This window comes from Acidibrevibacterium sp. (assembly GCF_049965395.1).
Taxonomy (GTDB): Bacteria; Pseudomonadota; Alphaproteobacteria; order Acetobacterales; family Acetobacteraceae; genus Acidibrevibacterium; species Acidibrevibacterium fodinaquatile.
Map to the genome: position 1 here is coordinate 1 of NZ_JBMFWJ010000017.1, position 55,108 is coordinate 55,108.

Below are 55,108 nucleotides of genomic sequence, written 5' to 3' on the forward strand. Positions count from 1 at the left end.
ATGATTCGGGCGGCCGACTTGTCGGCCGACCATTCCGCCGTCCAGCCACGTTTGCTCAAAAAAGACGCAATATGATCGCGTAACTTGGCTTTATTCTTGGGCCAAACGCGACCGCGTTCGTCGCTGATCGGCCTGAGCTTTGCGCAAATCGTGTCGAGTGTATTACCGAGAACGAGTTCGCGTGTCGCCAGTTCCGATAATGTTGGTTCATGTGTTTTTCTAGCCATAATGCAGCCTCTGTCCCCCAACCACTCAGGACAAAAGTCTTTTTGCTTCTTTTTCTTCAGAAAAAGAAGAGTTTTTGCCTTACTCTAAGAGCCTGACCTAAAATTGGTTGACCGGCCTCGCGGCCTTTGATTCCCTTGGTTTGCGACAACTTTGGGAGATTCGCGATGCCTTGGAAGGAGGCCGATCGGGCGAAGTATGAAGTCATTCGGGCGCGCTATTCAAGCGATATGTCGGAGGCCGAGTTGGCGCTGATCGCGCCGCTGCTGCCCAGCGCGCAGCCTTCGAGGCGACTATCGAATCCGCTCTCGCGTGCAATTGGCCTTGGCTTTCCTTCTCATGCGAAGGCTGGCAAGGGCGAAAGCCGGTCAGATTTAAAATTCGAGTCAGGTTCTAACGCCCAATCGCTTTCTGGACTGAAGCGGCAAGCGCCTGGAATGCCGCCGCGGCGGGGTTTTCGGGGGCGCTGATGACGATCGGGGTGCCGGAATCGCTGCTTTCGCGCACGCCGGCGAGCAGCGGGATTTCGCCCAGGAAGGGCACGCCGAGCCGCGCGGCCTCGGCGCGGGCGCCACCGTGGCCGAATATTTCGGTGCGGTGGCCGCATTCGGGGCAGCAGAAAAAGCTCATGTTTTCGACGAGGCCGAGGATCTTCACCCCCACCGTCTCGAACATTTTGACCCCGCGCCGCGCGTCGGCCAGCGCCACGTCCTGGGGCGTCGAGACGATCACCGCGCCGGCGAGGGAAACGCGCTGGGCGAGGGTCAGTTGCGCATCGCCGGTGCCGGGCGGCAGGTCGATCACCATGACGTCGAGCTTGCCCCAAGCGACCTGTTCCATCAATTGTTGCAAGGCGCCCATCACCATCGGGCCGCGCCAGATCATCGCGGTATCGGGGTCGGTGATGAAGCCGATCGACATCGCTGCCAGGCCCCAGACCTTGATTGGCAGCATCTTATCGTCGCGCACCTCCGGCCGGCGGGTGACGCCGAGCATGTGCGGCAGACTTGGGCCATAGATATCGGCATCCAGCAGCCCGACCGCGAGGCCGCGCCCGGCGAGCGCCACCGCGAGGTTGGTGGCGACGGTCGATTTTCCGACCCCCCCCTTGCCCGAGGCGACAGCGATCACCGCACCGACCGCGGTGAGCAGTTTCGGCTGCTGGCGCGGGTCGCCGTGCGCATGCCCGTGCGCATGCCCGCGCGCGTGCCCTTGGGGCGGTGTCTGGGCCGGCGTGTCGCGATGGGCGGTGAGGATAACGGTTGCGTTCCGGACCCCGTCTTGGCCGGCGAGCAGGGCCTCGGCTTGGCGGCGCACCGGCTCCATCGCCGCGGCCTCCTCCCGCCGCACGCGGAGCGCGACCTGCACCAGCCCGTCTTTGACCTGGAGACTGTCGATCCGCCCGGCGCTGACGAGATCGCGCCCCGAGGCGGGGTCGGCGAGGGTCGCGAGGGCGGCGCGGAGCTGTTCTGGCGTGGGTTGGGGCATCGGCTTGCAAACCTTTTTCGTCCGGTCATTATGCGCCGCGGCCTCGCGGCCGCCGGGCCAGCTCGTGTAGCTTATCCTCGACTGTGGTCTGAACGCCAATGACCCACGCGCATGAAATTTCCTGGCCGTAATTTCTCTGGCCGCGGCATTTGAAGGAGCATCTCTGGCATGTCCTGGCATAATGGTGGACAAGGCGGCGGCCCGGGGGGGCAGGGGCCGTGGGGATCGCCGCGGCCCGGCAGGCGGCCAGAGCCGCCCTGGGGCAACGGCTTGCCGCCCGACCTCGCGGCGCTGATCGCGCGCGCGCGGCGCCTGTTCGGGGGCATCACGGGAGGGCGTGGTAACGGCGGGCAGGGCGGCGGATCGGGGGGTGGCGGCGAGGCCTGGCGGGCATCAAGGCTGTGGCTCGCGGCGGCGCTGGTGCTGGTGTTGCTCTGGTTCGCGAGCGGCCTGTTCCGTGTCCAGCCCGACGAGGAAGGGGTGGTGCTGCGCTTCGGTGCCTTCGCCCGCTTGGTCCCGCCGGGCCTTAGCTATCATCTCCCATGGCCGATCGAGAGTGTGCTGCGTCCCGCGGTGACACGCATCAACCGGATCGAGATCGGCTATCGCGCCAATCTCGCCGCCGAGAATGAGGGTCGCGACGTCACCGAGGAGAGCCTGATGCTCACCGGCGACGAAAACATCATCGATATCGATTTCACCGTCTTCTGGCGCATCCGCAGCGCGCCGGATTATCTCTTCAACATCCGCCATCCCGCCGGCACGGTGAAATCCGTCGCCGAAAGCGTCATGCGCGAAGTGATCGGGCGGACGCCGATCCAGCCGGCCTTGACCGGCGCGCGCGGCGCCATCGAGGAGGCGGTGCAAAAGGGCGCGCAGGCGATTTTGGACGAGTACGGCTCCGGCATCGAGATTACCCAGGTGCAGTTGCAAAAAGTCGATCCACCGCCGGCGGTGATCGACAGTTTCCGCGACGTCCAGCGTGCCAATACTGATGCCGAGCGGATGCGCAACGAAGCCGAGGCCTACCACAACGACATCGTCCCGCGCGCCCGCGGCGAGGCGGCGCGGATCGTCGCCGAGGCCGATGGCGCCCGCCAGGCGGCGATCGCCGAGGCGGGTGGCGCGGCACAGCGTTTCGCGAGCGTGCTCGCGGCCTATCGCGCTGCGAAAGACATCACGCTTGCCCGCCTCTATATCGAAACCATGCAGGCGGTGATGGAAAAAGGCCATGTCACGGTGATCGACCCCGCGATCAAGGGCGTCCTGCCGTTGCTTTCGCTCGATCGGCACGATGCCGCCAAGGGTGACGCGGCGGCGGGGGAAAAGCCATGAGACCTGGGTTTCTCGCCCTCATCGCTGTGCTGATCGTGCTTGCGATCGGCGCCGATGCGACCTTCTTTACCGTGCCGCAGACGGCGCAGGCGCTGCTTGTCCAGCTCGGCGAGCCGCGCGCGCTGATCACCATCCCAGGGCTGCACGCCCGCCTGCCGCTGGTGCAGACGGTGATCTTGTTCGACCGCCGTTTGCTCGACGACGAAATGGCCGGCGAAGAGGTCATTCTCGGCGATCAGCGCCGCCTCATCGTCGATAGCTTCACGCGCTATCGGATCACCGATCCGCTGCATTACTACCAGGCCGTGGGGCCGAGCGAGGAGGCGATCCGCGCCCGGCTCGATGCCGTGGTTTCCGGCAGTCTCCGCCGAGTACTGGGCGGCGAGACGCTGCTCGGCGTGCTTTCGGCCGATCGCGATCGGATCATGCGCGAAATCCGCCGCCAAGCGAACGGCGAGATGGCCGGCTTTGGCATCGTGATCGAGGATGTGCGCATCCGCCGCGCCGATCTGCCGGCGGAGAACACGCAGGCGATTCTCTCGCGCATGCAGTCCGAGCGCGAGCGGGTGGCCAAGCAGGCGCGCGCCGAGGGGGCGGAGGCGGCCGCGAAGATCCGCGCCAATGCCGAGCGCGAGCGGACGGTTCTGCTCGCCGATGCCCGCGGCGAGGCCGAGCGCTTGCGCGGCGAGGGCGAGCAGAAAACCATCGCCCTCTATGCCGGCGCCTATCAGCAGGATCCGCAATTTTTTGCGATCTGGCGGACGCTGGCGGCTTACCGCGACGGGCTCGCGGGTGGGCAAAGCCGGTTGATCCTGAGCCCGGAGGCGGATTTCTTCCGTTATCTGCGCCAAGTGCCGCAAGCGCCCTGACGGGGGCGCTTGCGCGAATGCCGGTTCGAGACCAATTTTGCCGAGAGCCTCGAGAGGACAGGATTTTCATGACCAACGCCCCCATCCGCCGCCTGCGCGCCGTTGCGTTTGCCAGCGTGCTCGCCGCTTTCGCCACTTTGCCCGCCCTCACCCCGGCCGCGGCGCGTGAGGCGCCGGCGAGCTTCGCCGATCTCGCCGCCGATCTCCTGCCCGGCGTCGTCAATGTTTCGAGCAGCCAGAGCGTGCAGGCGCGGGCCGGCAATCTGCCGGAGATGCCGGTATTCCCGCCAGGCTCGCCGTTCGAGCAGTTTTTCCATGATTTCATGGAAAAGAACCGTCCTGGCGGACAAGGTGGCGGGCCCGACGAAGGGCCGGGGCCGATGCGCAAGATGCAGAGCCTGGGCTCGGGCTTCGTGGTCGACAGCTCCGGCATCATCGTCACCAATAACCACGTGATCGACGGGGCGGACGAAATCACCGTCACCTTGCAGGACGGCACCTCGATGAAGGCCAAGCTGGTCGGGCGCGACGACCGCACCGACATCGCCGTCCTTCAGGTCAAGCCGGAAAAGCCTTTGCACGCGCTCGCTTTCGGCGATTCCTCGGCGATGCGGGTGGGTGACTGGGTGCTTGCGATCGGCAATCCGTTCGGGCTCGGCGGGACGGTGACGGCGGGGATCGTCTCGGCGCGCGGGCGTGATATCCGCCAGGGGCCGTATGACGATTTCATCCAGACCGACGCGCCGATCAATCGCGGCAATTCCGGCGGCCCGCTCTTTAATATGAACGGCGAGGTGATCGGCATCAACACTGCGATCTATTCGCCCTCCGGGGGCTCGATCGGCATTGGCTTTGCCATCCCCTCCAACATGGCGAAAACCGTGGTCGCGCAATTGCTGAAATACGGCAAGCCGCGGCGTGGTTGGCTTGGCGTGCGTATCCAGCAGGTCACCCCTGATATCGCCGAGAGCCTCGGCTTGAAGGAGCCGCGCGGCGTCATGGTCGCCGGCGTCACCGATGGCGGCCCGGCCGACAAGGCGCAGATCAAGAACGGCGATATCATCCTGAAATTCAACAATCAGGACGTGAAGGAATTGCACAATCTGCCGCGCATGGTGGCGGAGACGGCGATCGGGACGGAGGTGCCGCTCGTGCTTTGGCGTGATGGCAAGGAGGTCACGGTCTCGGCGCGGATCGCAGAAATGCCGGAAGATGACAGCAAACCGGCGGCGCTCACCACTCCGGCGACGCCGCCGGCCGCGGCGCCGGTCGCGATCTCGGGGCTCGGCCTCAAGGTGGCGCCGATCACGCCCGAGATGCGGGAGAAATTCCAGCTCAACGCCGATCAGAAGGGCGTCGTCATCACCGATGTCGGCGCCGACAGCGCGGCTGCCGAACGCGGCCTCCGGCCCGGTGATGTCATCATGCAAGTGCAGCAGGAGGACGTGAACGGCCCCGCCGATATCGAGGCCCGGGTCGAGCGGGCACGCAAGCAGAACCGCAAGATGGTGCTGCTGCTGATCCAGGGGCAGGATGGCTTGCGCTGGGTGCCGCTGCCGCTTGCGGCGCCGGCGAAGAGCGGCAAGCAACCCGGGTGAAGCAATCGGCCGCGGGCGCCGGCGTGATCGGCCGGCGCCCGGGCGTATTCAGGCATTTTCTTCGCGCGGCTCGCGAATATCCCGCCATTCCTCGGTGAACGGCTTTTTGAGGAAGGTCGCCCAGAAAAAATTGAGCGAATAGCGTAGCCCGATGGTCACCACCCCCTCGCCCTTGAGGCGCCGGCCGGAGGAATAGGCGGGCAGCGCGAAGGTGAATTTCACCCGCCCGAAGCGGCTCAAACGGCGCGCGAGATCGGTATCTTCGCCATAAAAGCGAAAACGGTCATTGGCGGCGCCGAGCCGCGCCATCGCCTCACGCCGGACGACGAAATTGCCGCCCTGCAGCATCGCGCCGACCCTGAGCACGTAGTGATTGACGAGATAGGCGGCATAGGCGATGCGGTAATAGAACCCGACCACGCGCTGCACCCCGGGCGAGAGGTCGCGATAAAGATAAGGGCCGCTGAGGGCGACGAGCCGCGCATCTTTGGCGAATTCGGCGCGCACTCGCGCAAGCCAACCGGCGGGAAGGTGGGTATCGGCATCGATATTGGCGACCAGCGCGCCGGAACTCCGGACAAACCCGGCAAATCGCGCCTGCACCAGGCCCTTGCGCGGCTCCTCCACCACCACGACGCCAGGGGTCATGCGGGCGATGGCGCCGGTTTGATCGGTGCTGGCATTGTCGACGACGATGATTTCCGCCTCTTCCCCGAGGATCAGCCCCTCGCGCGCGATTTCGCCTTGGATCACGGCGAGGGTGTCGGCGAGCAGAGCTTCTTCGTTATAGGCGGGCACGACGAAGCTGATCAGCATGGGACGCTCTCCTTGATACGCGGGGTGGGGACAGAGAGGGGAGGTTGGGTTGCAGCGAGGATCGGTGCTGAGGCGTGCGCAAGCGGCGGCTGGAGCGGCACCAGATTGGCGAGGAATTGCCGCGCCGCGGCGGCCCAGGAAAACGCTTCCGCAAAGCGCCGGCAAGCGCTGCGATCAAGCGAAAGGGCGGCGTGTGCCGCGGCAGCGAGATCACGATCGAGCACGCCGACCGGCGGCGCGGTTCCGCCCTGCACGGCTTGGCCGAGCACGGCGCGCGGGGCGGCGGCGGGAAACGCCGCGACTGGCAGCCCCGAAGCCAGCGCTTCGAGGAGCACGAGGCCGAACGTGTCGGTCTCGCTTGGGAAAACGAAGACATCGCTGCTCGCGTAGGCCTGGGCGAGTGCTTCGCCCTGCAACGCCCCGAGAAAATGCGCCGCGGGATAGGCGCGCTGCAACGCGGCCCGCGCCGGGCCGTCGCCGATCACGAGTTTGCTTCCCGGCAGATCGAGGCCGAGGAAGGCGGGAAGGTTTTTCTCGACCGCGAGCCGTCCGACCGAGAGGAAAATCGGCCGCGGATGGGGCAAAGGCGCGGCGTTGCCGGGGTGAAACAGCGCGAGATCGACGCCGCGCGACCACAAAACCGTGTTGTCAAAGCCGCGCGCTGCGAGTTCCGCCGCGAGCCCGCTCGTTGCGACCATCACGCTGACGCTGCGCCCGTGAAAGCGCCGCAGCCAGCGATAGGTGAGGGCGCGCGGCAGCCGCAGGCGCGCGGCGAGATAATCGGGGAAATGCGTGTGATAGGCGGTGGTGAAGGCCCAGCCGGCGCGGCGGGCGAGGGCGGACGCGGCAAGGCCGAGCGGCCCTTCGGTCGCGATATGGAGCGAATCGGGGGCGAATGCGGCAAGCAGCCCGGCAAGACGCCGGCGCGGCCAGAGGGCGAGCCGGATTTCCGGATAGAACGGACAAGGCATGGTACGAAACCGGTCGGGTCCGATCACCAACACCTGATGGCCGGCAGCGCGCAGCTCGGCCGCGACCATGGCGAGAGTGCGGACGACGCCGTTGATTTGCGGATGCCAGGCATCGCTGACGATGGCGATCCGTCGCGGCGCCGGAGCGATCTCAGGCGGTGGCGGCATTCAGCGCCGCATCTCGCCGGGCGAGGAAGGAAAGCCCGTTGATCGCCGCCCAATCGAGCAGTTCCAAGCGCCCGTCGCGATGCTCGACGAGGGCGGTGCAGCTTTCCACCCAGTCCCCGGCGTTGAGATAGAGCTTGCCGCCGACCTCGCGCATTTCGGCGTGGTGGATATGGCCGCAGACCACGCCATCGAAGCCGCGCCGCGCGGCATCGGCGGCAAGCGCCACCTCGAAACGGTCGATCGCTTTCACCGCCTCTTTGACCCGGCGCTTGAGATAGGCCGAGAGCGACCAATAGGGATAGCCGAACCGGGCGCGGGCGAGGTTGAAATAGCGGTTGAGCCAGAGCGCGAGGCTGTACGCGCCATCGCCGAGTAACGCGAGAAAGCGGGCATAGCACACCACCGAATCGAAGTGATCGCCATGCAAAACCAGCAGACGGCGGCCATCGGCGGTGGTATGCGCGGCCTCGTCGGCGAGCGCGATCCCGACGACCTCAAGCCCGAGCGGCAGGAAGCGCCGCAGCGCCTCGTCGTGATTGCCGGCGATATAGGTGACTTTGGCGCCCGAACGGGCGTGGCGAAGGATCTCCGTCAAGACCGCGTCATGATGCCGGTCCCAGTGCCAGCCGCGCCGCAGCCGCCAGCCATCGATGATGTCTCCCACCAGATAGAAATGCTCGGCGGAGACGCGGCGGAGAAAATCAGCAAGGAAATCGGCGCGGCACTCCTTGGTACCGAGATGGGTGTCAGAGAGGAAGACGCTGCGATAAGCGGGAAGCGCCATGATGTTTGTCATGGCGGTCTCGTTACGCCATGCCGGAGAGTCTCTGCCAGTGAAACTATGATGACGTCAAAGAAACTATGATGACAGAGATCGGAATTTTACCACGCCGTGACACATGTATGACATGGCGGATCAGAGACCGAGGCGATCGAAGCGAATGATCTCGACGGCGGCGCCGGCCGCCAGCGCCGGGGCGAAAGGCGGGCGGAGGATGAGCGCGTCGGCCCGCGCGAGCACCGCCTGCATCGCCGAATCCTGAACCGCGAACGCCTCGGCGACCAGATTTCCGCCCTCGTCCTCGATAAGGCGGGCGCGGAGAAAGTCGAAACGGCGGTCATTGGCGGCAAGCGGGGTTGCGGTCGTCGCCGTCAGGGTTGCAAGCGGCGCGCCCGCAAGGCCGGCCAGCCGCAGCACCGCCGGGCGGACGAACAGCAGGCCGCAGACGAACGCCGCGACCGGGTTGCCGGGCAGGCCGAGCACCGGCATCTCACCGAGGCGCCCGAACATCAGCGGCTTGCCCGGCCGCATCGCGATCTTCCAGAAATCGACCGCGAGACCCCGCCGCGCGAGACCCGCCTGCACCAGATCATGCGCGCCGACACTGGCGCCGCCGGTCGTGAGCAACAGATCGAAGCCACGGGCGGCATCCGCTGCGTGGGCAATGGCGTCGGGATCGTCTGCCGCGATCGGCAAAACGCTCGCGACAGCGCCGAGCGAGGTGAGCATTGCCGCCAGCGCATGGGCGTTCGAGCTGACGATCCCGCCTTGGGGAATCGGCTCGCCGGGCAGTGCGATTTCATCCCCGGTCGCGAGCACCGCGACACGCGGGCGGCGATGAACCTGGAGCCAGGGATGATTGGCGGCTGCGGCAAGGCCGATATCGCGCGGCGAAAGCCGCCGCCCGGCGGCGATGATCGGCTCATCGCGCGCGAAATCCTCGCCCATGCGGCGAATATGCCGGCCCGGCAGGACGCTCTCGCGCACCCGCACGGTCTCGCCCTCGGCCTCCGCATCTTCTTGCAGCAGCACGGCATCGGCGCCTTCGGGGAGGATGCTGCCGGTAAAAATCCGCACCGTTTCGCCGGCGCCGATGCGCCCGGCGAAGGGATGACCGGCCGGGGCACTGCCGATCACGCGAAGGGTAGCGCCATCGCGCGCGTCCTCGGCGCGGACGGCATAGCCGTCCATCGCCGAGACATCGGCCGGCGGTTGGGTCCGGCGCGCGATCACCGCGGCCGCGGTGATCCGCCCGCACGCCTCGGCAAGAGCCACCGTCTCGGCGCCGACCGGGGCGAAGGCGGCAAGGATGCGGGTGCGGGCGTCTTCGATGCTGATCATCGCTGCCTCAGGCTTGCGCGAAATCACCAGACTTGCCGCCGGATTTGGCGACCAGGCGCAACGCCTCGATACGCATGCCGCGATCGACCGATTTGCACATGTCATAGACCGTGAGCGCAGCCACACTGGCCGCCGTCAGCGCCTCCATCTCAACCCCGGTGCGCCCGGTGGTGCGCACGGTTGCGGTAATCTCGACCGCATCCGGCGGCGCGGCGATCAGATCGACCGTCACCGAATCGAGCGGCAGCGGGTGGCAGAGTGGAATAAGATCGGCGGTACGCTTGGCGGCCATGATGCCGGCGAGCCGCGCAACTCCGAGCACGTCGCCCTTTTTGGCGCCGCCGGCTTCGATCAGGGCGAGGGTTGCGGCGGCCATCACCACCCGGGCGCGGGCGGTCGCACGGCGCGCGGTGATCGGCTTGGCCGAGACATCGACCATCACCGCCTGGCCGCTTTCATCGAAATGGCTGAATTCGGCGGTCATGCCGGCGTGCCGAGCAGCGTCCGGGTGGCGGAGGCAACGTCGAGCTGGCGCATCAAGTGTTCGCCGACGAGAAAGCAGTGAACGCCTGCGTCGTGAGAGAGGCCAAGAAGGTCGGCATGGCTCTTGATGCCGCTTTCGGCGATCGGGAAGCGATCCGGCGGAATGCGCGGGGCGAGCGCGCGCGCGGTGTCGAGGGTGGTTGCGAGCGTCTTGAGATTGCGGTTGTTGATGCCGATCAGATTGGTCGCAAGCCCAAGGGCGCGATCGAGTTCGGCCTCATCATGAACCTCGGCGAGGACGTCCATGTCGAGCGAGCGGGCGAGGGCTTCGAGGTCGCGCGCCTCCTGATCGGTGAGCGCCGCCATGATGAGGAGGATGCAATCCGCCCCCATCGCCCGGCTTTCATACACCTGCCAGGGCTCGAGGATGAAATCCTTGCGCAGAACCGGGAGATCGACCGCCGCGCGGGCGGCGATGAGATCGTCTGGCGATCCCTGGAAATGGGGGGCGTCGGTGAGCACCGAAAGGCAGGTCGCGCCGCCCGCGGCATAGGCGCGGGCGAGATCGGGGGGCGAGAAATCGGCGCGGATCAGCCCGCCCGAGGGCGAGGCTTTCTTGATCTCGGCGACCAGACCGAAGCCGCCGGTGGCGATTTTCGCCTTGAGCGCGCGGCCGAAGCCGCGCGGCGGCCTGGCCGCGGCAATGCGCGCTTTCAGCGCCTCGATCGGGGTTTCCTCGCGCCGGCGGGCGGTTTCGGCGCGGGTTTGGGCGCAGATCAGCGCCAGAATGTCGGTGCCATCAAGGGCGGGAACAGCGGTCATGATATCTCCTCGCTGGGCATCCGTCGCAAACCGTCATGCACCGGTCAAGCGCTCTCGTGGCTCGCGCGTCGCAGCCGCTGGAGTGCGGTGGCGGCCCGCCCGTCATCGATCGCCGCGGCGGCGGCGGCGACCCCGGCGGAAAGCGTGGTTTCCCGCCCGGCGACGATCAGCGCTGCGGCGGCGTTGAACAGCACAGTGTCGCGATAGGCGCCGGCCGCCCCCGCCAGCAACGCCTCCAGGGCGGCGGCGTTGGCGGCGGCATCGCCCCCTCGGATGGCCGCAACCGGGGCCGGGGTGAGACCGGCATCGGCGGCGGTGAGGGTGAAGTCGCGTAATCCGCCGTTTTCGAACGCGGTGACGCGGTTTTCCCCGGCCAGCGTCAATTCGTCGAGCCCGGCGCCATGCGCTACCCAAACCCGTTCGGCGCCGAGCCCGCCGAGGGCTTCCGCCATCGGCCGCGTCCAGATCGGGTCATAGACACCGATCAATTGCCGCCGCACCGAGGCGGGATTGGCCATCGGGCCGAGCAGGTTGAAAATGGTGCGGATGCCGAGTTCGACGCGCGGCCCGGCGGCGTGGCGGAGTGCCGCGTGATGGTTCGGCGCGAACAGGAACATGCAGCCGGCCTCGCGCAGAATCGCCGGCAAGCGGGTCGACGCGACATCGACATTGACCCCGACCGCCGCGAGCACGTCGGCGCCGCCGCTTTTGGAACTGAGCGCGCGGTTGCCGTGTTTGGCGACTGGAACCCCGATTCCTGCCAGCACCAACGCCACCGCCGTTGAGACATTGAGCGTGCCGGCGCCATCGCCGCCGGTGCCGCAGACATCGATCGCATCCTCCGGGGCGGGGACGCGCAGCATCCGCGCCCGCATCGCGCGCGCCGCACCGCGCAGTTCCGCCACCGTCTCGCCGCGCACCCGCATCGCCATGACGAGACCGGCGATCTGCGCCGGGGTCGCCTCGCCGGCCATGATGATGCCAAACGCCGCCTCCGCCTCCGCCTCCGACAGGGTCTCGCCGCGCGCAAGCCGGGCGAGCACCGGCTTCAGATCGCCGCTCATTCAGGCCTCGGACATTCAGGCGGGGGACATTCAGGCGGGGGACATTCAGGCGGCGCGGGCCGGCGCGCCACGGCTGCGGGCGATCGCGAGGAAATTGCCGAGGATCTCGTGTCCGCCTTGGCTTGCGATGCTCTCGGGATGGAACTGCACCCCAAAGACCGGCCGCTCGCGGTGGCGGATTCCCATCAGCACACCGTCTTCACTCTGGGCGGTCGCGGCCAAGACCGGCGGCAGGGTTTGTTCTGCGACCATCAGACTGTGATAGCGGGTCGCGGCGAAGGGGTTGGGGAGGCCGGCGAACACGCCGCGCCCGTCATGGGAAATCTGGCTGACCTTGCCATGCATCGGCACCGGCGCGCGCGCAACCGTTGCGCCAAAGGCCTGCCCGATCGCCTGATGGCCGAGGCAGACGCCGAGAATGGGCAGATCGGCCGGCGCGGCGCGGATCAGCTCGACGCAGATCCCGGCTTCGTTCGGGGTGCAGGGGCCGGGCGAGATCACCACCGCCTCCGCCCCGAGCGCGAGTGCCGCGGCGACGCTCAAGGTGTCGTTGCGGCGCACATCGCACACCGCCCCGAGATCGCCGAGGAAATGGACGAGGTTGAAGGTGAAGCTGTCGTAATTGTCGATAAGCAGGATCATGGGAGCAGGGTCATTACAGGGTTATTTCCGTCTCTTTACTCCCGATCGGCGCCGTTGTCGAAGCCTCTTTCCGCCTGCGCGCGGCGGCGGAAGATCGTCATCACCCGGAACCGGTGATTGGTCGATTTCACGATGCCGACCACCGCTTCGATGTCCCACTCGGCCTTGCGATACATCGGCAGCACCTGATCGAGCCACACCACCCGCGTGCCAGACGCGGCGCCAGCGGCGAGCGAGCGCAGGACGACGTTGCGCTTGACCATCGTCGTCCGATAGCGCTCGGCATCTTCAATGCTGTAGGGCGGGTCGGCGAGGATCAAATCATAGTCGGCGAGCGGCACCGCCGAGAGATCATGCGCGTCGGCAACGAAGGTCGGCGACAGCGACGGGTTACAATCGACCGTATCGCCCGGCATCGCGCCAAGATCGACCGCGCCGGAAAACACGTGCAACACCTTGCGGCGATCGGGAAACAAGGCCGCGACGCGCCGCAGATAGCCGGCCGGATAGCCGCCATAATAGCCCGATCGCACGCGATAATCATTGCCCATGATCCAGGTGCCGACGACGCGCCCGTCCTCAGCGACGAAGAGGCTGCGCGGAAACTTGGTGAGCCGCACATAGCTTTCGATACGCGCCGGCCAATCCATGTGCTCGCGCGTCTTTCAGCCGAGCGTCGCGTTGAAGGCACCGCCGTCGATGAGAAGATTTTGTCCGACGATGAACCCCACATGCGCACTGCACAGGAATGCGCAGGCGGCGCCGAATTCGGCGGGGTCGCCGACCCGCCCGGTGGGGTTGGCCTTGCCGCGCAGCGCGATTTCCTCATCGACGCTGCGCTGCGCGCTCTCGGCCGCGGCGCGCATGTTCTCGCGCAGCCGGTCGGTGAGGAACGGCCCGGGGAGAAGATTGTTGATGATGACGTTGTCGCGCGCGACCTCCCGTGCGATGCCGGCGACGAAGCCGGTGAGCCCGGCGCGAGCGCCGTTGCTGAGGCCGAGGCTCGGAATCGGCGATTTCACCGATGCCGAGGTGATGTTGACGATGCGCCCGAAGCGCCGCGCCCGCATCCCCGGGATCACCGCTTGGATCAGCGCAATCGGCGTCAGCATGTTTGCCTCGAGCGCTGCGTGCCACTGCGCCGGCGTCAGCGTATCGAAACGCCCCGCCGGTGGGCCGCCGGCATTGTTGATTAGGATATCGGGCGCCGGTGCCGCCGCAAGCACGGCGGCGCGGCCGGACTCTGTCGTGATGTCGGCGGCGATCGCTTGGACGGAAACGCCAGTCGCAGCCCGGATCTCCTCAGCGGTGGCGGCGAGGGCCTCTTTCCCGCGGGCGTTGATGACCAGCGCCACACCTTCGCGCGCCAACGCCAAAGCCACGGCGCGCCCGAGACCTTTGCTTGCCGCACAGACGATGGCGGTCTTGCCGCGCAATCCGAGATCCATTGAAAATTCCTCCGCTTTTCAGGTTTCGACGAGGAGATCGGTGAGCGCCGCGCGCACCGCCTCCGGCATCGCGATTGGCCGCATGGTTGCGCGCGCGACATAGACATGGACGAAATGCCCCTCTGCCGCAGCATTTTCGTCACGCTCGCGAAAAATACCGAGTTCATAGCGCACCGCGCTGGTGCCGAGATGGGCGACGCGGATGCCGACGCTGATTTTTTCTGGAAAACTGATGGAAGCATGATAGCGGCAGGAATTTTCTGCAACGATGCCAACGATCGGGCTCTCGCTGGGCGAAAGCAGGCGGCGCCGGACGAGAAACCCATTCACCGCGCTATCGAACCAAGCGTAATAGACGACGTTGTTGACATGACCGTAAATGTCATTGTCGTGCCAGCGCGTGGTGATTTCCTCGAAATGGCGATAGTCGGCGCGGCGTCCGGGTGGTGTGCGAGGCGATGGGCGGGACATGCTATACGGCAACCGGCCCGACATGTTCCATCAAACGTGGCATCAGCTCGACGAGATTGCAGGGCCGATGCCGCGCATCGAGCTGCCAGCGCAGGATCTCGTCCCAACCATCCTTGACCGCGCCGGGACTACCGGGCAGGGCAAAGAGATAGGTACCGCCAGCAACACCGCCGATCGCGCGCGATTGCATGGTCGAGGTGCCGATCTTCTGATAGCTCAGCATGCGAAACAATTCGCCGAAACCTTCGATGCGTTTCTCGAGCACCCGCTCGAATGCTTCCGGCGTCACATCGCGCCCGGTCAGACCCGTGCCGCCGGTGGTGATGACGACATCGATGGCCGGGTCTGCGATCCAGGCCGCGAGTTTCGCCGCGATCAGTGTGGCATCGTCGCGCACCAGATCGCGCGCGGCGAGATGGTGCCCGGCCTCGGTGATGCGCGCGGCCAGCGTGTCGCCGGAGGTGTCGTTGGCCAGCGTGCGGCTGTCAGAGACGGTGAGGACAGCGATGTTGACGGCGAGGAAGGCACGGGTTTCATCAATACGCGCCATCGTTTTTCTCCACGATCAGAATGGGCCCAATCGCACCGGAAAATTGCCGCCCGGCCACTGGCCGGCGGCGATCTCGGGCCCGACGCCGTTCAGTGGAGCAAAAGCGGGGGCGTCTCCGACGCGCCTGTCGACAGGGTATCGAAACTCCGCACGCGAGGAAAGCGGCCTTCGGCGAGTGCCGCAAGACCCGGCGGCGAAACCGCGAGCCGCGCGGCATAAAGCCAGGCATAGGCGAGCGCGCGATGCAGATAGGTGCGCGTCTCACGGTTCGGCACCGCCTCGATGAAGAGCAGTGGATCATCGCCGTCACGCACCGTTCCGGCCCACGCCAAGACATTGCCCGGCCCGGCGTTATAGGCGCACAGCAAGCGCAGGAGATCCCCGTCGACGGCACTCTGGCGCGCGAGATAGAGGAGATAGCGCTGGCCGATATCGAGATTGACGGCGGGATCGTGCAAACGCTTCTGGCGCGCGCCGGCGAGCGAGGGGTCATTGACCAAATAGCTCGCGGTCACTGGCATGATCTGCAGCAGCCCGCGCGCCCCGGTCGGCGAAATAGCGGCCGGATCGAAATGCGATTCGATGCGTGCCAGCGCATAGACCAGCGCCGGCGCGACCTGAAACCCGCCGCGTGGCACGAGATGCGGCATCGGTTCGGCGCCGAGCCCGTCATCGCCGCGGACGCTTGCTGCGATCTCGTCGGCAAGACGCGAAAGCCCAGCCTCGCGCGCAACCAGGGCGACGGCGCGGCGAAGATCGGGCGCGGTCTCGGCTTTTGCCGCGAGCTGGCGTAGTTCTGCTTCCGCCCAGCGCGTCTGCCCGACCTGGAGAAGCGCGAAAGCGCGCAACCCTTCGGCGGTGGCCGCGACCGCGGCGATATCGCCCTCGCCGAGGACTTCGTCGGCGAACAGGTCATCGTGGATCAGCGGCAAGCCGAGCCGGCGGCGGGCGAGCAAGCCATAAAACGTGTTGGCCTCGGCGCTGGCGCGCTGCAGCCAGAGGTGGCCGCCTTCGGCGTCGCCGGCGGCGAAATGGGCGCGTGCCGCCCAGAACAAGGCGGCCGCGCGCAGGCCCGGCGCGGTGAGCGGCGCCTCCGCGGCGGCCTTGAAAAATCGCGCCGCCTCTGCCATCCGCTCGAGCCGCCAGGAGGCGAGGCCAGCGGCGAAACCGGCGAGCGCGACCCGCCCGCCACTTTCCTGCAGCGCCGCACTGGCGAGATCGCGGGCGGCGTGGTCACGATTGGCAGCGAACAGCGCTTGCGCCACCTCGGCCCGCAGCCAGGCGGCGTAATCCCGGCTGAGCCCGCTGGTATGGGCGATCAGACGCAGCGCGGCATCGAAATGGCCGCTCTCGGCGCGCGTCACGATGTCGCGTTCCAGCGCGGGCGAGCGGCGGAGGTCGGGAAGATTGGGGATGGTGTCCTCGGGCGCGCTGAGGGCGGCGAGGCTGGGCGGCGGGGCAACATGGCGGGCGGCCGGGCAATCGGCGGCTCGCTGGCGGCAGAGTGCAGCGATGTCGCTCGCGATGGCGAGGGCGGAGTGGCGGGAAAGCCAGGTCGAGAGAGTGGCGAGCGGGGTGCGGCCGGGGGCGTGGAGATAGAAGCTGGCGAGCAGGTAGCCGCGCAGATCGGTGCGCAGCCCGGTCGGCGCCGCGGCCCCGCGCGATGCGTCATCGTCGCCGAACGCCGCCCAGAGGCGCTTGGCGGCGGCGCTATCGCCGGCCGCTTGCGCCGCGAAAATCGCGCGGATTTTCGCCGCCTCGAGCGTCTCGAGCGGTTGCGGCAAAACCAATTCCGTGGCACCGAGCGGTGCCAAGCGCGGCACTGCCATCGCGGTTTCGTCGGATTGCGCCACCGCCTTGCTTGCCGCCGCGCTGGCGAACAAGGCTGCCCCGGCGAGCATCGCCCGGGCAGCAGGAAGGCGGGAGAGCGTTGTACCGGTCCCTCGCATGCCCCCGCCCTACACGGGCAATCTATGAGACGCAACCCCTATCTCTGGTATTTATCTCATTAATTTTACCAACGATTAAGATTTCAAGCGCTTACAGGCATTCCTTGTATAAAAAATTCGTGATTCTCTTGCGCTGCACAATCACGAAAACGCCGCCGCAACCGCGGCCGGGTTGGGCAGCAGCACCGCCATCGCGGCGGTTTCAGTATCCTCCTCGGCGGCCGCGAGCGGATCTCGGGGCAACAGGTGATGGCGGAGCACGAGGTCGGCGAGGGTCTGGCGCGAGGCGTCGCCGAGGGCTGCGGCCTCGGCGGCGAAGGCACTGGCGGTGGTGACGTGATAGAGCGCGGTTGCGGCGCTTCGCGCGAGATGGGTGCCGTCTGGCGCCATGGCCCGCTCGGCGAGGCGGATCGCGCCGGCGAGCGGCGCGAGAAGCGCGGTCATGCCCGACCCCGCGACCTCCGCCCGAATATGGTTTTGCAAGGCGATGAGGGCGCCCTCGCGCCGCGCCGCGCGCATGACGTCAAGCGCGACGATATTGCTGGTGCCCTCCCAGATCGAGCCGAGATGGGCATCGCGCACCAGCCGCGGCTCTGGCCATTCCTCGATATAGCCGGCGCCGCCGCGCACCTCCATCGCGTCCCCTGTCACCCGCCGCGCATCGCGGCAGGCGCGGAATTTGATCAGCGGCGTCAGGATGCGGAGCAGGGCATAGGCTTCCTGGTCGCCAGCATCGGCGCGCGAAAGCGCCGATGCTGTCGTGAACATCATGCTGCGGGCTTGTTCCGTGGGCAGAAGAATCTTCAAAAGCTGGCGCCGCATCAGGGGAAGTTCGATCAGGCGGCGGCCGAAGGCGCGGCGGTGATGGGCGAGGAAGAGGGCCTCGGTCACCGCCCGGCGCATCATGCCGGCGGCGCGCACGCCGTTCGAGAGGCGAGAATTGTTGATCATGTCGGTCATCTGGCGGAATCCGGCGCCGGGCTCGCCGACCAGAAACGCCTCCGCCCCTTCGAGGCGGATTTCACCGCTCGCCATATCGCGTGTGCCGAGCTTGTCTTTCAACCGCACGATGCGATAGGCGTTGGGGGTGCCATCAGGGCGCTCGCGGGGGAGGAGAAAGAGCGACAGCCCCTTGGTTCCCGCCGCCGCCCCCTCCGGCCGCGCGAGCACCATCGCCAGCGCCGCATCGGCGTTCGAACAGAACCATTTGTCACCGAACAGCCGCCACGAGCCATCGTTTTTCGCAACCGCGCGCACCGCCGTCGCGCCGACATCCGAGCCCGCACCCTGCTCCGTCATGAACATCGCGCCCTGCGCGAGGGTTTCCAGATCCTGGCTCAGCAATCGCGGCAGATACTGCTCGACCAAGGCAGGATCGCCGAATTTACGCAGGGTGCGGGTTAGGCTGTCGGTCATGCTGACCGGGCACAAAAGGCCGAACTCGGCCTGCGCAAAGAGATAGGTCAGCACATATTTCGCCGCCGCCGGCAGCGGCGTCGGCCAGCCGAAAACGCCGGCGCGATGAGAGAGAGCGGCGAGGCCGAATTCGCCAAAGGCGAGCCGCTCCATCTCGCGATAGCTCGGGTGTTTTTCTATGCTTTGGCGATCCTCGCCGGTGCGTGTGCGCGCAAGTAAGCGCGGCGGAAGGCGATCGGCGTCGGCCGCGAGCGTATCGAGCCGGCCGCCGGCGAGCGCCCCGAGACGGTCACAATAAGGCGTGAGGTGAGCGCAAAGCGCGGGCGGGAGATGGAGCGTCATCAGCCGCGCGAGCATCGGGTCGGCGCGGTAGAGATTGAGCCCGCGCGCATCCGGCACCGCTTCCGCGCCGCGCGGCGGGCCATCCGCTGGCGAGAGTTCACGCGTGCGCGGGATTTCGTCCATCCCTACCTCCCTTCGGTTATGACGCCGCGGTTGCGACGTCTTGCAAGCTTTGCGCGCCGCACGCCTGGCCGCAAGGGTTTGCCGGCAGGCGGGAGCTTCTCGGCGCCGCGGGCGGGCAGGAATGGCTTGCCAGCCTTGCCGGCGCGGGGGATAACAGCGACCAAAGGAAAAACCGCCGTGCCGCGAGAGGGGTTGCGCGCGGCGGCTCAGTCGAAGGAGGAAACCATGGCGGCGATGCAAGACGAAACGCGGGCGGGCGGCGTGAGGGTGAGGGGGGCACGCTGGCGGCCGATGGCCGGGCACTTTGCCGCTATCGTGGCGCTGCTCGCAGGCGTCAACGCTGCCGCCCCGGCGCGCGCCGACGATGCGGCGCCGATCGAAATCGGCATGGTGACGCCGCTCACCGGCGCTGCCGCGGAATCCGGGCGCTATGCCGAATGGGGCGCAGAGATGGCGGTCGCCGAGGTCAATGCCGCGGGCGGCGTGCTCGGCCGGCCGCTGAAGCTCGTCATCGAGGATGACCAAACCACCAATCCCGGCGTCGTTTCCGCCTTCAACCGGCTCGCCAACGATTCCGCGATCGTCGCCTTTCTCGGCTCCATCCGTTCGACGCAGGTGCACGCGATGGACCCTGACGTGCGGCGGGTGGCCAAGCCGGTGTTTTTCGGTGGCACCGATCCCAATCTCACCCATACCGGCGATCCGTGGCTGTTCCGCTGTCGGCCCAATGACACCTATTCCGCTAAGGTGATCGCGGCGTTCGGGGTGCAGACGCTTAATCTCAAGAAATGGGCGCTGGTGACCTCGACCGATGCCTTCGGTTCGAGCGGCGCGCGGCTGCTCACCGCCGAATTGCAGGCGCTTGGCGCGAGCGTCGTGACGGCGCAAGGCTATGCCAATCAAACGCCGGATTTCACCCCGGTCGTGCTCGCGGTCAAGGGATCGGGGGCGGAGGTGATCGGGAGCTATTTCACCTTCGAGCAGGATCTCGCGATTTTCGCGCGCCAATTGCGCCAGCTCGGGGTTCGCAGCCCCTGGGTCGGCTCGCCCTCGATCACCGATACCGCGGCGCTGCATCTCGCCGGACCCGCGCTTTATGGCACCTATGGTGTTGCCGATTTCAATGCCGATTCCAGCCCCGAAGCCAAAACCTATGCCGAGGCCTATCAGAAATTGCACAAGGCGCCGGCCGATCAATTCTCGGCCTGGACCTATGACGCGATCAAGATCGCAGCACTCGCCATGACCGCCGCGAAATCCACCGACCCTGCCGCTTTCCGCACCGCGATCCTCGCCATCCGCGGCTACAAGGGCACGGAGGGCACTTATGATTTCGATGCCAACGGCGACGGATTGCACGGCTATAACGTTGTTCAGAACAAAAACGGCAAGCTGGTCTTCGTCAAGCGCGTCGATTTCCCGGCACCATAACGCATTTCGTCAGCGCAAAACGTCATGGCGATCATCCTGCAATTGCTGTTTACCGGCCTTGGCATCGGCGCCGTCTACGCGCTGGTCGCCCTCGGCTTCGTGTTGATTTATCGCGCAACCAACGTCGTCAATTTCGCGCAAGGCCAGTTCGCCATGCTCGGCGGCTATTGCATGGTGATCACCACCGTCGATCTCGGCCTGCCCTATTGGCTCGGGATCATCATCAGCCTGGTGGTGATGGCGCTCTTCGGCGCGATCTTCAATCTCGGGGTCTATTATCCGCTCCGCCATCGTTCGTTCCTGCCGGTGGTGATCTCGACCATCGGCGCCTCGATCCTGATCACCAATCTCGTGCTCGCGATCTATGGCCCGGAGCCGACGACGCTTCCCGGCATGACCGATTATCCCGGGATCAGTTTCGGCGCGGTGTTTCTTGACGCGCAATATCTCGTCATCATTGCGACCACCCTGGCGCTCGTCCTCCTGCAATACGTGTTTTTCGAGCACACCATGATCGGCAAGAAGATGCAGGCGGTGTCGCAGGACAAGGAGATGGCGAGCCTGCTCGGCATCAACGTCACCGGCATGATCATGCTCACCTTCACCTACTCGGCGGTGCTCGGCGGCATCGCCGGCATTTTGGTCGCGCCGATCCTCTTCGTCTCGGTCGGGCTCGGTGCGCAGATCGCGCTCAAGGCGTTTGCCGCCTCGATCATCGGTGGTTTCGGCGATGTTCCGGGGGCGATCGTCGGCGGGTTGTTGATCGGCGTCGCCGAGACGCTGGGGGCCTTCTATATCTCGGTCCCCTACAAGGACGCTTTCGCGTTCGTCCTGCTGTTCGCCTTCCTGCTGATTAGGCCGCAGGGGATTTTCGGCGAAAAAATCGCCCAGAAAGCATGAGGCGAACGGTATGAAGAGCGTCACCAACATTCTGCTTTGGCTCATCGCTCTCGTCATCGCGATGGGCTGCGCGCTTCTCTTGCCGATCAACGGCTATCTGATGAATCTGCTGATGCAGGCGAGCACCTATGCCATCGCGGTGCTCGGCATGACGGTGGTGCTCGGCTATACCGGGCAGATCAACATCGCGCAGGCGGCGTTTTTCGGCATCGGCGCCTACGCCGTCGCGATCGGCACGACGACGCTTGGGCTGGCGTTTTTCGCCGCCCTGCTGTTTGGCGCCGTGGTCGCGCTCGGTTTTGGGATCGTGCTCGGCGGCTCGACGCTGAAGCTCGGCGGCCATTACCTCGCCATGGTGACGATCAGCTTTCAGGAAATCCTCACCCTGGTTTTGACCAACTGGATCGGGGTCAGCCACGGGCCGGACGGCATTTCGAATATCCCAAGGCCGCATCTCGGCTTTCTCGCCCTCGATCAATCGCAGCATTATCTCGCGCTTTGCCTTTTCTGCCTGTTCGTGACCGCGGGGCTGGTCGCTTGGCTGAAATCGAGCCGGCTCGGGCTCTCCATGCAGGCGGTACGCGACAATGAACTCGCCGCCGGTGTCGCCGGGATTGATACGTACCGCATCAAAATCATCGCATTTGCCGCCAGCGCCTGTCTCGGCGGGATCGGCGGCGGCCTCTTTGCCGGCGCGTTTCGCTATATCAGCCCGGATCAATTCGCGTTCGATGATTCGGTGGTTTTGCTCACCATGGCGCTGCTTGGCGGGGTGGACGCCGCGATCGGCGCGGTGATCGGCACAGCCCTTCTCATTCTTCTCCCCGAGTGGCTGCGCTTCCTCAAGCAATTCTACCTCGCGGTTTATGGCCTTGCCGTCATCCTGATCATGGTCTTCATGCCACAAGGGATCTTCGGCTATTTCGCGCGTCTTGTCCGCCGCGCACCGGATTTGCCGCGCGGGGAGTTCGCGCCACTCACGCTCGGCGCCGATACTGGCGCGGGCGCGCCGATTTTGGAAGTTTCCGATCTTTCCAAGCATTTTGGCGGACTTCGCGCGGTTGATGCCGTCGACCTTGCGATCATCGGCGGCTCCGTTCATGCCCTGATCGGCCCCAATGGTTCTGGCAAGACGACGACGCTGAACCTGCTCTCTGGCATCTATCGCCCAACCGCGGGAAGGATCCGTCTTGGCGGGCGCGATGTCACGGGGCTTGCGCCGCATCTCCTCGCCGCTGCCGGCATCGGCCGGACATTTCAGAATATTCGGCTGTTTCACTCACTGACATCTTTCGAGAATGTGCTGATCGGAAGCTTCCGGGCCGGGAGCGGGCTCGATACCGCCGCGCGGCGCGAGCGCGCGATGGCGGCGCTCGATTTCGTCGGGATGGCGGCGCGCGCGCATGATCAGGTCGCGAGCCTTCCCTATGGCCATCAGCGTCTCGTCGAAATCGCGCGTGCGCTCGCCGCCAACCCGAGCCTGCTGTTACTCGATGAGCCGGCGGCCGGCCTCAACCTCACGGAGAAGCAAAATCTCGTCGCGCTGCTGCGCCGTTTGCGCGGCCACGGTTTGACCATTCTCCTGATCGAACACGATATGGATCTCGTCGAACAAGTGTCCGATCGCATCAGCGTGCTCAATTTCGGCCGCCGCATCGCCGATGGCACACCTTTGGAAGTGCTGCGCCATCCTGATGTCGTCGCCGCCTATCTCGGGGAGGTGGCTGAAGATGCCGCTGCTTGAGCTTTCTGGTCTCACCGCTGCTTACGGTGCGGTCACGGCGCTATCCGGACTCGATCTCGCCGTCGCGGAAGGCGAGATCGTCACCTTGCTCGGCGCCAATGGCGCTGGAAAATCGACCACGCTTCGCTGTATCTCGGGGCTTCTCTCTCCGACGGGTGGCGAAATCCGCTTTGCCGGTCAGCCGATTTCGGGACTGCCTGCCGAGCGCGTGGTGCGGCTCGGCATCGCGCACGTGCCAGAAGGAAGGCGGGTTTTTCCTGGCCTCACGGTGCGCGAAAACATCCTGCTCGGTGCCTCCAACCGCCGCAGCTCGCGTGCGGCGCGCGCCCGCGACGCGGAAGAGATGTTCGCGTTGTTTCCCGATCTCGTGCGCTTTGCCGACACGCTCGGCTGGATGCTCTCTGGCGGCCAGCAGCAGATGGTGGCCCTGGCGCGAGGCTTGATGGCGCGGCCGCGACTTCTGCTGCTCGATGAGCCCTCGCTCGGTCTCGCGCCGCTGATCGTGCAGCAGGTGTTTCGCATCATCGCCCGTATTCGCGAGAGCGGAACGACGGTTTTGCTTGTTGAGCAAAATGCCCGCATCGCACTCGCGATCGCCGATCGCGGTTATGTGCTGGAAACCGGGCGGCTGGTCGTTGCCGGCAAACCGGATGCGTTATGGAATAACGAGGATGTGCGCGCCGCCTATCTCGGCGGCAAGCGCTTGAGCGAGGAAAGCAGAACACGATGAACGAGGTAGTGCGTGGCGATGTCGGGGCTTGGCTTGAGGGGCGGGTTGGCATCGTCGAAATCCGCCGCCCGCCCAATAATTTCTTCGACAACACGCTGATCGCCGATATCGGCGCGAGCTTCGAGGCGTTCGATGCCGATTCCGCCTGCCGCGCCATCGTGCTCGCCGCCGCTGGTAAGAATTTCTGCGCTGGCGCCGATTTCGCCGGCCGCCCGGCAACCGGCCTCGCGGAGGAGGGCGGCGCCAAGCATCTCTACAAAGAGGCGATTCGGCTGTTTCGCACGCGAAAGCCGATCATCGCGACGATCCAAGGCGCGGCGGTGGGCGGCGGGCTCGGCCTCGCTTTGGTCGCGGATTTTCGGATCGCCTGCCCCGAGGCACGGTTTTGCGCCAATTTCACCCGGCTCGGCTTTCATCCCGGCTTCGGCCTCACCGCGACGCTGCCGCGTCTCGTCGGTGCTCAGCGTGCGGCGCTGATGTTCTATACCGGCCGCCGCATTCCCGGCGAGGAGGCGGCCGCGATCGGGCTTGCGGATCTGCTCGTGCCGCAGGCCGAACTGCGTGCGGCGGCGCTTGCGCTCGCGGAGGAGATTGCGATTTCCGCACCGCTCGCCGTGGCCTCCACGCGCGAGACGCTGCGCCGCGGCCTCATCGACGCGATCGAAGCGGCGACCGAGCGCGAACTCGTCGAGCAGGAATGGCAGCGCAGGACAGCGGATTTTCGCGAAGGCGTGGCGGCGATGGCAGCCCGGCGCGCGCCGGTGTTCGAGGGGAAGTAAGCGGTTCTTTTTTGAAAAAAAGAACCAAAAAACTTCTGTCTGGTTAGCGGTAGCCGTCCGGGTGCGCGAGCCGCCACGCGTAAGCGGTGCGCACGATGTCGCGGAGTTCCGGAAAACGCGGCCGCCAGCCAGTCTCTTCCTGGATGCGGGCGGAAGAGGCGACCAGGGTCGGCGGGTCGCCGGCGCGCGGCGGCCCGAAGCGATGGGGCACGCGCCGGCCGCTGACCGCTTCCACCATGGCGATGACTTCGCGTACCGAATGGCCGGCGCCATTGCCGAGATTATAGGCAACAGAGCCGTGATCGAGCCGGGCGAGCGCCGCGAGATGAGCGCTGGCCAGGTCGGTCACGTGGATGTAGTCGCGCACACAGGTGCCATCCGGCGTAGGGTGGTCGGTGCCGAACACCACCAGCTCCGGCGCCCGGCCGAGCGCGGCATCGATCGCGCGCGGGATCAGATGGGTCTCAGGGTCATGGTCTTCGCCGAGCCGGCCGCTGGGGTCGGCGCCGGCGGCGTTGAAATAGCGCAGACAGGCGCTTTTCAAGCCATGCACCCGATCGGCCCAGGCAAGCACCCGCTCGAGCATGAATTTGCTTTCGCCATAGGGGGAGGACGGCAACAGCGCCGCCTGCTCGGTGATCGGGATTTCGACGTCGCCGCCGAACAGATTGGCGGTCGAGGAGAGCACGAAGCGGTTGACGCCATGGCCGATCGCATCCCCGATCAAGGCGATCCCATTGCCGACATTCTCGCGGAAATAGCGCAGCGGATCGGCCATGCTTTCGCCGACCAAGGAAAGCGCCGCGAAATGGAAGATGGCAGCGAAGGGGCCGCGCGCGAAGGCCGCCGCGCGCGCCGCCGGATCGGCGAGATCGCCGACGATCAATTCGGCCGGCGCGGTGATCGCGACGCGATGGCCCTGGCGGAGATCGTCGATCACCACCACATCGGCGCCTTCCGCGATCAAGGCCGCGACGAGGTGGCTTCCGACATAGCCGGCGCCGCCGGTGACGAGGAATCGCTGCGTCATGGGTTTTTCCTGAGCGGGAAAAGTGTCACGAGAATGCGGGCTGGACCGCGGGCATCGGGATCGGTATCAGAGGCACGCGCAGCAGCGATGGGGCGTAGCCAAGCGGTAAGGCAGCGGATTTTGATTCCGCCATGCGGAGGTTCGAATCCTCCCGCCCCAGCCAATGGGACCGAAGCATGTTCAATCTCCCTCCGGGCCGGCAAAGCCCAAATCGGCGCTCATGGCGGCCAACATAGCGGCTTCCGCGATGGTAAGTTCAGGGTTCTGAGTTCCATCCGCCAGGGCAAACAGACGCCCTCTCATTGACCTGACTTGTTCCGATCCTACGAGCTCGCGGCGAGCGCGCCAGTAATTGGCTTCCTTGATATTGGCCGGCGAATGTTCGCTGTTGACCTGGTAGATTGCATTGAGCAATCCTGCGTAGGCTTCTTTTTTCTCCCTGAATTTTCGCTCGTCCAAAGCCGCCCGACGCGATAGCCAGGATTGCAGCATGCTGGTCACAAGAGACCCAACGATGCCGCCGGCGCCGGCCACGGAGAGCAAAGAAGCGGTCGAGTTCATCTGCCTTGCCCCCCCGCCCAATCCTCCACTGATAACCCCGCCACGCGAGAAAATTCGCGAAAATTGTTGGTGACCAGCACGCAGCCGGCGGCCAGGGCATGCCCGGCGATCATGGTGTCGTTGCTGCCGATGGGCATGCCCTGAGACGCCAAGCGCTGCCGGAGACGCGTGGCTTCCTCCGCGGCGGTGCGTTCCCAGGGGAGGATGGCGGACAGGCGAGCGACAAAAGCCTCAACCAATGCCGCGCGACGCGGCGACGCCGTCCTGCCGATAGTACCCAACAGCATCTCGTAATAGGTGATAACCGAGATTACGATACTGTTTTGCGCCTCCACGGCGTCCTGCAACCGCTGCAGCACGCTGGCCGGGCGTTCGCGCATGATGAAAGAGCAGATGTTGGTGTCGAGCATATAGAACGTGGTCACCGACCCGGGTCATCCTCGTTGAAGGAAACACGCCCTTCCTCGATCACTTCCGTGCGGTCACGCAGGAAATCCGCGTCGGCAAGGGGGGCGGTCGGAAATGAGATCCAGCTCGGGCGCACCGGGCGGAGCAAGATCGTGTCGCCGCGTTTCTCGATGGTGAGTTCCGTCACTCCCGGAAACGCGAGATCTTTCGGCAAACGGATGGCCTGATTGCGATTATTGCGGAAAACGGACACGGTGCGCAAGAGAGCCTCCCTTCCATCACAACCATGATTGGCATATGCATGGTATATGTCAAGACGCTCGCCGAGACTTTCGGCGAGACGCCGCATCCTCCCGCCCCAGCCAGGTGCTGCGTCATGTCGCCGGCTCCGTCTCCGGCCCCTCGGCCTCGGCCCGCAATTGGCGGAAGCTGCGGGCGCTGAACGGCAGCATCCCGAGATAGATCAGCCCGGCGAGCGCGAGCCCCGCCCACGGGTCGGCGATCAGGAACGCGGCATAAAGCCCGGTGCCGAGCAGCATCGGCAGCACCATCGCGGTCGGCACCTTGAAATTCTTAAAACTCCAGACCGGCAGCGTCGAAACCAAGAGCAGCGCGGTGCAGACCAGAACGGCGGCGTCGAACAGCGGAAACCGGGCCAAAGCGTCAAGCCATGCCCAACCCATGTCGCGCGCTTCAAGGCCGATGAAGAGCGGCAGCAACGCGAGCAGCGCGCCGGCCGGCGCCGGGACGCCGGTGAAGAAATTATACGTGTAAGCCGGCGCGACGGAATCAAGATTGGCGTTGAAGCGCGCGAGCCTGAGCGCCATGCACACGGCGAAGATCAGCGCCGGGACGAAGCCGTAGCCGTGCATGGCGCGGAGTGACCAGAGATAGATCACGAAGGCCGGGGCGACGCCGAAGCAGAGAAAATCGGCGAGGCTGTCGAACTCGGCACCGAAGCGCGTCACCGCTTTGAGGAGGCGCGCGAGACGCCCGTCCAGCCCGTCGATGAAGCCCGCGAGGATGATCGCTTTCGCCGCCCCGCCGAAATGCCCCTCGATCCCGAGTCGGATCGCGGTCAGACCGGCGCAGAGGCCGAGCAGCGTCATCAGATTGGGAATCAGCCGGTTAAACGAAAGCCCGGCAAAGCGTGGCCGCGCGCGCCGGCGCAAGCGGGGGAGGGGGGGGCGTGCCATCAGCCGAGCTCGGCGATGACGGTTTCGCCGCCCACCATCCGCTGCCCCTCGGCGATCAGCGGGCGTACCCCCTCGGGGAGATAGAGATCGGTGCGGCTGCCGAAACGGATGATGCCGAAGCGCGCCCCGGCGCTGACCGCATCGCCCTCACGCACCGAGCAAAGAATCCGCCGCGCGATCAGCCCGGCGATCTGCACGACGGCGATTTCGCGCCCATCGGGGAGGCGGATCGCAAGGGCATTGCGTTCGTTTTCGTCGCTCGCCTTATCGAGGCTGGCATTGAGGAATTTGCCGTGTCGATAGGCGATGCGGGTGACGGTGCCGGCGGCGGGCACGCGATTGACATGGACATCGAGCACCGAGAGGAAAATCGCGACCCGCCAGCGCGGCGCCGGGCCGAGGCCGAGTTCGCCCGGCGGGGTCGCGGGCTGGACGGAGACAACGCGGCCATCGGCGGGGGCCAGGATGACGCCCGGGCGCGGCGGCGGGACACGGTTCGGGTCGCGAAAAAAATAGAGGCAAAACAGCACGAAGACGACGCCGAGCCAGAACAGCCAGGCACCGAGCGCGAGCCCGAGCACGATCGCCACCGCGCCGCCGGCGAGAAACGGCCGGGCGGCGGGATGCGGTGGGGCGAGAACCATCAAGAACGAATCGAGGGTCATGCCGGGGCGGATTCCGAACCAGAGGAAGGCTTGCGGCGGTTGTCTGCGCGCGGTTTATGAAAGTTTCATGGATCGGGAGCAAGATAGGGTCAACAGAGAGTGACTTTTAGCAGGAATCACCGCATGCCGATTGATGCTCCGCTCCAGCTCGGTCCGTTCACGATCGACGGCCAAGGCCATATCGCCCCGCGCCATCCCGAGCAGCGGGCGACGTTTTCCTTCTCCTGGCGCGCCCGCGCGCTGCATGCGCGGCTGTCGGGCGGTGAGCTCGAACTCGAAGCGGTCGCCGGCCGGGTGCCGAGTACCGGTCAGGCGGCCGCCGGGAGCCATGAACGCTCGCTGATCCTTGCCTTCCTTCCGCGCCTGCCGGCGTTGTTGCCGGTGGAATGGCGGGCGATCCTGGCGCCCGACCATCGCCTCCTGATGCTCTCGATCATCACCCTCAGCGAGCCGCCGGTGATCACCGATCTGCTCGCCGCGATCACGCGCCGGCTGATCGCGCTCGCCCCTTATCTCGACGTGTTGGAGGAAGCTGGGCTCCGCCCCGGCGCCGCGCCCGCGGGTGCCGCCGGCACGATCAGCGTCTGACCCGGATAGATGATGCCGGGCCGCTGGATATGGGCGCGGTTGGCGGCGTAGATGATGGTGTAGCGGATGCCGCTGCCATAGACCTCGCGCGCGATGCGCCAGAGATTTTGCCCGGGCTGGACCACCACCATCCCGGGTTTCAGACTGCCGGGGGCGAGTTTTTCGCGCAGGAACGGCAGCGTCAGCGTTCCCGTCACCGCGTTGTCGGGGCCGCGCGCAACCAGCGTCAGGCGGTGATGGCCGGGGGTGACCGCGCGCGCCGGCGCCATCGCCCAATGCCCGTCCTGATCGCTCGCCGCCTCGCCGGCGGGCTGGCCGTCGATCACGAGGCTGACGGTATCGCCGGGCGTTGCGTGGCCGGCGAGGCGGAGATGGCCGGCCTGATCGTAATCCACCACCTCGATCTCGGGTGCCGGCTTCGGGGTCACGCCTGCCGCTGGCGTCTCGGTCGCCGTGGCCGCCGGCGCTTGCAGGCGCTTGGGCATATCGGCGCTGGCCGGCCCGTTTGGCGCGAGGGTTGCGAGCGGGACAGCCGGCGCGCCCGGCTGCTCCTGACCCGCGACCACCACTAGGACATCGCTGCTGCTATGCGTCTCAGCGCCTGTCTCGCTTTTCGCCGCGAGACTGATCGCGTGCGGGCCGGGCAGAAAAGCGGCATCTGGGGTGAAAACGAATTCCCCGGCCGCGTCAGCGGTGACATGGCCGATGGGCTTGCCGTCTTCGAGGATGGTGACATCGGCGCCAGGCGCGGCACGGCCGGCGATCACTGCGGTGCCTTCCGTGGTGACGCGGACGATGTCGAAACGCGGCGCCGCTGGCGCTGCGGTTTCGGCGGCCGGCGGCGCGGGCGGGGACGGCGCTGGGAAAGGGGCAACCGGCGGGGTGGTGAGCGGCGCCGGCGCGCCTTGGTGCGGCCGGTCACGCCATAACAGGGCCGCGCCGAGGCCGGCGCCGAGCACGATGAGTGCTGCGATGATGAGACGCGGCGGGGTCACAATCCCCCGTGATGCCGGCGCCTGCTCGGGCGGGAGAGAGGTTTCAACCATGAGAAGATCATGTTGCGGCAAATCCGCATCTGTCGCAATCGTGATCGCGTTGGTGGCGCGATGGCGGGACAGGTCAGCGGAGGCCGGCGATCGCCGCGGCGCTGAACGCGAGCAGGGTGATGAGGGCGAGGGCGAGCAGGCTGGCCAGCGCGACGCCACCGAGCCGCCGCGCGAGTGGGCCGGCAAACCGGGGCGCGAGGCGCCGGTAGAGCCAGAGTGTCATGAGCGGCGCGAGCGGGGTGGCCCAGATCGGGGACGGCCTCGCCTGGAGCGTATGGCCATCGGCGAGAAGAGCGGCCGCGATGAGAAGGGCAAGGCCCGCGGCCACGCCGATTGCGGTGGCTTCGGTCTCGCGTTGATGGGCTTGGCCGCCGCCGATCCCCGTCCCGAGCGCGGCGCCGGCGAGCGTGAGCGCAAACGGGGCGACGCTGCTGCGCCCGATCGCGACGAAGGCGGCGGCGAGGGCTGCGGCGAGCGCGGCAAGCGGCCAATGGGCGGGCCGGGGCGTGGCGCGGATGCCGGCGAGCAACGGCCATCCTATCGCCGCGGCGGCGAGCATGATTAGCGATTCGGGGCGCCAGGCGGCGATGACGGCGCCAAGGCTCCGCCCCGCCCCGCCAAGCCACCATGCGCCGGCCAGCAGGGCGAGGCCGAGCAAGGCGGCGGGAGGCAGGAACAGCCGCGGCGAACGCCGCGGGCCGCGCTTTTTTTTCGCGGCCGGCGCGGCGGCCCCGCCCAGCACCATCGCCGCCGCCGCGATCACCGCGATCGCCAGGCGGGCGCGATTTTGCCCCGCTTCGCTGAACGCCGCGAGCGTGCCGGCCATCAGACCGGCGGCGGCGGCGATGATCGCGAGCGGGCGGAACAGCCGGCGACCGAGCCAGGCAAGACTCGCCGCGGCAAAAAACCCTATGGCGAAGCCACGCCATTGGCTGGCAAAAAGCAGCGCGATCGCGGGGCGCCATGCGGTCATGCGGCGCGGCATGGCGATCTCGTGGGGTGGCGTCAAGAAGGGGCGGAGACGCGAATGAGTGGCATCAAGCTTTCGATACGGGTCTGGGATGCGCCGGTGCGGCTGTTTCACTGGCTGTTGGTGGCGCTGGTCGTGGCACTTTATGTGAGCCAGTTCCTCGATCTCATGTGGCTGCACTACCGGCTTGGCGAAATAACTCTGAGTTTGCTGATTTTTCGCCTTTTATGGGGAGTTTTCGGCAGTGAGACGGCGCGCTTTGCGACGTTTCTCGCCTCGCCGCGCGCGGCGCTCGCGCATCTCGCCGGGTTTCGCCGCGGCATCGGCGCAGACAGTGTCGGGCATAACCCGGCCGGCGGTTGGATGGTGGTGTTCCTTCTTTTTCTGTTATTCGCGCAGGCGCTGAGCGGTCTCTTCGCCCGTGCCGACCCGCATAGCGCTGGCCCCCTCAATCATTTTCTCAGCAAGCCCGCATCCGATCTCGTTTCCGCCTTCCATGCCTGGAATTTCGATGTCCTGCTTGCCGCGATCATCGTTCATCTGCTGGCGATTATTGCCTATGCCGTGATCCGCGGGGAAAATCTGCTGCGGCCGATGCTCAGCGGCAAGAAGCGCCTGCCCGCTGCGACTCGTGTGCCGCGGCTCGGCTCATCGCTCCTCGCGCTCGCGCTTTATCTTCTCGCGGCACTGTTTGTTGCCGCGATCGTCACGGGTGGGCGTTGAGCGCAAACAGACAAAAGTTTTTTTGGTTCTTTTTTTCAAAAAAAGAACTTTTTTCTAGCTCTTTTTGCGAGGGCGTCTTCCCCGTTGACCGTGGGGCCGCGATCGGGCGCAATGGCGTCGCCGGGAGCGTCAAGCCCCGGCGATGGTGGAGGAAATCATGGACCAAGCTGGCTTGCGCGCCCGCCAGGCGCCGCTCAAGGAGCGTTACCGTCTCGACCCCGAAGCGGCGCGCAGCGCCTCGCGCGCCGAGGCGCGGCTGGTTCCGGGCGAGGTTGCCTGCCGGGTCGTAACGCATGGCGGCGAAATCCAGGCGGGGCTCCATCCCGCGACCGGTGGCGACGGGTCGGAGGCGTGTTCGGGGGATATGCTGCTCGAAGCTCTGGTTGCTTGTGCCGGCGTTACCCTCTCGGCGGTGGCGATCGCGAGCGGGGTCACGTTTCGTGCCGCGCGGGTGATCGCGGAGGGGAGCTGGGATGCGCGCGGCACCCTCGGCATCGACCGTGCGGCGCCGGTCGGGATCAAGGATATTGCGCTTCGCTTCGAGGTCGATACCGACGCCGATGACCGCACCCTTGCGCGCCTCATTGAGACCACTGAGCGGTATTGCGTGGTGTTTCAGACCCTTCGTCAGCCGCCGGCGCTGAGTTGCACCTATCACCGGAGCGGGGAGGGCGCCTGATGCGGGCGATAAGGTGCATCGAATGGGGCGGGCCGGAGCGGCTTCGGCTCGAAGACATCCCCGAACCGGTGCCGGGGCCGGGCGAGGTGCGGCTGCGCGTGCATGCCGCCGGGGTCAATTTTCCCGACTATCTCATCATCCAGCGCAAATATCAGGTGCGGCCCGAGCTGCCCTTCACCCCTGGCGCCGAGGTTTCCGGCACCGTGCTCGAGACCGGCCCCGGTGTCACCCGGCTGCGCCGCGGCGAGCGTGTCGCCGCTTTCGTGAGCCTCGGCGGCTTCGCCGAGGAGGTGATCGCCCGCGAGGCCGCCTGTTTCGCGCTTCCCGATCATGTCGATGATGCGGTGGGGGCGGCGTTTCTGCTGACCTATGGCACCACCTGGCACGCGCTCGCCGACCGCGCGGCGCTCAGGCGCGGCGAGCGGCTTTTGGTGCTCGGCGCCGCCGGTGGTGTCGGCCTCGCGGCTTGCGATATCGGCCGCCATCTCGGCGCGGACGTCATCGCCGCGGCGTCCTCGGCGGAGAAGCTGGCATTGTGCCGCGAATACGGCGCGAGCGAGACGATCGACTATACCACCGAGGATCTCCGCGCCGGCATCGCGCGGGCGAGCGCCGGCGCCGGCCCCGACGTGATCTATGACCCGGTCGGCGGCGATTTCGCCGAGCCGGCGTTTCGCGCCATCGCCTGGCGCGGGCGCTATCTCGTGATCGGTTTCGCTGCCGGGAAAATCCCGGCGCTGCCGCTCAATCTTCCGTTACTGAAGGGCGCGTCGTTGGTGGGCGTGTTTTGGGGGGATCATATGCGCCGCGAGCCCGCCCTCTATGCCGAAGAAACTGCCTCGCTGCTCGCCGCGATCGCCACGGGACAGCTCAAGCCACTGGTTTCTTACCGCTATCGGCTGGAGGATGCAGCCACGGCGCTCACCGACATGGCGGCGCGCACGGTGCGCGGCAAAATCGTCATCGTGCCTTGAGGGGGCGGCGGCGGGCGCGTTTGCGGCGCGGCGACGTCTTGCCAAAGCCGGGTTCCGGCGTCACATCGTGGCGTATGACGCGCGTGTTCAAGCTGACGATCGGCCTCGCGACGGCCGCCATGCCGCTCCTCGCAGCCCTGCCCGCCGCCGCCCAGACGGCGGCGCAAACCTCGGTGCAAACGTCCGCCCAGGCTACGGTGGACGCCGATTACGCCTTCTATACCGCGGGGCTGAAGACCGGCGCGCTTGGCACCAGCTTCGATCTGCGCCCCGACGGCTATCGGGTGAAATTCGATTTCCATACCGCCGGGTTGTTCAGCGCCTTCGTGCATGGCCAGAGCGAGACTGTCGCCGAAGGGCGCTGGGACGGGGCGGACGCGGTGCCCGAGCGCTACGACTCGCTCGGGCTCTGGAGCGGCGAGAAATGGCAGACCCTGATCAGCTATGCCGACCAAGAGCCGTTCGTGCGTGCGCTTACCCCGCCGCGTGAGCCCGATCGCGATCCGGTGACGCCGGAGGACGCGCGCCAGAGCATCGATTCGCTGAGCGCCATGGCGCTGCTCGTCCATCGCGTGCAGCAGAGCGGCCGCTGCGACGGCGTCGTGCGGCTTTATGACGGGCGCCGGCTGATCCGCCTGACTGCGCGGACCGTCGGCACCGAGCTGGTGCCGCAATCATCGCGTTCGCCCTATTTTGGCAAGGCCGAGCGCTGTGATTTCGAGGGACTCCTGATCGGTGGCATCGAGCACGATAAGGAGGAGGGCAGCACGCGGCGCGCCAAGCATGGCAGCGCCTGGTTCGCGGTCGCCGCGCCGGGGATGCCACCCTTGCCGATCCGGATGGATTTCGAGACCATCTGGTTTGGCACCGCGTCGATGTATCTGACCAATGTCCGCCCCCGCAAGGCAGCGCTTGCGGTCGGCGCCACGCCGTGAGCGGTTGCGCGAGGCGGCTGGTCAAGCCGCTTGAAAAGCGCGATAGTATGACCAAAATCGCCGCTTAAGAGGGGCATTCCGCCCACAAGGAGATCGAACCGACCATGGCCTTCAGTCCCAATACCCGGGCCTATTCCGGCGCGTCGGGCGCGGCCGCGAGCGCGGCCGTCCTGGATGCGGGCCTTCGCGCCTACATGCTGCGCGTCTATAATTGGATGGCGTCCGGCCTGTTGCTGACCGGCATCGTCGCCTACGCAATCGCCAACACCACGCTGCTCAACCTTTTCTATCCGGTGGTGATGACGGCCTACGGGCCGCATCGGGTGGCCTCTGGCTTGGCCATTCTCTCGATGTTCGCGCCGCTCGCTTTCGTTCTGGTGCTGAGCTTCGGTGTCAACCGGCTGTCGAAAACCGCGGCGCAGACGCTGTATTGGCTGTTTTGCGTCGCGATGGGGGCGAGCCTCACCAATATTTTTCTACAATATACCGGCGAATCGGTGACACGTGTCTTCTTCATCACCGCCGCGACCTTCGCCTTCATGAGCCTCTGGGGCTACACCACGCGGAGTGACCTCTCCCGCATGGGGAGTTTTATGTTCATGGGCCTCGTTGGCATCGTCATCGCGAGCCTGGTGAATATGTTCGTGCGCAGCTCGGCGCTGCAATTTGCGTTGAGCGTCATCGGCGTCGTGGTGTTCACCGGCTTGATTGCCTACGACACCCAGCGCATCAAGGCGAGCTACGTGCAATTCGCCTATGCCGACAGCCCGGACGCGGCCGCCAAGCGCAGCGTCTATGATGCGCTGCAGCTCTTCCTCAATTTCATCAACCTGTTCATTCTTTTGCTGCAACTGACCGGCGTGCGCAGCAACAACAACTGAGCTTCGTTGCATGCCGTCGGCGCTACAAAAATCTCCCGGACACGAAGGTGCCCGGGAGTTTTTTGGCCCGCTTGCGTCGTCACCGGCGGCGCCGATCCGGCCCGCCGGGGCAGACATCAGACCGATTTCTTCAGGGTTGGGGAGGCTTTGAAGCGCACGGTCTTGCCGGCCTTCACCTTGATCTGCTCGCCGGTGCGCGGGTTGAGGCCCTTGCGCGCCTTGGTTTTGCGAACGGTGAAGGTGCCGAAGCTCGGCAGGGTAAACTTGCCGTTCTTCTTCAGCTCCCCAACGATCGCCGCCATGAGGTCGCCGGCAGCACGATTGGCGGCAACGCCCGTGAGTTCGGCGGAGTCCTGGATAACCTGGGCGATGAAAGCTTTGGACATGAGTGTTCCTTGCACATAGAGCCCGCCGGCTTGGTGCCGTTTCGCGGGCGGATGAACCGGCCCCCGCATCCGAATCGCGCAAATAACGGTGGCGCGCAGCTTTTAGGTGAGGGCTGGAGATTTGACCAGCCTCTAAATCTTCTTTGTCGCCTTATGAAGGATTGAATGGCAAGGATACGCCGCCGCGGCGCTTGATGTGCTTGATTTGTTCTTCTCTTGGCCGAGGCCCCTTGCTAAACTCCCGCCCGGCATGGCGCAGCGCAGCGAATCTCCCGAGCCTCTTCGCCGCATTCTCCATATCGATATGGATGCGTTTTTCGCGTCCGTCGAGCAGCGCGACGATCCCGCGCTGCGCGGCAAGCCGATCGCCGTCGGCCGCGCGGGGACACGCGGCGTGGTTGCGGCGGCGAGCTATGAAGCGCGCCGCTTCGGCGTCCATTCGGCGATGCCCTCGCAGGTGGCGGCGCGCAAATGCCCGGAACTGATCTTCGTGCCGCCGCGTTTTGAGGTCTATAAAGCGGTGTCGGCCGCGATCGGCGCGATTTTCGCGCGTTACACGCCGCTCATCCAGCCGCTCTCACTCGATGAGGCCTATCTCGACGTCACCGCCGAGATCGGCCGGCACGGCTCGGCGCGCGCCATCGCCGAGGCGATTCGCGCGGCGATCCGGGCCGAAATCGGGCTCGCCGCCTCGGCAGGCGTTTCCTACAATAAATTTCTCGCGAAACTCGCCTCCGATCATCGCAAGCCGGACGGGCTTTTCGTCATCCCGCCGCGCCTTGGCCCGGATTTCGTCGCAGCCCTCCCCATCGGCAAGTTCCATGGCATCGGGCCGGTGACGGCGGCGCGGATGAACGCCCTCGGGATCACCACCGGCGCCGATCTCCGCCGTGCCGAACTCGGCTTTCTGATGGCCCATTTCGGCAAGGCGGGTGCGCTCTATCACCGGCTGGCGCGGGCCGAGGATGATCGCCCGGTGGAGGTTGCGCGGGTGCGCAAATCCATCGGCGCCGAGACCACGTTCGCGCTGGATCTGCACGACTGGGACGCGCTTGCGGTGCCGCTTGCGGCACTGGCGGGCAAGGTCGCGCACGCGGCGACGCGCCATCGTCTCGCCGGGCGCACCGTGACGGTGAAGGTGAAATACGCCGATTTCCAGCAGATCACCCGCGCCCGCAGCCTCACCGCGGCGATCGCCGATGCGGCCACGATCACCGCGACCGGGCAGGAATTGCTGCGCCCGCTCTTGCCGCCGCGGCGCGGAATCCGCCTTCTCGGCGTGACGCTGTCGCACCTGGCGGAGGAAGGTGCTGGCCGGCAACTCGCGCTCGCGCTCGGGTGAGGTTGCGCGCGCTTTGCCGGCGGCGCGCGTCATGTCAGACTGCGCGCGGAAAATAGTGCGGGAGGGCATCGTGGCGCGCGAGATCGATTATTTTTTGTCGCTGAATTCACCCTGGACGCATTTCGGGGCGGCGCGGTTTGCCGCGCTTGCCGCCCGCCATCAGGCATCGGTGCGGATTTTTCCCGTCGATTTCGGGACGATTTTCGCGGAAACCGGCGGCCTGCCATTGCCCAAGCGCTCACCCCAGCGCCAGGCCTATCGGCTGCAGGAACTGGCGCGCTGGCGCGATCATCTCGGCGTCCCGATCCACCTCAAGCCACGTCACTTTCCGGCCAACGAAACCCTCGCGGCGCAGGCCGTCATCGCGTTGCGCGAGAGCGGGGAGGGGGAGAAGGCGATGGCGCTCGCCCATCGCGTTCTGAAAGCCTTGTGGGAGGAGGAGCGCGACACCGCCGATCCCGCGACGCTCGCCGCCCTCGCCGATGAGATCGGCGCCGATGGCGCGGCTTTGTTGCCTCTCGCCGCTGAACCGCGCTGGGCGGCGCGGCGGGCGCAGGATACCGCGGCGGCGATTGCGCGCGGCGTGTTCGGTGCGCCGTCCTATGTCATCGGCGAGGAGATTTTCTGGGGCCAGGACCGGCTCGAATTCCTTGCCCGGCGCCTCGATGCGGGTTGAGCGATGATGGGGGATCCGGCTGATCTCGTGCCGCTCGCGCCGGCGGTTTTGCCCGACGGCATCGCCGCCCGCTTCGTCGATAACGGCAACGGCCTCAGGGTGCATCTCCTCGAAGCCGGCGCCGGCGCCGATCGGCCGCTACTTTTGCTGCTGCACGGGTTTCCCGAACTCGCCTATTCCTGGCGGAAAATCATGGTGCCGCTTGCCGCCGCCGGCTACCACGTGGTCGCGCCGGATCAATGCGGCTATGGCCGCACCACCGGGTGGGACGGCGCCGATCCCGCCAATTTCCGGATGCTGCGTCTGGTGCGCGATGTGATCGGGCTCGTATCGGCGCTCGGCCATCACAGGGCGGCGGCGGTGATCGGGCATGATTTCGGCGCCCCGGTCGCGGCTTGGTGCGCGCTTTTGCGCCCCGATCTGTTTCCCGCCCTGGTCCTGATGAGCGCGCCCTTTGCCGGCCCGCCTTCGCTTGCCGCGAACCCGGCGGCGGCGGCGGCAGAACTCGATGCCGCTCTCGCCGCCCTCACGCCGCCCAGAAAACATTATCAATATTATTATTCCAGCCCGGCGGCGGCAGCCGAGATGGATGCCCCGGCGGAGGGATTGGCGGCATTTCTCCGCGCCTATTATCATATGAAAAGCGCTGACTGGCCGGGCAACCGGCCGACCCGCCTCGCCACATGGGAGGCCGCCGAACTCGCCCAGATGCCGCGCTATTACATCATGGACCGCGAGGCGAGCATGCCGGCGACGGTTGCCGCCGCCCTCCCTTCGCCAGCCGAGATCGCCGCCTGCCGCTGGCTTTCCGAGCCCGAGCTCGCGGTCTATGCCGGCGAATTCGCCCGCACCGGGTTTCGCGGCGGTCTGCAGTGGTATCATTGCGCGAGTTTCGGCATCGGGCGTGAGGAGATGCAGATTTTCGCCGGCCGCGCGATCACGGCGAAAGCGCTCTTTATCGCCGGCGCCGCCGATTGGGGGGTCTATCAGGCGCCGGGGAGCTTCGAGCGCATGCAAGAGATCGCCTGCAGCGATTTTCGTGGCGCGCATCTCATCGAGGGCGCTGGGCACTGGGTGCAGCAGGAGCAGCCGGGGGCGGTGGTTGCGATCCTGCGGCGTTTCCTTGGCTGAACGATAGGCCGGCCCTCGATGCCGCCTGAACCGAGGGCGTCGCCGGCCTGATCAGAGCCTCTCCGTCGCGGCCCGCCCGAAGCGGCCGAAGCGCCAGGCGAGAATCGGCAGCACCAAGAGATTGAGCGCCATCGAACTGATCAGCCCGCCGAGAATGACCAGCGCCATCGGCCCCTCGATCTCGCGCCCGGGATCGCCCATGCCGAACACCAGCGGCGAAAGGCCGAGCGCCGTCACCAGCGAGGTCATGACGATCGGCGCCAGCCGGTCGCCGGCGCCACGCAACACCACCGCCGCGCCAAAGGGCCGGCGTTCGACGCCGACCAGATGCTCGTAATGCGAAATCATCATGATCGCATTGCGCAGCGTGATACCGAACAGGGTCACGAACCCGACCGTCGCCCCGAGCGTCAAGACCCCGCCCGAGGCGAACACCGCGAGCACGCCGCCGACCAGGGCGAATGGCAGATTGGCGAGGATGAGGATCAGGTTGCGCGCATTCGCGGTCACCACCCAGAGCAGTGCGACGACCCCGACCCCGGCGAGCACGGCGCGCAGCACGAGATCACGCGTCGCCCCTGATTGCGAAACGGCAGTGCCAGCGAATTCGAGATAGGTGCCGGGCGGCAGCGTGACTTCGGCGGCCAGCCGCGCTCGGGCTTCGCGCATGAACCCTGTGACATCGCGAGCGGTGATAGTGGCGGTGACGCTTTGCACCCGGCGCGCGCCGATATGCTGGAGCGAGGCCCGCCCCTCACGCTCGAAAATATCGGCAACCTCGGCGAGCGTCACCGTGCCGCCACCCTCGGCGCGGAGCGGCAGCGCCCCGAGGGCGGCGACATCATGGCGGAGCGACGGGGCGAGGAGGGCCACCACCGGCCGCACCCGGTTGCCCTCGGCGACGATGCCCACCGTCTCGCCCTGATAGGCGGTGGCGATGGCATCGATCACCGCGCCGGCGGTAAGGCCGGTGCGGACGAGATCGCCGGGGCGAAGGCGGATGGCCAACTCCGGCGCGCCCGGCGGCGCGGCGATCGAGACATCGGCGGCGCCCGCCATCCCGCCCAAAACGCGCGCGACGGCAGCCCCGGCACGGTCGAGCGCATCGAGATCGGGGCCGAAAATATTGACCACTAGGGGTGCGGTATAGCCTGAGAGCGTCTCCTCGATCCGTTCGGTGAGAAAGGGGGTGATGGCGAAGCTGATCCCGGCAAAGCGCGAGAGAATGGCGCGAAGAGCGGCGCTCGCCTGCGCTGCCTCGGCGCTCGAGAGCCCGGGGCGGAGATCGACGTCGAATTCGCTATATTCCGGCCCCCAGGTATCCTCCGACAATTCCGCCCGCCCGACCCGCTGCGCGACCACCCGCACCACCGGCAGCGCCGCGACGGCGCCGCTGATCAGGCGGCCGAGGCGCAGCGATTCGGTGATCGAGGTGCCAGGCACCGCCGCGACATGGAGCACGAGATGGCCCTCGTTCAGCTCGGGGAGGAAGGCGCCGGCGAAAAACGGCAAGGCCGCGCAGCCGGCGGCGGTCGCGAGCAAGGTCGAGACCATCACCGCCCCGGCATGGCGCATGGCGGCGAGCAGCAGGCGCTCATAGCGGCGGCGGAGAAAGCGGATCACCGGCGGCTCGCGCCCCCCGTCCCGCCGCTGCGCCAGGAGCAGCATGGCGAGTGCCGGGGTGACGGTAAGCGCGATCAGCAGGGAGGCGAGGATCGCGAGGATATAGGCGAGCCCGAGCGGCGCGAAAAACCGCCCGGCAAGCCCGGGCAGCGCGAGAATCGGCAGAAACACCAGCACCACGATGAAGGTTGCGTGCACGACGGCGCCGCGCACTTCGAGCGAGGCCGCGAGCACCACCGAGGCGGCCGGCCGAGGGGCCGCGGCGCGGCGATTTTCGCGCAGCCGCCGCGTGATGTTCTCGACATCGATGACCGCGTCATCGACGACCTCGCCGATCGCGATCGCGAGGCCGCCGAGCGTCATGGTGTTTAGCGAGACGCCGAGCCGCTGCAAAACCAGCACTGCGGCGAGCAGCGAAAGCGGGATCGCAAGGCAGGAGATCGCGGCGGTGCGGAGATCGAACAGGAACAGGAACAGCACCACGATCACCAACACGCCGCCGAGCACGAGCGAGGCGCTGACATTGCCGATGGCGGTGCGGATGAAATCCGCCGGGCGGAAGAGATCGTCATGCAAGACGATGCCGCTTGCCTCGAGATCGGCGCGAAGGCCAGTGATCGCGCGCAACACCCGCTCCGTCACCTCGACGGTATTGGCGCCATATTGCGCCGAAACCACGATGACGACGCCGGGCTCGCCCATGACGCTGCCGCCGCCAAAGGGCGGCAGCGGCGCCAGCCCGATTTCCGCGACATCGCCGAGCGTGATCCGGCCGACCGCGCCGCGCGTGACCAACCGCCCGGCCAGGAGTGCGGCATTCGTCGTCTGCCCTTCGGCGGCCAGCACCAGCCGCTGGTTCGGGGTCTCGATGAAGCCGGCGCCGCGCAATCCGCTCGCCCGTCGCGCCGCGGCCAGCACGTCATCGAGGCTGAGATCAAAGCGTGCGAGCCGCGCCGGGTCGATCCCGATCCGCAACGCCGCGACATCGCCGCCAAAGACCGCGGCGTTGGCAACACCGGGGACGGCGAGCAGGCGCGGGCGGAGCGTTCCATCGGCGGCGTCGCGGAGGGCGATCTGGCTCACGTCGGCGCGGCCGGCGGTAAGGCCGAGGATGAGCACGGTGCTGGTCGAGGAGGCGAGCGGCGAGAGCGTCGGCGGCGCGATCCCCGGCGGCAGGCGGCGGGCGGCGTTCGCCAACCGCTCGGCGACGATCTCGCGGTCGCGATAGAGATCGCCACCCTCGCCGAACAGCACGGTGATCACCGAGAGCCCCTGGATCGAGGTCGAACGCAAGGTCTCCACGCCCGGCGCGCCGCCGAGCGCGTCCTCGATCGGCTGCGTCACCAGGGTTTCCACCTGCTCGGGCGAAAGCCCTGGCGCCTCGGTCTGGATGCCGACCTGGGGTGGGGCGAATTCGGGAAAAACGTCGTAAGTGAGACCGGGGAGGGTATAGGCGCCATAAGCGAGCAGCGTCATGGTCAGCGCGGCAATCACGCCACGAAACCGGATCGCGAACCCGATGAGGGCCGCCTGCGGCCCGCGCGGCGCGGGTGGCTCGTTCACGGATCGCTATCCCCTTCGCCGAGTTGGATTTGGCTGCGGAATTCCTCGGAAAAGAGGGAGGCGGCGCCACGCCCGACGATGGTTATCGGCGCTGCCGCCGGCGCCGGGTCGGCGATGATGAAGCCCCCCTCGGGCGAGGGCTGGTCGGTCGCGATCGCGGCGCGGGCAAAGCGCCCGGGCGCGATTTGACGATAGATCCAGGCCCGCCCCTGCCACCACAGCACCGCCTCGGGCGGCACACGCAACGAAGCCGGGCGCGGCGGGCCGGGCAGCGACACGGCAAGCGTCATCCCGGCCAGCAGCCCCTCGGCGTTCGGCGCGACATAGAGAAGAAGCGGCGCCTGCGAACGCGGATCGACGCGCGGCAAAGGGGATACCAGACGCAAATCGCGCCGCCCCGCCGCCGCCCCGCTCGCCAACGTGGCCAGCGCCTGCGCCGGCACCGCCAGCGAGGCCGCTGCCACCGGCAGGGCAACGCTGACCAGCCATTCCTCGCCGCGCGCAAGACGCTGCGCGAAGGCGCCACCAGCGACGATATCGGGGCCGAGCGCCGCGCCCCATTGGCTCACGGCGAGATCGCTCAGCGCGCGCAAATCGGCCTCACGCCCCGCGAGCAGTGCCGCGGCGGCGCGGTCATTCGCGGCCGCTGCTTCCAAAGCCTGCGCCGAGACCGTGTGCTGGTCACGAAACAGGGTTTGGTCGCGTTGGTATTCCGCCGCCGCCGCGCCCGCCCGCGCCCGCGCCTCCGCCAGCGCCGCTTGCACCCCGGCGGCTTTTTGCATCGTCTCGGCAAGTGTCGCAGGGTCGAGGACGGTGCCGAAGGTTGCGATCATCACCGGCTGCGGCGCCGCTTTTAGGGTGAGGAGTGCGATGTCGTTTTGCGCCTGCGCCGCGGGATCGAGCGCAATCAGCGGGGTGCCGTCCGGCCCGAGCGCGGCGGCGGCGGTTTTCGGCTTGGCCGCCGGCGCGTCGTCATCATCGGCGTCGTGATTGACGAGATAGAGCGCGACCACGCCACCAGCGAGCGCCAGCACGACAAGCACGGCGAGCCCCAAGGCCCAGCGGCGGCGGCGCCTCATCGGGCCGGGCTTTCGGCGCCGGCGAGTTCGGCGCGCGGCGGCGGCACCAAATCGGGCACACGTGCGCCCGGATCGAATAGCGGCTGGCGCAACGCGTCCTCCAATTCACCGATGGCGGTCAAGGTTGTCAGGCGGGCATCAAGCCGGGCGAGGCGGGCATGGGCGAGGGCGGCCTCGCTGGCAAGCAAGGCCGGCTGGTCGCTCGCGCCAGCGCGAAAGGCGCGCGCAACCGCGTCGGCGTGCGCCGCCTCAGCCTCGAGCAGTGCCTCCGCCTCGCGCTCGCTGGCAATACTCGCGCGGTAATCCGCGCCGGCCTGATCGAGCGCGGCGATGATCCGCGCCTGGAGCGCAAGGAACCGCGCCGCCTCTTGATTGCGCCGCGCCAGCGCCTCGCCGATCCGCCCTTGATTCTGATTGAGGATGGGAAGATCGAACCCCGGCGCCAAAGCATAGGTGTTGATCCCCTGATACCAGTTATAGCCCGGGCTCAGCACCAGATTGGGATAGCGATTGGCGAGCTGTTCGCGCAGCGCCGCTTGCGCTGCCGCGTAACTGGCGAGTTGGGATTTGACATCGCTCCGGCCAATCAGCGCCGCGCGTCGCAGCCGGCCTTCGGCGAGATTGGCGGGAAGCGCCGGCGGCGTGGCGAGGCGGTCGAAATCGAGTGGCACGGCGCGCAGTGCGGCGACCGGGATGCCGATCGCGCTGGCGAGCTTCGCCTCGGCGAGGGCTTCCGCCCGGGCATTGTCGGCGAGCGCCGCGGTGAGCGTCGTGGCGGCGATTCGTGCGGTGCTGACCTCGACCGCGCTCGCCGCGCCGGCCGCGAGGCGGGCCTCCTCGGCGGCGGCGAGTTTGCGCTGCACCGCTGCTTCCGCGGCAAGCCGGGTGCCGCGCTCGCGCGCCGCCCATAACGCCGCCATTGCATCGCGCACCCCGCCGCGCACCTGCCAGCCGGCGGTGATCAAATCCTCACGCGCCGCCTCGGCGCGTGCCGCGGCATTCGCAAGCCGCGCCGAACGCTTGCCGCCAGTCTCGATGACGGCATTGACGACGCCGCCGAAGAGAAATGGCGGCGGCACGAAGGCGACGCTGGGATTGGGGCGCTCGCCGGCGGTGACCTTACCGGCTTCGGCGAGCGCCAGCGCGCTCCGCGCGACATCGAGATCGGGATGGAAATAGAGTGCGGCGAGCGTCAGGCGCCGGAGCGTCCATGGCGGCGGCCCGGCCGCCTTATCCCCCCCGCCGGCGGGACCGGCTTGGCCGGGGTCGAGACGTTCGGCGGCATCGATAAAAGCCAGAAGACGCGGATCATCGAGCCTGCGCGCGTCCAGCGCCGCCGCGTTTGCCTCGGGCGACACTGTCGGCGCCGGCGGCGGCGTTGCGCAGCCGATACAAAACGCAAACAGCACGAAGACAACGGGGCGCGGGCAAATTCGTGCTCGCATGTGCGGTCTTGCGTTTCCTCGACGGTTTCCTGATCGCTGCGAGCAGTGGCAGGAAGCGGGGGAAGCCGTCAAGCGTCGGGATGGCAGCGCGGCGTTGGGCGGTTACATTTTTGCGATGAGCGCGTCGACGACCTGGAGTGCGGTGCTGGTCTGGCCCGAGGCGAGGGCTTGCAAGGCCTTGCTGATCTCGCTGATCGAGGGATCGGTGCTCGGCGCGCCGGCCTGCGAGGGCGCGACATCGCGGGTGAGAAGCCGGCTTTCGGCGCGTTCCAACGCCTCCTGCGCGAGGCCGGTCTTGCCGCTGGCAAGCGCGCTCCGCGCTGCTTTGAGATAGCTCAGCGCACTGTCATCGCTGACTGCGGGGATCGGCAGCTTGCTCGCGAGACCCGACCCGGAGGCGCCGCCCATCAGCGCGCCGGCATCTTGCATCAGCGAAGACCCATTGCTTTGCGCAAGCGCCGGCGTGGCAAGAAGGGTTACGGTCAGCAGCGGAAAGACCAGATGAGACGCGCGCATTGAAGAGTCCCCCGATTTTTGAATGAACGATACCGCAGACACCGCGCCACGGACAAAAGTTTTTTGGTTCTTTTTTTCAAAAAAGAACATCTCTTTTACCCTTTGGCAAAGGCGCCGCCACCCATCGCCTGGCGGATGAAAAACCGCTTGAGCGGCGGCAGGCGATGAACCACAGCGATGCCGACATCGCGGGCGAGGCGAAGCGGCGGAATGTCGTTGCTGAACAGGCGATCGAGGGCGTCGGTCGCCGCCAGCATGAGCAGATTGGCGCCGCGCCGCGCCCGTTGATAGCGGGCGAGCAGCGCCGGCGCGCCGAGATCCTCGCCCCGGCGCGCTGCGTCGATCAGGAGATCGGCGAGGGTGATCGCGTCACGGAAACCGAGATTGAGGCCCTGGCCGGCGATCGGGTGGATGCCGTGCGCTGCGTCCCCGACGAGGACCAGGCGCTCGTCGTAATAGCGATGGGCGTGCAGCGCCGAGAGCGGATAGAGCCAGCGCCGGCCGATCGGGCGGATGGCGCCGAGATGATCGCCGAGCCGGCGGGCGATCTCGGCGCCGAAGGCGGCGTCATCGAGGGTCATCAAATGCGCGGCCAAGGCCGGCCGCTCGGTCCACACCACCGCCGAGACATGCTCTGCCGCTTCGTTCGCCGCCATCGGCAATTGCGCGAAGGGGCCGGCGGGGAGGAAATGCTCGAGCGCGGTCTGGTGATGCGGATATTCATGCGCAATCGCGGCAACGATCCCGCTTTGACGATAGGGAAAGCGCGTCACCGGGATGCGCGCCTGCCGCCGCAGTGGGCTCTCGCGCCCCTCGGCGGCGACGACGAGGCGGCAGACGATCCGCCTCCCATCCTCCAACGTGATCTTGGCGCCGTGCTCGCTGCGGACGATCGTGGCCTCGGCCGGGGCGAAGAGATGGAGCTGCCGGCCCGGTAGCGCCGCCTCGGCCAGCGCTGCGTTGAGCGCCCGGCGCAGGCTCCGCGCCTCGACCATCCAGCCGAAGGCGGCGCCGTCCCCGACGTCGTGCCCGATCTCGGCGATATCGAAATGCAGGAACAGGGGGGAGGCCGGGCGATCGAGCTTGCCGTCCGAGACCCTGATCGCCGCGATCGGGCCGGGGGGATCGGGAAGCCGCTGCCAGAGCCCAGACGCTTCGAGCAGGCGGCGCGAGCCGGCGGCGATCGCATAGGCGCGGCCGTCGAAGGCGGGGTGTTCCATCGGCGGCAGCGGCGCGCGGTCGATGACCGCGGTCGCGATGCCGGCGGCTGCGAGCCGAAGCGCGAGCGCGGCGCCGACCGGCCCCGCCCCGATGACCGCAATCTCGACCGCGAGGCTGTCTGACATCCGTCTTCCCATCCGCCCGAGATCGCCCCGGCTTAGGCGTCCCATGATTGCACAAAAAAAAGGCATCGCGTGTGCCGCACGATGGCAAACCCGATCATGGCCCGCTGCCCGCCATCTAGGCAAGAGCAACCTGCCGCGATGCGCCCGGCGCCCGGCGGAGAATTGCTGATCGCGGCACGGTTCTTGAATTCCGTATTGTCGTGGATGTTATCCCGGCCGACACGGTGGGGCGCGTCCCGTAGAACAACGATACGAAATGAACAAGGAATGGCGCGATGAAACTGATCATGGCGGTCATCAAGCCCTTCAAGCTCGATGATGTGCGCGAGGCGCTGACGCCGCTTGGCGTTCAGGGTCTCACCGTCTCCGAAGTGAAAGGGTTCGGCCGACAAAAAGGGCAGACCGAGATCTACCGGGGTGCCGAGTATCACGTGAGCTTCTTGCCCAAGGTGAAAATCGAGGTGGTGGTCGCGGACTCGCTCGCCGAGCAAGTGGTGGAAGCGATCGCGCGGACCGCCAACACCGGCAAGATCGGCGACGGTAAGATTTTCGTGCTCGATGTCGAACGCGCCGTCCGCATTCGCACCGGCGAGCAGGATGGCGACGCGCTGTGATCGCCCATACCGCCCTCCCTCGGATCCGCCCCGACAATAACACCAAGGACAAAGAGACGATGAAGCAAAACTGGCTTTCCCGAACCCGCGCGCCGCTGATCGCAACCGGCCTGCTCGCCTTGCCGGCGTTCGCCACGTCCGCCTTCGCGGCCGACGCGCCACCGAAAATCGATACCGGCGATACCGCCTGGATGCTCACCAGCACCGCGCTGGTGCTGATGATGACCATCCCCGGCCTCGCCCTCTTCTATGCCGGCATGGTGCGCAAAAAGAATGTGCTCGCCACCATGATGCAGTCCTTCATCATCTGCTGCCTGGTGACGATCACCTGGATGGTCATCGGCTATAGCCTCGCTTTTACCAACGGCAATCCTTACATTGGCGATTTTTCGCGCGTCATGCTGGCTGGCATCGGCGCCCACATCAACCAGGGTAACGATGTCGCCTTCGTGCTCGGCGCGGGGACCGATGGCGCGACGCCGTTCACCATCCCCGAGACCGTCTACATGATGTTTCAGATGACGTTCGCGATCATCACCCCGGGGCTGATCGCCGGCGCTTTCGCCGACCGCATGAAATTCAGCGCGATGTGCGTCTTCATGGTGCTGTGGTCAATCTTCGTCTACAGCCCGATCGCGCACTGGGTATGGAGCGCCAATGGCTGGCTGGCGACGCTGGGTGCTGCGGATTTCGCCGGTGGCACCGTCGTTCACATCAATGCCGGCATCGCCGGGCTGATGGCGGCGCTGGTGATGGGCAAGCGGGTCGGCTATGGCCGCGACAACATGATGCCGCATAATCTCGCCTATGCGGTGATCGGCGCCTCGCTGCTCTGGGTCGGCTGGTTCGGCTTCAATGCCGGCTCGGCGGTCGGCGCCAATGGCCGCGCTGGCATGGCGATGGCGGTGACACAGATCGCAACCGCCGCCGCAGCCCTCGCCTGGACCTTCGCGGAATGGGCGGCGAAAGGAAAGCCCTCGGTGCTCGGCGCGATCTCGGGCGCGGTCGCCGGTCTCGTCGCCATCACGCCGGCCTCGGGCTTCGTGCTGCCGGGCGGCGGCTTGGCGATCGGCATCGCCGCTGGTGTGATCTGCTTCTGGTCGGCGACCTCGCTCAAACACATGCTCGGCTATGACGACAGTCTCGACGCCTTTGGGGTGCATGGGGTTGGCGGCATCGTCGGCGCGCTGCTCACCGGCGTCTTCGCCTACGGCCCGCTTTCCGCGACCGCGGGCACGCCTGCGGGCATCGTCGGTGGCCTGCACCAAGTGATGATCCAGGCCGAGGCGGTGCTTGTTACCCTCATTTGGAGCGGCGTCATCTCCTTCATCATCCTCAAGGTGGTCGATGCGGCGATCGGTCTCCGTGTCACCCAAGAGCAGGAGATCGAGGGGCTCGACGTGGTGTTGCACGGCGAACAGCTCGGTTGATCCTGGCCAAAGATGGACCTGGAGGAACTCTCCTCCAGGTCTTTTTGGGTGAATTCAACAAGGAGCGTGCAACTTCCGATATTTTGTGTTAGCATCCCCCGGCAATGACCCGGAATTATACCGTAAGCCGCCGATTGCTGCTTGGCGCTGGGGTGAAGGCAACCTTCCTTCTCCCGACCACCCTGATCGCCGGCCTCGCGGCGGCGGCGACCCCGGCGCCCCGGCATTCGCGTCGGGCCCCGGCCGCTCGGCCACCGCGCCTGGTGGTGCTCGATCCTGGCCATGGCGGCAAGGATCCTGGCGCCATCGGCATTTCCGGCACCTATGAGAAGCATGTCGCGCTGGCCACCGCCTTCGAACTCAAACGGCAATTGGAGGCCTCGGGGCAATACCATGTCGAACTCACCCGCGCGCGGGACATTTTCATCCCGCTCGAGCATCGGGTTGAAATCGCCGAACGCCATCGCGCGATGCTGTTCGTCTCGATGCATGCCGACGCCCTCAGCGATCCCCGCGTGCGCGGCGCCAGCATCTATACGCTCGGCGCCCACGCCTCGGATGCGCAGACGCGCGAACTCGCACGGCGCGAAAACAGCGCCGACCGCTTCGCAGGCCCGGATTTCCAGGGCACTTCGCCCGAAGTCGCAGAGATTCTGGCGAGCCTTGTGCAGCACGAAACCCGCGTCGGCTCGGCGCGCCTTGCCCATGATCTGGTCGGCGCCCTCGGCCCGCGCGTGCCGCTGCTCTCCAATCCCACCCGGCACGCCGGCTTCGTGGTTCTGAAGGCCGCCGACATTCCGAGTGTGCTGGTGGAGATGGGGTTCATGTCCAACCGCCAGGACGAGGCCGCGCTCCGCCGGCCGGCGCATCGTGTGCAAGTCGCGCAGGCGATGAAACACGCTGTCGATGCCTATTTCGCCGCCGCCGACCAGGGGCTCAGGGTCGCCGGGTAGAAGTTTGACAGACAGAATTGTTCTTTTTTGAAAAAAAGAACCAAAAAACTTTTTCTTCCGTTGGGCAGTGCCTACGGCACTGCCCGTGCCGAGGCATTGGCAACTCCGAGAAACCGGGGAAAAGTCTTTTTGCTTCTTTTTCTTCAGAAAAAGAAGATTTTTATTTGTTGCTGTTGAAGAGATTGAAAATATCCCGGGTAAATCCCGGCGTGAGCGCACTCAGCGGGTTGACCGAGACTTTTGGGTCGTCGAATGGCCCGCTCGCCGCGTAGGACGCCGCCAGAACGCCGCCGCCGCGCTCGGGGCTGAACAGGTGCCCGAGCAAAGGGATGCGGCCGAGCAGCGAGTTGAAGAAATAGGCCGGAACGACGGTGCCGGCGAGATCGACGAAGCGGGTCTCGAGATCGATGGTTCCCTTCGCGGTGAACCCGAGCGAGGCGTTGGACATGCGCGCATTGGCGAGTGAAATCAGCCCGTCTTGGTAGGTGAGCGGCGCCACCAGCCGGTCGAAGGCGAGGCTCCGGCCAGGCTGCTGGCCGAGCAGGCCATAGACCGTCATCCCCTGCAGGACGCGCATGGTGAGTGGGGCGTCGCGCAGACTGAAGCCGGTGATCTCGAGCGTGCCGTCGAGCGGGTGCCCGGCCTTGTGATCGTCGAACCGCCCGGCAAAGCTGAGCCGCCCGCCGGCGAGCGTCGTGATCCCGGCAACGCTCGCAAACAGAGCGCCAGCATCCTCGGCGTGCGCGCTCACCCGCCGCTCGCCGTTCGCGGCAGGGGTGATCGCGAGCCGAAAACTCCCCCGCGCGCCGCCGCCGCGATCGAACCCCTCGGCGTTTAGGGCGGTGAGGCGACGGCCATCATCTTCGGCGCTGAGATTGAGAAATCCGAGGCGCCGGCCCGGGCCGAGAAGAACGGTATCGAAGGCCGCGGAAACCTGCCAGGCAGCCCCCGGTGTGTCCGGCGCCGTGGCCCTTGTTTCCGCGCGGCGGGTGGCGCGCGCCGGTTGATCGGCTGGCGCGGACTGCCGCCGGCCGGAGAGATCGAGGCTCGGGCCGCTGAGACGCAGGTGATAGGGCGCATCGCTCGCCGCCGGGAACAGAAGATCGCCATGGACATGGGTCGCACCGAGGTCGCCGCGCGCGATCACGAGATGCCAGGGCGCGCCGTTCGCAGTGTCGGCCGAAGCGAGGATGGCGGCATCCTGGCTTTGCAGCACGATATGATCGATGCCGGCCAAGCGGCCGTGATCGAAGCGGAGATCGGCCGCGAGATGGCCGCTTACCCCGGCCGGCTTGCGCCAGCCAAGTGGCACCGGCGCGAGATCGGCCGGGGTGAGATCGGCGGTGAGCGCGATCGTCGCGGCGCCGTCACGCCGTTCGATCCATTCGGCGTCGAGCGGGATCGCACCGGACAATCGGCCCCCGGGATCGAGGCCGAGACGCGCGAAGTCCGCTGCCCCGAGCCGCGCCCGCAGCGCGACCTGCGTTACTTCCTGGCTCGGCGGGCCGGCGGTGAAATCCAAGCGCACGCCGAGCTTGGTTGGAACGCCGGCGAGTTGCGCGGTGCCATCGGCATGCAGGCCGGCCTGATCGACGGCAAGCGTTGCCTCGCCTTCGGTGAGATCACGCCCGGCGGCGATCCCGCGCAGACGGAGGTCATGCAGGCTCGCATTCGCTGAGACCGTGACATCGTCGCTCTTCACCTCCCGCGCCAGCGGCAACGCCACCGCGAGGTCGGCCGAAAACGTCCCGCCCGGGTCACTGAACGGCAGCCGCCGGGGGTCGAAGAGATGAAGGCGTTTCTGCCCGAGCAGGGCCAGAGCGTCGGCGACCTGGCCGGCGAGGGTCATATGCATCGCCGCCGTCTGGTCGGCGGCATCGAGCCCGGTGATCTGAAGGTTGCCGGCGGTGAGCTGGATCGCACCGCCGCCGGGCATCGCGACCTCGCCGGATCGTGCCACGATGGTGAGCGCGTCGGGGGCGGCGATGGTCAGGGTCGCGCTTGCGTGGCGCAGCGGCGGCAGTGGCGCGAGCCAGGTGATGGCGAGATCATCGCCGGCGAGTTGGCCGGAAATCGCCTCGAGGTGCGGCGCCCCGCCGTCGGGCTCGGCGCTTGCCGCCAGCGTCAGGTGCCCATCATGCGCGCTGCCCTCGGTGATGTTGGTGGTTAGCCAGTCCCGCGTGTCGGGCGCGAGGCCGGGCGGCCAGTAGCGCGCGAGATCGGCGAAGGCGACGCGATCGAGTCTCGCATCGAGGGCGAGCGCGAGCCCGCCGGCGGCGGCGCGCGACAGCACGCCCTCGGCGTGCAGCGTCGGGCCGGCGCCATGATCGGGCGCGGCCAGTGTCGCCGAGAGCGCGTGCAGCAGCAGATGATCGTGATCGGTCGCGCTGATCGTGCCCTGGGCGGCGAGCAGCGGGATCGCGCCGCCGGCCAGCGCAAGATGGCCGGGGCCGAGGGTGAAGGCGCCGGCAAGCCCACGCCAGGCAAAATCGCGGTCGAGGCGAAGCGTGATATCGGCGCCGAGCGGGGCGGCGACCGCGCGCAGCGGCGCGAACGCCGGCGCCGCATCGGCGAGCGCCGCCGGCGTGATCGGGCCGAGCGTCGCAGCGATCAGGATCGGTGCCGCCCCACGCTCGGCGAGCGTGATGCGGGCGCGGAGCGGAAGCGTCTGGCCGGCGGCGACGAGCTTGGCCGCGACATCACCGGCGAACCCTTCATCGGCGCGGCGATCGAGCACCGCCTCGGCGCCGTCGATCCGCCAGATGAGGCCGAGCGCCTGGTCGGCGACGGTGATTTCGCGGCTGGCGAGGCGAATGCGGCGGAGATCGGTGAGGTCGATCCCACTCGCGAAAATCAGGGACGCCGCCGGTGTGGTTGCGCGGGGGGCATTGTCGGCGAACAGTGATAGCGCGCCGTCTTGCCCGCGCACCAGGCGAAGCCGCTCGATATCGAGATCGGCGGCGCGTGGCGCAAGGCGTCCGAGCAGGAGAGCGTGCAGCGCGAGCGAGACCTCGGCGCGCGGGATCTCGGCGATGGCGTGCCCGGCCCGGTCAGTGGCGACGAGATCGGCGAAACGGAGATCGATCGGGCGATCGACCCCGCCGCGGAACCCCTCCCAGACCAGCGCCGCTTGCCCGATATGCAGCACGATCGGGTGCGCGCCGCGATTGGCAACGGCCTCCAGCTGGCGGGCGAGCCAGGCGAGATTGATTGGCCCCTCGGTCAGCCGCCAAAATCCGGCGCCGAGCGCCAGCGACGCAAGCATCGCGAGCGCGAGCGTGAGCGCCGCCAGCCGGTGCAGTGCCCACCATGCCGGCCGCAGCCAATGCCGCCGGCGCCAGACATAAGCGAGTGAGGCTTGACCGCGCGGGGCTTTCACGGCGACGCTCGCCAAAGATGACGCGCGCGATCGCCCCGATTTGGACCCGCCGGCGCCTGCCGCCGGCCGCCGATCCCGCTGCCGCCGCGCGGCTGATTGAGGAGATCGCCGGCTCGGGCCGGCCCTGGGCACGCTCGCCCGAAGGCGCCGCCCTGCTCGCCGCGATCGGCGGCAACAGCCCGTTTCTCGGCGATCTCGCCAGGGGCGAAACCGCGACGCTTGATGAGATTTTCGCCCATGGCCCGCGCCCGGCGCTGGCGGCGATCAATGCCGGGCTCGCTTCCTGCCCGCCGACCCTCGCCCGCGCCGAGATCGCGCGCCGTCTCAGAGTAGCGAAGCGGCGGGCCGCGCTGATCATCGCGCTTGCCGACATCGCCGGTGTCTTCCGGCTCGAAGACGTGACCGCAGCCCTCAGCCGCTTCGCCGAGAGAGCCCTTCGCCTTGCGACCGACCATCTGCTGGCCGACGCCGCGGCGAGCGGCGCCCTCCGTCTTCCCGATCGCGCCCATCCGGCGCGCGGCGCCGGCTTCGTTGTGCTCGCGCTTGGCAAGCTCGGCGGGCGCGAGCTGAATTATTCCAGTGATATCGATCTCGTCTTGCTGCATGATCCGGCCGCCCATCCCTACCACGAGGACGGGATCGGCGCACAGTTCACACGCATCGCACGGGCGCTGGTCGCGCTCATGCAAACGCGCGACGCCGATGGCTATGTGTTTCGCACCGATCTCCGACTCCGCCCCGATCCCTCGGCGACGCCGCCCTCGGTGAGCCTGCCCGCCGCAATCGCTTATTACGAGAGCCTGGGCCAGAGCTGGGAGCGGGCGGCGCTGCTCAAGGCGCGGCCGGTTGCCGGCGATCTTGCGCTCGGGCGGACCTTCCTCGCGGCGATCCGGCCCTTCATCTGGCGCCGCGGTGTCGATTTCGCCCTGATCCATGACATCGCCGCGATGCGCCGACGGATCGAGGCGGAACAGCGGCGGATGGGCGCGGGGGATCCGCTCGCTCGCCTGCTCGGCCATGATCTCAAGCTCGGCCAGGGCGGGATCCGGGAGATCGAATTCCTGGTCCAAGCGCTGCAACTGGTCTGGGGCGGGCGCGATCCGGGGCTGCGCGTGCCGGCGACGCTGCCTGCGCTCCGCCTCCTCTGCCGCGCCGGCCATCTCGCGCCCGAGAGTGCCCGCGCGCTTGCCGCCGCCTATCGTTTTCTTCGCCGCGCCGAGCATCGGCTACAGATGATCGCCGATCGCCAGACCCAGCGCCTGCCTGAGGACGAGGCGGAACTCCGGCGCTTTGCCCTGTTTCTCGGCTTCTCCACGACTCCGGCGTTTGTCGCGCGGCTTTCGCGCCATCTCGCGGCCGTCGCGCGGCATTACCGGGAGGTGTTCGAGGCCGTGCCGGCGGCGCCGGCGGCGCTCGATTTCAGCGGGCCGGAGCCGGCCCCGGCCACGCTGGCTTCCGTGCGGGAGATGGGGTTTGCGCGGCCGGAAGCGGTCGCGGCGGCGGTCGGCGGCTGGCTTTCCGGCCGGGTGCGGGCGCTGCGCTCGGAGCGGGCGCGGGAATTGCTCAGCGAGATCTTGCCGCAGCTGCTCGCCGCGTTCGGGGCGCAAGCCGATCCCGAAACCGCGTTCGCGCGCTTGCAGGCGTTTCTCGAGCGGCTTCCGGCTGGCGTGCAGCTTTTCTCGCTCTTTCAACACAACCCCGCGCTGATCGCGCGGATCGCGGCGATCCTCGGCGCCGCGCCGGCGCTCGCCGAGCATCTCGCCCGCGCCCCCGGCGCGATCGAAGGCTTGCTCGCCCCCGAGGCGCCGCCGCCGCCCGCGCGCATGTTCGCCGAGCGACTCGCCGATGCCGCTGATCTGGAAGTGGCGATCGCGATCATTCGCACCATCGTGCGGGAGGAGAATTTTCGCCTCTCGGTCGCGCTGATGGAGGGGCGCCTTGACGTCGACGCGGCTGGTGAGGCCCGCAGCGCGCTCGCTGACGCCGCGCTCTCGGCATTGCTTGCGCGGGTTCTCGCCGATCACGCGGCGCGTTTCGGGGCGCTTCCCGGCGGCGCGATGGCGGTGGTGGTGCTCGGCAAGGCCGGTTCACGCGAGATGATGGCGGGGTCGGATCTCGATCTGATGCTGATCTATGACCACCCCGAAAGCGTCAGCGAGAGTGAGGATCTCGCCGGGCGGCGGCGGATTCCCGCGGGGCAATGGTTCCTGCGCGCCGCGCAAAGTTTCATCGCCGCCGTCACCGCACCGGACGCTGATGGTCCGCTCTATGCCGTCGATATGCGGCTGCGCCCCTCGGGCAATAAGGGGCCGGTCGCGGTCGCGCTCGGCGCCTTCATCCGCTACCATGCGGAAACGGCGTGGACCTGGGAGCGAATGGCGCTGACCCGCGCCCGGGTGCTTGCCGCGGCGCCCGACTTCGGCGCGCGCGTGCAAGCGGCGATCGTCGCGGCGATCGCCGGCGCGGCGCCTGCGGCATTGGTG

52 protein-coding genes and 1 tRNA gene (1 of these 53 cut by a window edge) are annotated in these 55,108 nt (G+C 67.2%); 22 read left to right on the top strand and 31 right to left on the bottom strand.

Features of this window, described 5'->3' with window-relative positions:
• Positions 1 to 227, bottom strand: a 227-nt coding sequence (locus tag ACP5M5_RS07150) for a hypothetical protein (RefSeq protein WP_427936435.1), incomplete at its 3' end; no start/stop codon positions are given.
• A gap of 391 nt (positions 228 to 618) precedes the next feature.
• Entirely contained in the window at positions 619 to 1,713 is a 1,095-nt protein-coding gene (locus tag ACP5M5_RS07155) for an Mrp/NBP35 family ATP-binding protein (RefSeq protein ID WP_427936437.1), read from the bottom strand.
• 168 nt (positions 1,714 to 1,881) lie between these two features.
• Here ACP5M5_RS07155 and hflK point away from each other — a divergent pair, with 168 nt between their 5' ends.
• From hflK to ACP5M5_RS07170, 3 genes are all read left to right on the top strand, one after another.
• Positions 1,882 to 3,048 (top strand): FtsH protease activity modulator HflK, encoded by a 1,167-nt coding sequence (hflK, locus tag ACP5M5_RS07160; protein ID WP_427936439.1) that lies wholly within the window; start codon positions 1,882 to 1,884, stop codon positions 3,046 to 3,048.
• Positions 3,045 to 3,917 carry a protease modulator HflC gene (gene hflC / locus ACP5M5_RS07165; protein WP_427936441.1) on the top strand — a complete coding sequence of 291 codons (873 nt, stop codon included), beginning with the start codon at positions 3,045 to 3,047 and terminating at the stop codon, positions 3,915 to 3,917. Before hflK ends, hflC begins: the two co-directional genes overlap by 4 nt.
• Positions 3,918 to 3,985: 68 nt before the next feature.
• Positions 3,986 to 5,515, top strand: coding sequence for a DegQ family serine endoprotease (locus tag ACP5M5_RS07170; protein WP_427936442.1), 1,530 nt, complete (start codon positions 3,986 to 3,988; stop codon positions 5,513 to 5,515).
• Positions 5,516 to 5,563: 48 nt separating this feature from the next.
• Here ACP5M5_RS07170 and ACP5M5_RS07175 read toward each other — a convergent pair whose 3' ends face one another.
• The 14 genes from ACP5M5_RS07175 to ACP5M5_RS07240 form a co-directional block, all read right to left on the bottom strand.
• Positions 5,564 to 6,331 carry a glycosyltransferase family 2 protein gene (locus ACP5M5_RS07175; RefSeq protein ID WP_427936444.1) on the bottom strand — a complete coding sequence of 256 codons (768 nt, stop codon included), beginning with the start codon at positions 6,329 to 6,331 and terminating at the stop codon, positions 5,564 to 5,566.
• Positions 6,325 to 7,470, bottom strand: coding sequence for a glycosyltransferase family 4 protein (locus ACP5M5_RS07180; protein ID WP_427936446.1), 1,146 nt, complete (start codon positions 7,468 to 7,470; stop codon positions 6,325 to 6,327). Before ACP5M5_RS07180 ends, ACP5M5_RS07175 begins: the two co-directional genes overlap by 7 nt.
• A complete protein-coding gene (locus tag ACP5M5_RS07185; RefSeq protein ID WP_427936448.1) occupies positions 7,454 to 8,266 on the bottom strand; it encodes a UDP-2,3-diacylglucosamine diphosphatase in 813 nt (270 codons plus the stop codon). Before ACP5M5_RS07185 ends, ACP5M5_RS07180 begins: the two co-directional genes overlap by 17 nt.
• 120 nt (positions 8,267 to 8,386) lie before the next feature.
• A complete protein-coding gene (locus ACP5M5_RS07190; protein ID WP_427936450.1) occupies positions 8,387 to 9,592 on the bottom strand; it encodes a molybdopterin molybdotransferase MoeA in 1,206 nt (401 codons plus the stop codon).
• Positions 9,593 to 9,599: 7 nt separating this feature from the next.
• A complete protein-coding gene (moaC, locus tag ACP5M5_RS07195; protein ID WP_427936452.1) occupies positions 9,600 to 10,076 on the bottom strand; it encodes a cyclic pyranopterin monophosphate synthase MoaC in 477 nt (158 codons plus the stop codon).
• Positions 10,073 to 10,897 carry an indole-3-glycerol phosphate synthase TrpC gene (trpC, locus tag ACP5M5_RS07200; RefSeq protein ID WP_427936453.1) on the bottom strand — a complete coding sequence of 275 codons (825 nt, stop codon included), beginning with the start codon at positions 10,895 to 10,897 and terminating at the stop codon, positions 10,073 to 10,075. The genes moaC and trpC overlap by 4 nt, the downstream gene beginning before the upstream one ends.
• Positions 10,898 to 10,941: 44 nt before the next feature.
• The gene (gene trpD / locus ACP5M5_RS07205) at positions 10,942 to 11,961 is read right to left on the bottom strand and encodes an anthranilate phosphoribosyltransferase (protein WP_427936455.1); all 1,020 of its coding nucleotides are present in this window, start codon (positions 11,959 to 11,961) and stop codon (positions 10,942 to 10,944) included.
• Positions 11,962 to 12,006: 45 nt separating this feature from the next.
• Positions 12,007 to 12,603, bottom strand: a complete 597-nt coding sequence (locus tag ACP5M5_RS07210) for an anthranilate synthase component II (RefSeq protein WP_427936457.1) — start codon at positions 12,601 to 12,603, stop codon at positions 12,007 to 12,009.
• A 35-nt stretch (positions 12,604 to 12,638) separates the two neighbouring features.
• The gene (locus ACP5M5_RS07215; RefSeq protein WP_427936459.1) at positions 12,639 to 13,253 is read right to left on the bottom strand and encodes a hypothetical protein; all 615 of its coding nucleotides are present in this window, start codon (positions 13,251 to 13,253) and stop codon (positions 12,639 to 12,641) included.
• A 15-nt stretch (positions 13,254 to 13,268) separates the two neighbouring features.
• Positions 13,269 to 14,051 (bottom strand): SDR family oxidoreductase, encoded by a 783-nt coding sequence (locus ACP5M5_RS07220; protein WP_427936461.1) that lies wholly within the window; start codon positions 14,049 to 14,051, stop codon positions 13,269 to 13,271.
• A gap of 18 nt (positions 14,052 to 14,069) precedes the next feature.
• Positions 14,070 to 14,522 (bottom strand): acyl-CoA thioesterase, encoded by a 453-nt coding sequence (locus ACP5M5_RS07225; RefSeq protein ID WP_427936462.1) that lies wholly within the window; start codon positions 14,520 to 14,522, stop codon positions 14,070 to 14,072.
• A gap of 1 nt (position 14,523) precedes the next feature.
• Positions 14,524 to 15,072: a molybdenum cofactor biosynthesis protein B gene (gene moaB / locus ACP5M5_RS07230; protein WP_427936464.1), complete on the bottom strand. Its 549-nt coding sequence runs from the start codon at positions 15,070 to 15,072 to the stop codon at positions 14,524 to 14,526.
• An 89-nt stretch (positions 15,073 to 15,161) separates the two neighbouring features.
• Positions 15,162 to 17,021 carry a transglycosylase SLT domain-containing protein gene (locus tag ACP5M5_RS07235; RefSeq protein WP_427936466.1) on the bottom strand — a complete coding sequence of 620 codons (1,860 nt, stop codon included), beginning with the start codon at positions 17,019 to 17,021 and terminating at the stop codon, positions 15,162 to 15,164.
• A gap of 141 nt (positions 17,022 to 17,162) precedes the next feature.
• Positions 17,163 to 18,902 (bottom strand): acyl-CoA dehydrogenase family protein, encoded by a 1,740-nt coding sequence (locus ACP5M5_RS07240; protein WP_427936467.1) that lies wholly within the window; start codon positions 18,900 to 18,902, stop codon positions 17,163 to 17,165.
• 225 nt (positions 18,903 to 19,127) lie between these two features.
• Here ACP5M5_RS07240 and ACP5M5_RS07245 point away from each other — a divergent pair, with 225 nt between their 5' ends.
• The 5 genes from ACP5M5_RS07245 to ACP5M5_RS07265 are packed head-to-tail and all read left to right on the top strand — an operon-like array spanning position 19,128 to position 24,486.
• Positions 19,128 to 20,333 (top strand): ABC transporter substrate-binding protein, encoded by a 1,206-nt coding sequence (locus ACP5M5_RS07245; RefSeq protein WP_427936468.1) that lies wholly within the window; start codon positions 19,128 to 19,130, stop codon positions 20,331 to 20,333.
• 24 nt (positions 20,334 to 20,357) lie between these two features.
• Positions 20,358 to 21,233, top strand: a complete 876-nt coding sequence (locus ACP5M5_RS07250) for a branched-chain amino acid ABC transporter permease (RefSeq protein WP_274965047.1) — start codon at positions 20,358 to 20,360, stop codon at positions 21,231 to 21,233.
• A 10-nt stretch (positions 21,234 to 21,243) separates the two neighbouring features.
• The gene (locus ACP5M5_RS07255) at positions 21,244 to 22,977 is read left to right on the top strand and encodes an ABC transporter permease subunit (protein WP_427936469.1); all 1,734 of its coding nucleotides are present in this window, start codon (positions 21,244 to 21,246) and stop codon (positions 22,975 to 22,977) included.
• Positions 22,964 to 23,707 carry an ABC transporter ATP-binding protein gene (locus ACP5M5_RS07260; RefSeq protein WP_427936470.1) on the top strand — a complete coding sequence of 248 codons (744 nt, stop codon included), beginning with the start codon at positions 22,964 to 22,966 and terminating at the stop codon, positions 23,705 to 23,707. The genes ACP5M5_RS07255 and ACP5M5_RS07260 overlap by 14 nt, the downstream gene beginning before the upstream one ends.
• Positions 23,704 to 24,486 (top strand): enoyl-CoA hydratase/isomerase family protein, encoded by a 783-nt coding sequence (locus ACP5M5_RS07265; RefSeq protein ID WP_427936471.1) that lies wholly within the window; start codon positions 23,704 to 23,706, stop codon positions 24,484 to 24,486. The genes ACP5M5_RS07260 and ACP5M5_RS07265 overlap by 4 nt, the downstream gene beginning before the upstream one ends.
• Before the next feature lie 43 nt (positions 24,487 to 24,529).
• On the opposite strand, the gene galE is transcribed toward ACP5M5_RS07265, so the two are convergent.
• On the bottom strand, positions 24,530 to 25,516 hold the full coding sequence (gene galE / locus ACP5M5_RS07270; protein ID WP_427936472.1) for a UDP-glucose 4-epimerase GalE: 987 nt from the start codon (positions 25,514 to 25,516) through the stop codon (positions 24,530 to 24,532).
• A gap of 88 nt (positions 25,517 to 25,604) precedes the next feature.
• On the opposite strand from galE, the gene ACP5M5_RS07275 reads away from it, so the two are divergent.
• A tRNA-Gln gene (locus ACP5M5_RS07275) sits at positions 25,605 to 25,679 on the top strand.
• Between the two features lie 17 nt (positions 25,680 to 25,696).
• Here the strand turns inward: ACP5M5_RS07275 and ACP5M5_RS07280 are convergent.
• The 5 genes from ACP5M5_RS07280 to ACP5M5_RS07300 are packed head-to-tail and all read right to left on the bottom strand — an operon-like array spanning position 25,697 to position 28,346.
• Positions 25,697 to 26,077 carry a hypothetical protein gene (locus tag ACP5M5_RS07280; protein WP_427936473.1) on the bottom strand — a complete coding sequence of 127 codons (381 nt, stop codon included), beginning with the start codon at positions 26,075 to 26,077 and terminating at the stop codon, positions 25,697 to 25,699.
• A complete protein-coding gene (locus ACP5M5_RS07285) occupies positions 26,074 to 26,502 on the bottom strand; it encodes a type II toxin-antitoxin system VapC family toxin (protein WP_427936474.1) in 429 nt (142 codons plus the stop codon). Before ACP5M5_RS07285 ends, ACP5M5_RS07280 begins: the two co-directional genes overlap by 4 nt.
• A complete protein-coding gene (gene vapB, locus ACP5M5_RS07290) occupies positions 26,499 to 26,834 on the bottom strand; it encodes a type II toxin-antitoxin system VapB family antitoxin (RefSeq protein ID WP_427936475.1) in 336 nt (111 codons plus the stop codon). Before vapB ends, ACP5M5_RS07285 begins: the two co-directional genes overlap by 4 nt.
• 25 nt (positions 26,835 to 26,859) lie before the next feature.
• A complete protein-coding gene (locus tag ACP5M5_RS07295) occupies positions 26,860 to 27,681 on the bottom strand; it encodes a CDP-alcohol phosphatidyltransferase family protein (protein ID WP_427936476.1) in 822 nt (273 codons plus the stop codon).
• The gene (locus tag ACP5M5_RS07300; RefSeq protein WP_427936477.1) at positions 27,681 to 28,346 is read right to left on the bottom strand and encodes a phosphatidylserine decarboxylase; all 666 of its coding nucleotides are present in this window, start codon (positions 28,344 to 28,346) and stop codon (positions 27,681 to 27,683) included. Before ACP5M5_RS07300 ends, ACP5M5_RS07295 begins: the two co-directional genes overlap by 1 nt.
• Positions 28,347 to 28,469: 123 nt before the next feature.
• Between ACP5M5_RS07300 and ACP5M5_RS07305 the strand changes: the two genes are divergently transcribed.
• A complete protein-coding gene (locus ACP5M5_RS07305) occupies positions 28,470 to 28,934 on the top strand; it encodes a hypothetical protein (RefSeq protein ID WP_427936478.1) in 465 nt (154 codons plus the stop codon).
• On the opposite strand, the gene ACP5M5_RS07310 is transcribed toward ACP5M5_RS07305, so the two are convergent.
• On the bottom strand, positions 28,856 to 29,980 hold the full coding sequence (locus ACP5M5_RS07310; RefSeq protein WP_427936479.1) for an Ig-like domain-containing protein: 1,125 nt from the start codon (positions 29,978 to 29,980) through the stop codon (positions 28,856 to 28,858). The genes ACP5M5_RS07305 and ACP5M5_RS07310 overlap by 79 nt on opposite strands.
• A gap of 73 nt (positions 29,981 to 30,053) precedes the next feature.
• The gene (locus tag ACP5M5_RS07315; protein WP_427936480.1) at positions 30,054 to 30,965 is read right to left on the bottom strand and encodes a hypothetical protein; all 912 of its coding nucleotides are present in this window, start codon (positions 30,963 to 30,965) and stop codon (positions 30,054 to 30,056) included.
• A 42-nt stretch (positions 30,966 to 31,007) separates the two neighbouring features.
• Between ACP5M5_RS07315 and ACP5M5_RS07320 the strand changes: the two genes are divergently transcribed.
• The 5 genes from ACP5M5_RS07320 (at position 31,008) to ACP5M5_RS07340 (ending at position 35,142) form a co-directional block, all read left to right on the top strand.
• Positions 31,008 to 31,673: a cytochrome b/b6 domain-containing protein gene (locus tag ACP5M5_RS07320; RefSeq protein WP_427936481.1), complete on the top strand. Its 666-nt coding sequence runs from the start codon at positions 31,008 to 31,010 to the stop codon at positions 31,671 to 31,673.
• 157 nt (positions 31,674 to 31,830) lie between these two features.
• A complete protein-coding gene (locus ACP5M5_RS07325) occupies positions 31,831 to 32,352 on the top strand; it encodes an OsmC family protein (protein ID WP_114913709.1) in 522 nt (173 codons plus the stop codon).
• Complete coding sequence (locus ACP5M5_RS07330) at positions 32,352 to 33,326, top strand: NADPH:quinone oxidoreductase family protein (RefSeq protein ID WP_427936482.1); 975 nt, start codon at positions 32,352 to 32,354, stop codon at positions 33,324 to 33,326. Before ACP5M5_RS07325 ends, ACP5M5_RS07330 begins: the two co-directional genes overlap by 1 nt.
• A gap of 83 nt (positions 33,327 to 33,409) precedes the next feature.
• A complete protein-coding gene (locus ACP5M5_RS07335) occupies positions 33,410 to 34,261 on the top strand; it encodes a DUF3108 domain-containing protein (RefSeq protein ID WP_427936483.1) in 852 nt (283 codons plus the stop codon).
• A 104-nt stretch (positions 34,262 to 34,365) separates the two neighbouring features.
• Positions 34,366 to 35,142 (top strand): Bax inhibitor-1/YccA family protein, encoded by a 777-nt coding sequence (locus ACP5M5_RS07340; protein WP_274965057.1) that lies wholly within the window; start codon positions 34,366 to 34,368, stop codon positions 35,140 to 35,142.
• A 116-nt stretch (positions 35,143 to 35,258) separates the two neighbouring features.
• Here ACP5M5_RS07340 and ACP5M5_RS07345 read toward each other — a convergent pair whose 3' ends face one another.
• Positions 35,259 to 35,528, bottom strand: coding sequence for an HU family DNA-binding protein (locus ACP5M5_RS07345; protein ID WP_114913710.1), 270 nt, complete (start codon positions 35,526 to 35,528; stop codon positions 35,259 to 35,261).
• Between the two features lie 250 nt (positions 35,529 to 35,778).
• On the opposite strand from ACP5M5_RS07345, the gene dinB reads away from it, so the two are divergent.
• The 3 genes from dinB (at position 35,779) to ACP5M5_RS07360 (ending at position 38,677) form a co-directional block, all read left to right on the top strand.
• Positions 35,779 to 36,870, top strand: coding sequence for a DNA polymerase IV (dinB, locus tag ACP5M5_RS07350; protein ID WP_427936484.1), 1,092 nt, complete (start codon positions 35,779 to 35,781; stop codon positions 36,868 to 36,870).
• Positions 36,871 to 36,940: 70 nt separating this feature from the next.
• Entirely contained in the window at positions 36,941 to 37,546 is a 606-nt protein-coding gene (locus ACP5M5_RS07355; protein WP_427936485.1) for a 2-hydroxychromene-2-carboxylate isomerase, read from the top strand.
• A 3-nt stretch (positions 37,547 to 37,549) separates the two neighbouring features.
• Positions 37,550 to 38,677: an alpha/beta fold hydrolase gene (locus tag ACP5M5_RS07360; protein WP_427936486.1), complete on the top strand. Its 1,128-nt coding sequence runs from the start codon at positions 37,550 to 37,552 to the stop codon at positions 38,675 to 38,677.
• A gap of 51 nt (positions 38,678 to 38,728) precedes the next feature.
• Here the strand turns inward: ACP5M5_RS07360 and ACP5M5_RS07365 are convergent, their stop codons facing one another.
• The 5 genes from ACP5M5_RS07365 to ACP5M5_RS07385 all read right to left on the bottom strand — a co-directional run bounded on the left by ACP5M5_RS07365 (position 38,729) and on the right by ACP5M5_RS07385 (position 46,249).
• Positions 38,729 to 41,863, bottom strand: a complete 3,135-nt coding sequence (locus ACP5M5_RS07365) for an efflux RND transporter permease subunit (RefSeq protein WP_427936487.1) — start codon at positions 41,861 to 41,863, stop codon at positions 38,729 to 38,731.
• Positions 41,860 to 42,942 carry a hypothetical protein gene (locus ACP5M5_RS07370; protein WP_427936488.1) on the bottom strand — a complete coding sequence of 361 codons (1,083 nt, stop codon included), beginning with the start codon at positions 42,940 to 42,942 and terminating at the stop codon, positions 41,860 to 41,862. The genes ACP5M5_RS07365 and ACP5M5_RS07370 overlap by 4 nt, the downstream gene beginning before the upstream one ends.
• Positions 42,939 to 44,387, bottom strand: a complete 1,449-nt coding sequence (locus tag ACP5M5_RS07375; RefSeq protein ID WP_427936489.1) for a TolC family protein — start codon at positions 44,385 to 44,387, stop codon at positions 42,939 to 42,941. Before ACP5M5_RS07375 ends, ACP5M5_RS07370 begins: the two co-directional genes overlap by 4 nt.
• 102 nt (positions 44,388 to 44,489) lie before the next feature.
• Positions 44,490 to 44,903 (bottom strand): hypothetical protein, encoded by a 414-nt coding sequence (locus tag ACP5M5_RS07380; protein ID WP_427936490.1) that lies wholly within the window; start codon positions 44,901 to 44,903, stop codon positions 44,490 to 44,492.
• A 95-nt stretch (positions 44,904 to 44,998) separates the two neighbouring features.
• Complete coding sequence (locus ACP5M5_RS07385; protein WP_427936491.1) at positions 44,999 to 46,249, bottom strand: UbiH/UbiF/VisC/COQ6 family ubiquinone biosynthesis hydroxylase; 1,251 nt, start codon at positions 46,247 to 46,249, stop codon at positions 44,999 to 45,001.
• 275 nt (positions 46,250 to 46,524) lie between these two features.
• On the opposite strand from ACP5M5_RS07385, the gene ACP5M5_RS07390 reads away from it, so the two are divergent.
• The 3 genes from ACP5M5_RS07390 to ACP5M5_RS07400 all read left to right on the top strand — a co-directional run bounded on the left by ACP5M5_RS07390 (position 46,525) and on the right by ACP5M5_RS07400 (position 49,246).
• Positions 46,525 to 46,863 (top strand): P-II family nitrogen regulator, encoded by a 339-nt coding sequence (locus ACP5M5_RS07390; protein WP_114911608.1) that lies wholly within the window; start codon positions 46,525 to 46,527, stop codon positions 46,861 to 46,863.
• Positions 46,864 to 46,922: 59 nt separating this feature from the next.
• A complete protein-coding gene (locus tag ACP5M5_RS07395; protein ID WP_427936499.1) occupies positions 46,923 to 48,293 on the top strand; it encodes an ammonium transporter in 1,371 nt (456 codons plus the stop codon).
• Positions 48,294 to 48,397: 104 nt separating this feature from the next.
• Entirely contained in the window at positions 48,398 to 49,246 is an 849-nt protein-coding gene (locus tag ACP5M5_RS07400; protein ID WP_427936492.1) for an N-acetylmuramoyl-L-alanine amidase family protein, read from the top strand.
• 160 nt (positions 49,247 to 49,406) lie between these two features.
• Here the strand turns inward: ACP5M5_RS07400 and ACP5M5_RS07405 are convergent, their stop codons facing one another.
• The gene (locus tag ACP5M5_RS07405) at positions 49,407 to 52,625 is read right to left on the bottom strand and encodes an AsmA-like C-terminal region-containing protein (protein ID WP_427936493.1); all 3,219 of its coding nucleotides are present in this window, start codon (positions 52,623 to 52,625) and stop codon (positions 49,407 to 49,409) included.
• Positions 52,626 to 52,642: 17 nt separating this feature from the next.
• Between ACP5M5_RS07405 and ACP5M5_RS07410 the strand changes: the two genes are divergently transcribed.
• Positions 52,643 to 55,108 carry the 5' portion of a bifunctional [glutamine synthetase] adenylyltransferase/[glutamine synthetase]-adenylyl-L-tyrosine phosphorylase gene (locus ACP5M5_RS07410; RefSeq protein ID WP_427936494.1) on the top strand. 453 nt of this gene lie beyond the right edge of the window, so only the first 2,466 of its 2,919 coding nucleotides appear in the window; its start codon is at positions 52,643 to 52,645; its stop codon lies off the right edge, out of view.

Bases quoted from the DNA above. Each gene is read 5' to 3' on its own strand.
- ACP5M5_RS07300 (WP_427936477.1), bottom strand. From the start codon at position 28,346: ATGACCCTCGATTCGTTCTTGATGGTTCTCGCCCCACCGCATCCCGCC.
- trpC (WP_427936453.1), bottom strand. From the start codon at position 10,897: ATGACCGCTGTTCCCGCCCTTGATGGCACCGACATTCTGGCGCTGATC.
- ACP5M5_RS07170 (WP_427936442.1), top strand. From the start codon at position 3,986: ATGACCAACGCCCCCATCCGCCGCCTGCGCGCCGTTGCGTTTGCCAGC.
- ACP5M5_RS07280 (WP_427936473.1), bottom strand. From the start codon at position 26,077: ATGAACTCGACCGCTTCTTTGCTCTCCGTGGCCGGCGCCGGCGGCATC.
- ACP5M5_RS07360 (WP_427936486.1), top strand. From the start codon at position 37,550: ATGATGGGGGATCCGGCTGATCTCGTGCCGCTCGCGCCGGCGGTTTTG.
- ACP5M5_RS07265 (WP_427936471.1), top strand. From the start codon at position 23,704: ATGAACGAGGTAGTGCGTGGCGATGTCGGGGCTTGGCTTGAGGGGCGG.
- ACP5M5_RS07400 (WP_427936492.1), top strand. From the start codon at position 48,398: ATGACCCGGAATTATACCGTAAGCCGCCGATTGCTGCTTGGCGCTGGG.
- galE (WP_427936472.1), bottom strand. From the start codon at position 25,516: ATGACGCAGCGATTCCTCGTCACCGGCGGCGCCGGCTATGTCGGAAGC.
- hflC (WP_427936441.1), top strand. From the start codon at position 3,045: ATGAGACCTGGGTTTCTCGCCCTCATCGCTGTGCTGATCGTGCTTGCG.
- hflK (WP_427936439.1), top strand. From the start codon at position 1,882: ATGTCCTGGCATAATGGTGGACAAGGCGGCGGCCCGGGGGGGCAGGGG.
- ACP5M5_RS07175 (WP_427936444.1), bottom strand. From the start codon at position 6,331: ATGCTGATCAGCTTCGTCGTGCCCGCCTATAACGAAGAAGCTCTGCTC.
- ACP5M5_RS07305 (WP_427936478.1), top strand. From the start codon at position 28,470: ATGCCGATTGATGCTCCGCTCCAGCTCGGTCCGTTCACGATCGACGGC.
- ACP5M5_RS07225 (WP_427936462.1), bottom strand. From the start codon at position 14,522: ATGTCCCGCCCATCGCCTCGCACACCACCCGGACGCCGCGCCGACTAT.
- ACP5M5_RS07395 (WP_427936499.1), top strand. From the start codon at position 46,923: ATGAAGCAAAACTGGCTTTCCCGAACCCGCGCGCCGCTGATCGCAACC.
- ACP5M5_RS07370 (WP_427936488.1), bottom strand. From the start codon at position 42,942: ATGAGGCGCCGCCGCCGCTGGGCCTTGGGGCTCGCCGTGCTTGTCGTG.
- ACP5M5_RS07220 (WP_427936461.1), bottom strand. From the start codon at position 14,051: ATGGATCTCGGATTGCGCGGCAAGACCGCCATCGTCTGTGCGGCAAGC.
- ACP5M5_RS07180 (WP_427936446.1), bottom strand. From the start codon at position 7,470: ATGCCGCCACCGCCTGAGATCGCTCCGGCGCCGCGACGGATCGCCATC.
- ACP5M5_RS07295 (WP_427936476.1), bottom strand. From the start codon at position 27,681: ATGGCACGCCCCCCCCTCCCCCGCTTGCGCCGGCGCGCGCGGCCACGC.
- ACP5M5_RS07325 (WP_114913709.1), top strand. From the start codon at position 31,831: ATGGACCAAGCTGGCTTGCGCGCCCGCCAGGCGCCGCTCAAGGAGCGT.
- ACP5M5_RS07385 (WP_427936491.1), bottom strand. From the start codon at position 46,249: ATGTCAGACAGCCTCGCGGTCGAGATTGCGGTCATCGGGGCGGGGCCG.
- ACP5M5_RS07345 (WP_114913710.1), bottom strand. From the start codon at position 35,528: ATGTCCAAAGCTTTCATCGCCCAGGTTATCCAGGACTCCGCCGAACTC.
- moaC (WP_427936452.1), bottom strand. From the start codon at position 10,076: ATGACCGCCGAATTCAGCCATTTCGATGAAAGCGGCCAGGCGGTGATG.
- ACP5M5_RS07235 (WP_427936466.1), bottom strand. From the start codon at position 17,021: ATGCGAGGGACCGGTACAACGCTCTCCCGCCTTCCTGCTGCCCGGGCG.
- ACP5M5_RS07320 (WP_427936481.1), top strand. From the start codon at position 31,008: ATGAGTGGCATCAAGCTTTCGATACGGGTCTGGGATGCGCCGGTGCGG.
- ACP5M5_RS07240 (WP_427936467.1), bottom strand. From the start codon at position 18,902: ATGGACGAAATCCCGCGCACGCGTGAACTCTCGCCAGCGGATGGCCCG.
- vapB (WP_427936475.1), bottom strand. From the start codon at position 26,834: ATGCGGCGTCTCGCCGAAAGTCTCGGCGAGCGTCTTGACATATACCAT.
- ACP5M5_RS07155 (WP_427936437.1), bottom strand. From the start codon at position 1,713: ATGCCCCAACCCACGCCAGAACAGCTCCGCGCCGCCCTCGCGACCCTC.
- trpD (WP_427936455.1), bottom strand. From the start codon at position 11,961: ATGAGCGGCGATCTGAAGCCGGTGCTCGCCCGGCTTGCGCGCGGCGAG.
- ACP5M5_RS07340 (WP_274965057.1), top strand. From the start codon at position 34,366: ATGGCCTTCAGTCCCAATACCCGGGCCTATTCCGGCGCGTCGGGCGCG.
- ACP5M5_RS07190 (WP_427936450.1), bottom strand. From the start codon at position 9,592: ATGATCAGCATCGAAGACGCCCGCACCCGCATCCTTGCCGCCTTCGCC.
- ACP5M5_RS07255 (WP_427936469.1), top strand. From the start codon at position 21,244: ATGAAGAGCGTCACCAACATTCTGCTTTGGCTCATCGCTCTCGTCATC.
- ACP5M5_RS07260 (WP_427936470.1), top strand. From the start codon at position 22,964: ATGCCGCTGCTTGAGCTTTCTGGTCTCACCGCTGCTTACGGTGCGGTC.
- ACP5M5_RS07185 (WP_427936448.1), bottom strand. From the start codon at position 8,266: ATGACAAACATCATGGCGCTTCCCGCTTATCGCAGCGTCTTCCTCTCT.
- ACP5M5_RS07330 (WP_427936482.1), top strand. From the start codon at position 32,352: ATGCGGGCGATAAGGTGCATCGAATGGGGCGGGCCGGAGCGGCTTCGG.
- ACP5M5_RS07245 (WP_427936468.1), top strand. From the start codon at position 19,128: ATGGCGGCGATGCAAGACGAAACGCGGGCGGGCGGCGTGAGGGTGAGG.
- ACP5M5_RS07215 (WP_427936459.1), bottom strand. From the start codon at position 13,253: ATGGATTGGCCGGCGCGTATCGAAAGCTATGTGCGGCTCACCAAGTTT.
- dinB (WP_427936484.1), top strand. From the start codon at position 35,779: ATGGCGCAGCGCAGCGAATCTCCCGAGCCTCTTCGCCGCATTCTCCAT.
- ACP5M5_RS07310 (WP_427936479.1), bottom strand. From the start codon at position 29,980: ATGGTTGAAACCTCTCTCCCGCCCGAGCAGGCGCCGGCATCACGGGGG.
- ACP5M5_RS07250 (WP_274965047.1), top strand. From the start codon at position 20,358: ATGGCGATCATCCTGCAATTGCTGTTTACCGGCCTTGGCATCGGCGCC.
- ACP5M5_RS07315 (WP_427936480.1), bottom strand. From the start codon at position 30,965: ATGCCGCGCCGCATGACCGCATGGCGCCCCGCGATCGCGCTGCTTTTT.
- ACP5M5_RS07390 (WP_114911608.1), top strand. From the start codon at position 46,525: ATGAAACTGATCATGGCGGTCATCAAGCCCTTCAAGCTCGATGATGTG.
- moaB (WP_427936464.1), bottom strand. From the start codon at position 15,072: ATGGCGCGTATTGATGAAACCCGTGCCTTCCTCGCCGTCAACATCGCT.
- ACP5M5_RS07210 (WP_427936457.1), bottom strand. From the start codon at position 12,603: ATGATCCTGCTTATCGACAATTACGACAGCTTCACCTTCAACCTCGTC.
- ACP5M5_RS07375 (WP_427936489.1), bottom strand. From the start codon at position 44,387: ATGCGAGCACGAATTTGCCCGCGCCCCGTTGTCTTCGTGCTGTTTGCG.
- ACP5M5_RS07380 (WP_427936490.1), bottom strand. From the start codon at position 44,903: ATGCGCGCGTCTCATCTGGTCTTTCCGCTGCTGACCGTAACCCTTCTT.